Raw genomic sequence first — 52,358 nt, forward strand, 5'->3', positions numbered from 1 at the left:
CCGCAGCATGGGAAGGCGGGCTAACCGAAGAGAGCCAGGAGACCTGCCAGTCCGACACTTAATTGTCGTATGCTTTCGGGTAAAAAGCTGCACGTCCACCGCAATACTCTTGTTTGCTGTACCTGCTCTTTTACCTGCCAGTATGCTTCGGGACTAAAGCAAACACAACATTGGCAAAACTCTCATTTTTTAAAGTGTGCTTAGCGGCTTGCTGTAGCCTTATAGTATCTTTTGCGATAGCACAGCAGGATACAAGCCGGCACCAGTTGCAGGTAGTGGAGGTTTTTGGAAAGCCTGCGGAAGTATATGCTGCCGGCAGTCGGGTAACACATCTTGATAGCACCTATCTAAGTACGTATGCCTCCGGTTCTCTTGCTGAAGCGCTCCAAGCCCGTACACCTGTATACCTGAAGAGCTACGGTGTCAGCGGAATCTCTTCTGTTGCTTTTAGAGGAACTAATGCCTCCCAGACAGCAGTGCTTTGGAACGGTCTCAACATATCATCCCCAGCCTTAGGTCAGACAGACTTCTCCACATTACCTATCAGTGGTTTTGGAGAAGTCGCGTTACAATATGGTTCTGCTGCTGCAAATTATGGAAGTGGCGCCATTGGTGGTGCTGTCCTGATCAGTTCTCCAAACTACAAAAGCAAAGGGATTGGTGCTGCTGTGCAACTTGAGACGGGCAGCTTTGATCGATTGTTTGGAACTGGCACCCTAAGCTTCAGTAATCAAAAGCTACAAGTTGGCGTTAGTGCCTACACCCTAGTTGCAGAGAATAACTTTTCTTACAAAGACATCTCCCGCTTTGGAAAACCTGAGGTAAAGCAGGAAAATGCGGCTTTCAATCAACATGGTTTTACTCAGGATATAAGCTGGCACCTGTCCCCTAAAAGCAAGCTTGCTTTTCACACCTGGTTTACAAAAGCAGACAGGGAGATACAACCCGCCATGGGTTCTGCCTATAACAGTGCAAAGCAGCAGGATGAAAGCTTAAAGCTGATGTCGGAGTTTACCCACGATAGCTACCTGGGACAAACAATTTTTAAAGCAGCCTATTTTACTGACTACTTGCATTACACCGACCTCTCCACAGACTCGGAGGCTAATGTTCTGACTTACCAGTTGCAGGCAGAGCAAGTGTATGCTTATGCTGAACGGTGGAGCCTGCGCGGGGGCTTAAACCTCCAACATTTTTCAGCCAAAAACGACGGCTACACCGGGCAGCAAAATGAAAACAGAGCTGCTGCCTTCGCACTTTTCCGATACAATCCTCTAAAATCTCTTAAGGTCAGCCTTAACCTTCGTCAGGCTTTTGTTGAAGCCTATAGTCCTCGCCCTACCCCTGCATTTGGTCTTGAATGGAAGTTTTACAACAGCAACAAACATCAGATATCTTTTAAAGGAAATACCTCGGGCAGTTATCGGGTGCCAACACTAAATGACCGATTTTGGATAGGTGCCGGCAACCCCGAGCTAAAACCGGAGCAAGGCTGGAGTTATGAGAGCGGGTTATGCCATGTACTAGTGAAAGGGAATGCCCTGCTTTGGGAAACGGAAGCAACAGCCTATCATATGCTGATAGATGATTGGATACAATGGTCTCCAGACAACACTGGCCGCTGGCGCCCAACCAACCTGCAAAAAGTAGTTTCCAAAGGTATTGAGCTAAGTACAAGAGCTTCGGTTAAGCTAGGGCAGGTAAACGTCAGCAGCTCGGCTGGCTATACTTATACTGTCTCAGAGCAGGCAGATGTTTATGAAGGTTCTGGAGACAAAGGCAAGCAGCTTATGTATGTGCCACGCCACAAAGCAGTATTCGTCACAGATGCAACTTACAAAGGGTGGACCGGATTTTTAAACCTGAATTTTACTGGCTTACGCTATACCAACAACTCTGAAACCAATGCTCTGGACAACTTTTTACTCCTAAACCTGGCGCTAAGCAAAAAAATGGCAATAGGCCAGAACACACTTATACTAGGAGTTCGGTCGGAAAATGTTGCCAACACTGTTTATCAAACAATGGCTTACAGAGCCATGCCTCCACGCAGCTGGGCTTTGAACATAAAATTTATCATACCCTAATTACTTATACTTAACCCAAACATGAAAAAAATAAATTCTTTCAACAGCTTTCTAACAGCTGCCTTCATTTTTGCAGGTTCTTTTGCCTTTACAAGCTGTGAAGATAAAAATGAAGGACCTAGTGGTGCTTATGCTGAAGATGGTGTTTTTATAGTAAATGAAGGGAACTTTGGAACACCCAATGGCTCCATTTCCTACTACAACACCAGTACAAAGGAGGTGCAGAATGGCATCTTCAGCAAAGAAAATGAAGAACGCCCTCTTGGTGACGTGGTCCAGAATATGGCTATACACAGCGATAAGGCATATATTGTAGCTAACAACAGCAATAAAATTGAGGTAGTTAATGCTTATACTTTTAAGTCTGAGGGAGTGATAGAAGGCTTACAGCTTCCTCGTTATTTTACAGCCTTTAACAACAGCAAAGGCTATGTTACGGAGTGGGTAAATTTTGGAGAAGGTCGTGTGTCGGTGATAGACTTAGCTACTAATACTGTAACAAAAACAATCGCTGTTGGCATAATGCCAGAGCAACTGCTACTGGTGAACGGTAAACTATATGTCGCAAATAGCGGAGGGAATGATGTATCAGTCATCAATACAAGCACTGATACTGTAGAAAAGACCATTACTGTCCCTGACGCTCCGGGTGCACTTGTTCTGGATAAAAACAACAGTATCTGGGTGCTGAGTTCTGGAAAGCTCGCCTACAACTCAGATTGGACGATTGACTATACCAACACTACAGCGGGTGCTTTAAGCGTAATAAACCCTGGTACTCAAGCGCTACAGTCATCTTATACCTTTCCTGGCAACCAGAGCCAGCCAAGCAATTTGGCTATAAGTGCAGGCAAGGATAAAATTTACTTTAATTACGCGGGAAAAACCTTTGTACAAAATACTACTGCTACAAGTTTGAGCAATACAGTACTTATAAACCGAAGCTTTTATGGTTTAGATGTAGACCCTGAAACTGGCTTAATCTATGGTGGTGATGCAAACGGATTTGCTGGCGATGGAACTGTATATATCTATAATCCGGATGGCAGCCAGGTTGGCACTTTCAAAGCTGGTATAGCCCCTAATGGATTTGTTTTCAATTAAACTGTAATTTTCTATAAAAGTAAAGGGCGCCTGGAATACTACTCCAGGCGCCCTTTACTTTTATAGTTTTGTTATTGTACTTCGTCGCGCTCTATGCCATCTCCTTTGCCATCATAGGCACCATCTCCTAAAGCCTCTCTTTTATTATCATCATGATCTTCATGATCTGCATGGTCATAGTGGCTTTCTAAACTCGAGGTATCGCTGTAACGACTTGCATCCTCCTCTTCTCCTATCAGTTCACCTTCATCTCTAATTTCACTACGCTCTACGTTTGTCTCTCCGGGTTCAGTGCCTTTATCACAGGCTGTGAAACCAAATATGGCAAAAGCAGCGAGTGACAAAGTAAGTAGCGATGATTTTATTTTATTCATATTTATTGTGTTTTCCTATATCCGTTAAACATTAGCCCTGTACTGAAACTGTACAATCGCCTATTGAATGTACGACTATAGCTTAGTTTGAGTTAAATATTGGATCAACATGCACATAGCTCCGTACAACAGTTATTACCTAAACCGTAAGAGATAATGAATAACAAGGGAACAAATAAACCTCTAAAAGAAACTACCAAAGATGATTCTTCTGATGTAGAGAAAGTGAAAAAGCATAAGTCATCTCCCCCTCCACAGCCTGATACCAAGAATGATAGCAGAGAGGCACAAGAAGACGAGGATGCTCAAAAAGGACACTCCTGATATAGAACTTTCTTTGAAAGCTATATCTTTGCAACACAAGTAAGCATTGATGAAAAATTATCTAAAACCACAACTAAAGCGAAAGCTAATTTTACTAGCTGTTTTCAGTCTATTATTAGCCTCTGCCCTCGAACTTTATGTTTTTGGATTAAGTTCAGGTTTCTTTCTGCGTTGGGTGAGGTCCTTTTTTGTAATTTTTACAATGCTTTCGCTTACTGTTCTTGCAGTTGTACCAGGTGTTAACCACTTTGTAAATAAAATTTCCTAAATATGCTTCCTGTTTAAGCATTAAAAAAAGCCTGTGAAACATCACAGGCTTTTCTATTTTGGGGTTATTTAAGGGTTATATTTCTACTGTTATTTTCGAATCAAGAGTTAGAATCATAGCTGCACCAGGAGTGTAAGAATTTATATCGGTCTTGAACCTGAAGGTTACCATTCTTCCCTTGCTCATAAGTTCACTTAACTTCTGGCTTGCACTGCTATCAGTTAGTGTCATACCTCTTTCCTCCCCCTGCACGTTGTCCTTTTCTTTATTTACACCATCCCACTTACCTAATATTGTAAAGTCTGCACTTCCAGCCTCTGCAAAGGCAATCTCGCCATTAATATTTTCTGTGTTAACTTCTGATAAACTATCCAATTTAACAGACACACCTGTTAGCTCCACTCTTTTCACATCTCCTTCATACTCTAATAGCTCTTTTGTTCTGGTATCTATACTTTTTGATACTAAAAGTGGCAAAAGAATACCATTAGAACTCACTGGGTGTAGTTTTACCGTATGCCGTAGCTCAACATCTTTCTGAAATAATGAGCAAGCAGCAGCAATTATCAACAAAATCACTGTACAAAACATCTGAATATCGTGCTTTACGCTCATAGCTAATTTTTCAGTTGTGCTAGATTGGATATTATACTAATTAAGATTATATTTTTTTTAACTTTCACAATCATTTATTTAACTATACAAATATAGCAATAAATTTAAACATATAATATTTCCTTTAAAAAATATTTATTAACCATTATATTAACAGTTAATTATATAGTATTAACATTATGTATCAACAGTGAACCTCCTCACCCACCTGGCTGTTAACTAGTCACCAAAGGATAATAAGGAAACTCTGAAGGTATTTTTTTGCAACTTGCAGCTGTTTCTAAACCACATTTTAAGTCCGAATATTTTGCCAAAGCCTAGCATCCTGTTGATAACACCTCCGCTCACGCAGCTAAACACCCCTTATCCTGCAACTGCTTATTTGAAAGGTTTCCTTGCAGGTCAGGGTTATACCGTTACACAAGCGGATCTGGGTATCGAACTGGTGTTGAAGATGTTTTCAAAAGATGGGCTGCAACGCATCTTTAATGAAATAGAAGAAGGTGAATTTGAACTATCAGACAATAGTCTCCGAATTTTACGCCTGAAACGCGATTACTTACACACGATAGAGCCAGCTATAAGATTTCTGCAGAACAAGGACCATACGCTTGCCCAACAGATCAGCTTTAGCCGTTTCTTACCCGAAGCATCCCGTTTCGACCAGGTGGAGGATATTGATTGGGCTTTTGGGAGCATGGGTATTACTGACAGAGCACGTTATCTGGCTACACTATACCTGGAAGACCTCGGCGACCTAATCAAAGAAACTATATCGCCGTATTTTGCCTTTAGCCGTTACGCAGAGAAACTGGCTTTATCTGCCACTTCTTTTACTCCCATGGAGGAGGCACTACAGGAAGAACCCAGCTTGATAGACAAAATGTTACTGGAGCTGTTGGAGGAGAAACTACAACAAGTCCACCCTGAAATAGTAGGCTTTTCTATCCCGTTTCCAGGAAACCTCTATGGTGGTTTGCGTCTGGCACAGTATATAAAGCGGTTACGTCCGCAGATCAAAACTGCTATGGGAGGCGGTTATCCAAATACAGAGTTGAGAAGCTTACGCGAGCCACGCCTTTTCAAGTATATTGATTATGTGACGTTGGATGATGGTGAAGGCCCTTGGCTAAAACTACTGGAATACATACAGGGAGAGCGGAAGCAGGAGCTGTTACAGCGCACATTTTTGATTACCAATGGCGAAGTAACCTATATCAATGGCTGCACGGATCCGGATGTTCCGCATACAGAAGCAGGTACTCCCGACTACAACGACCTGCCTATTAAGGACTACTTGTCCGTGATAGATGTGATTAATCCCATGCACCGCCTTTGGAGTGATGGTCGCTGGAACAAGCTCACTATTGCACATGGTTGCTACTGGAAACGCTGCTCCTTCTGCGACATCACACTGGATTATATAAACCGGTATGATGTGGCACCAGCAACATTGCTGGTAGACCGAATTGAGCAAATCATTGGACAAACCGGACAAACTGGGTTTCATTTCGTAGATGAGGCAGCCCCTCCCGCACCCCTTCGCGACCTGGCTATCGAACTTATCCGCCGTGGTGTTAAAATCAGTTGGTGGGGAAATATCCGTTTCGAAAAGACTTTCACCCCGGATTTGTGTCGCTTGTTGGCTGCCTCTGGATGTATAGCGGTATCAGGCGGCCTTGAAGTAGCCTCTGATCGTTTACTAGACCTGATGGAAAAAGGTGTAAGTATAGGTCAGGTAGCCCGCGTTACCGACAGCTTTACACAGGCAGGCATCATGGTGCATGCATATCTGATGTATGGTTTTCCTACACAAACCACTCAGGAGACTATAGATTCTTTGGAAGTAGTGCGGCAGCTTTTTGTGAACAATGTAATACAGTCAGGCTACTGGCACCGTTTTAGCATGACTGCCCATAGCCCTGTAGGCAAAAACCCAGCTAAATATGGTGTAGTAAAGGTAGGGCCTCCAGAAGGAGATTTTGCAAACAACGACCTTTGGCACGATGATCCTAAAGGCACTGACCATAGTTTATTTGGTGAAGGTTTGGCCAAAGCAATTTACAATTATATGCATGGTGTAGCTTTAGAGGAGCCACTTTCTTTCTGGTTTGACTTTAAAACACCACGCACTACGCTAAAACCCACACTAATAAGCACAGCGATAGAGCAGCCCCACCGGCCGGATAGTACCCGTACAAATGCGCGCGTGCTTTGGCTAGGCAACACGCCTGAGATAGACTTCACCATGTATGCGAAGAAAGGCCAGACCATTGAACGCTGTGTACTTACCTTCTTTGAGAAAGGAGAAGATTTTCAGATAAAGACTACCGCCGCTATTGGCCAGTGGTTATTTGACGTAGTCCAAAGGATTGTGCCGGAAAGCAAGGAAGCACTTACTCTAAAGCAATTTCAGGATAGTTTTCCTCCAGAGGCGCACTTAACTTTTGATGAATTCCTGGCTTCGCCGACCTGGTTTGAACTGCGGGAGAAAGGGCTACTGTTACTGTAGCCTTTATCAATAATATCTTTTAGTCTATACTTTGATTATTTAACAGATTCACCTGAAGGTGGCGTATACTCAACACCCATCCTTTTCAGATATTCTTTGATTGGGCCTAGCCCCACCTCAGCACGACGTTTGTCTAAGTTTGATTCATCTTCAACCTTATACAGTTCCCATTGTTTTGTCTCGGGGTTCATCTGTACCTGGCTGCCATAAAGTTGAGGCAAGCCTTTATTCATACGTACTCTGTCTTCCATCATAGCCAAGTGGTTGTTAGACGCCTCTCCTTTCGCTGCGGCCATACGCATTAAGGGCAGGTACTTTTCCATAATTTCTTGAGGTGCATGTTGTATTACTAAAAAGGCAGCAGTGCTTGCCTGCATGCCAACCATACTTTTACCAGGCCAGCCATGCTGTTCAATTATTGCCACCACCTTTTCCTGGTTCTCCTTATCTATCTGCTCCATTTTATGCCCTAACGCTTTCACCTCCACCGACTCCATTCCGTGCTTCTCCCTTGCTGCCAAAAACTCACGGCGTATCTGCTGGTCTGTTTCGTAAATACTTTCCAATTCGTTTTTTAAAGGCTGATTATAACTTGTCTCAATCGCAGCCACACTTTTTTTCAGGTCCTCTACCAGCTTTGGCCAGCGCTTATCTGCGTGCAGACTACTTAGATCCGAGTCCTGCTGCATATGCTTTACACTTGTATAACCTTTTGCAACAGCCTGCTCCAGATGGGCAAAAGCTTTATTTTTGTTTCCGGCCAATGCCCACGAGCAGGCGGCATTGTAGTAGTCAGATGCTGTTCCGTTTCCTGCTTTCAGGACTTTGTCGTACATCTCGCCAGAGGCTCTATATTCTTTAGCCTCATATTTGGCAAAAGCATCGGTTGCAGTTTGCGCTGCAGCTGTTAAGCTGATACAGGAAAGTATCAGCATTAATAAAGTTCTTTTCATAACCATGGTCTAAGTATAAATAGGATTTTTATGTTTAATTGATAGTTACATATCTTAATTCTAAACTAAAACTAAATTATTAGTTATACAATAGGCTATCTCCTGTTATTTTCTGGAGGAATAAAATATTTAAAATATTTTTCAACCCCTGTGCAACCCTTTTGCAAAAACCTGCATCTTAAGTATAGAAAGCAGCACAAAACTGCTTTGCTACTACCAAACCTATCTAATAAAACTATGAAATTCCTGGTCCTGTTTCTGCTTCTCCCCGGAGCAGGAACAGGGTAAAACCAGTCACTACTCTGTCACTTCACAGTTTCTCTTATACTTCCTTAGAAGTTTTCCGCTTGAGCAAGCATCAAAGCTTTCCAGAAGCACTCAAACCCTCCTCTTCATCAAAAAGAGTAAAAGATCATTTTCTCTTATTAATGTAGATCATATTTTTTAATGTGCTGATGTGCCAATATTGTAGTGTTTTCAACTCAAAACCACAAATCATGAAAAAGGCATACTTGGCAGTAGCAGTGGTGGCAGGCATCGTGTTCGCATCCTGTAACCCAACAGAACAGCAGACAGGTATAAGCACCGATCTGCAACAGGAAGAAATAGCTTCCTCCGAAACATCAGGCGGACAGTCATCTGTGGTAGACAATGAATCCCAGAAAAACGTGGTACAAGTTGCTGCTACCTCTCCTGATCATACTACTTTGGTAACTGCTGTAAAAACAGCTGGCCTGGTGGATGTGCTAACCAACTCAGGTCCGTTTACCGTATTTGCGCCAACCAACGCTGCTTTTGAGAAGCTACCTGCCGGCACTGTAGAGGGTTTACTTAAACCTGAGAAAAGAGGCGACCTCCGTAACATACTGCAGTACCACGTGTATGTAGGCGTGCTTAATGCGGATAGCTTCGAAGACGGCCAGAGCCTTGGCCAGGTAAACGGTGGCCGTGTTACGATGGGTGTAAAAGACGGCAAGGTAACGGTGAACGGTGCCAACATTGTGGCTTCTATCCCGACTTCCAACGGAGTAATACACGTGGTAGACCAGGTACTGTTGCCACAATAAAAAGAGTGGCAGCCTAATTATATAAACAGCAAGATTGGGCAAAGTATAAATCAAACAGAAGAGGACACCCATTTTATTAAGTGCCCTCTTCTGTTATCTTTTTAACTACTCTTTACCAGGTTTAGCACCCGGTAAGCGGCCTCTTAACCAGGCAATCTGACCGCGGTGGTTGGTTTCATGTTCGCACACATGAAATCATTTCCAATAAGTGTTCAAAGGTGCATCATCTGGCCACTCCGGATCTACTGCAAGAAGCCGGTTATCGTTCTTTTCCGAAACACCTGTAACGTATGCTGTTGCTATAACACCTAAGCCACCCAGCCCCATTATGCCTGCTGTGGTGGCGGCTGTTCTTGATATGAATTATACTTTATTTTTAATCTCGCTTCGTTTTCAGAAGCTTCCTAAGCTCCGAGAGCTCATCTCTGTATTTAGCGGCCTGCAAAAAGTCGAGGTCTTTAGCTGCTGCTTCCATTTGCTTTTCAGTCTTTTTGATCAGCTTCTCCAGCTCATCACGCTTCATGGTTTGTATGATCGGCTCGGCCGCGATAGACACCTCTTCCGGACCAGCATACATCTTCACTTCTTTCTTGCGGGCATCCGCTACGAAAGTCTGTTCCCGGATCTCGTCGTGTGACTTAAAGATAGTGCGGGGCGTAATGCCGTGTTCTTCATTATAAGCCATTTGTGTAGCACGCCTTCGGTTAGTTTCATCTATTGCCCGCTGCATAGAACCCGTCATACGATCCGCGTACATAATTACCTTTCCTTTTTCGTTACGCGCAGCACGCCCCATTGTCTGGATCAAGGAGCGTTGGTCACGCAGGAAACCTTCTTTATCAGCATCAAGTATCGCTACTAAGCTTACCTCCGGCAGGTCAAGCCCCTCACGAAGCAGGTTAACCCCTACCAGTACATCAATGATACCTAAACGCAGTTCACGAAGAATCTCCACGCGATCCAGGGTTTTAACTTCGGAGTGCAGGTACTTCGTCTTGATGTTCAGGCGCTCAAGGTACTTCGTCAGTTCTTCAGACATACGCTTTGTAAGTGTAGTCACTAACACACGCGCCCCTTCCTTCACACGCTCATCAATTTCATCCAGTAGATCATCTACCTGGTTTGTGCTTGGCCTTACCTCAATCACGGGGTCCAGCAAACCAGTAGGCCGTATGATCTGTTCTACTATTACGCCTTCAGATTTTTGAATTTCATAGTCGCCTGGCGTGGCACTTACAAACACCACCTGATGCATCAGGCTCTCAAATTCATTGAATGTAAGTGGGCGGTTGTCCATAGCGGCTGGCAAGCGAAAGCCATACTCTACCAGAGCAACTTTACGGGAACGGTCGCCACCCCACATTGCCCGTACCTGTGGCACTGTTACATGACTTTCATCAATTACCATCATGAAGTCATCCGGGAAGTAATCCAGTAAGCAGAAAGGTCGGGCTCCAGGGGAACGTCGGTCAAAGTAACGGGAATAGTTCTCTATACCGGAGCAGTATCCCAGTTCCCGAATCATCTCCAGATCGAATTCTGTACGTTCCTTAATCCGTTTGGCCTCTGTCGGCCTGTCTTCTTTCAGGAAGTACTCGTGCTGCGCCACCATATCAAACTGAATTTCATTAATAGCCTGGTGTAACGTGTCTTTTCCGGTTACGAAAAGATTTGCAGGGTAAAGCGTTACTGCTTTCTCGTCCGAAAGCTTTTTGCCTGACTGCGGATCAATTCTATGGATCTGCTCCAGTTCATCCCCGAAAAAATATAGCCGATAGGCAAAGTCCGCATAAGCCGGGAAAATATCCACTGTATCGCCTTTCACCCGGAATGTTCCACGTGTGAACTCAGCTTCGGTGCGGCTGTAAAGAATTTGCACAAAGGTATACAGCAGGTTATTGCGACTGTACCGCTGGCCAGGAGCAAGGTGTAGTACATTCTTGCCGAACTCTTCCGGATTACCTATACCATAGATACAGGATACTGATGCCACCACCACAATATCACGCCGCCCGGAAAGCAAGGCTGAAGTTGTATGCAGGCGCAGTTTCTCTATCTCTTCATTAATGGCTAAGTCTTTTTCAATGAATACATCTGAAGAAGCAATGTAGGCCTCTGGCTGATAGTAGTCATAGTAAGAGATAAAATACTCCACAGCATTTTCCGGAAAAAACTGCTTAAACTCTCCGTAAAGCTGTGCTGCAAGTGTTTTGTTATGGCAAAGCACCAGAGTAGGCTTCCCCACGTTCTTGATCACGTTCGCCATCGTGAAGGTTTTACCAGTGCCAGTGGCACCAAGTAGCACCTGTGCAGGCTCTCCTTTTCTTATCCCTTCAGTAAGTTGGGCTATAGCTTTTGGCTGGTCGCCAGTGGGTTGAAATTCTGATGTTAATTTAAAATCCATTCGTCTTTTTTACGGATCAGTAAAGATATACTATAACATATAAAATGTGCAGTAAGTTTGCCTGCTGTCATAGTTACTAATGGATACGGGAATCATATTGTAAACGGCTGCAAACAAAATGAAGCCTGCTGGGTTCAGCAGGCTTCCTGGCAGTAAATGTGCAGAAAATTAATGTCTAACTTAATTTTCCTGCTGCCACTACCGGGGCAGTTTCTTCGCTACTTATATCTATATTGAAAGCAACAGAATATCCAGTACAAACACAGGTGCTGTCCGGGTTTCTCAGTTAACAGTTGCAGCAACATGTTGTTTTTAAAAGAGGACCCAATCCTTAAGCATATGGTTGCAGTCATTTCATTTTAAAACAAAAAAAGCCTGCTGAAGACAGCAGGCCTTAGTCTCTTCTTAATCAGAAAAACAACATTTATAAGTATGAAAAATTTATAAAACCTAAATTTTATTTTTACTGGAGCAGACCCGCTTTACCTTTACTGCGGGATACATAACTGTAACGGTCAAACACCTGGGACCATGGTCGTTGTAAATTTCCAATGCTACCTCCACCTGAGTTCCTGCTTTTCGCAACTCCTCCGGAAGGTTATCTGTCGTAACATACCCTCCCTGCAACTGACCAACATAACCATTTGTCAGCTTCCCTGAGCTATCGTCTTCAGAAATTTTCAAAATGTACCAGTCGCTGTTACAGTCTGTGCCAATAACTTCCGCACTAACGCATTCTGGCTCAGGAGGGGTTTCAGCACAACTCATTACCAAAAGCGACAGCACTAAATATAACAACGCTGCGTACACAAAGCTTTTCATCGGTTTATTTTGTACTAAGGGCTCTTCCATCTCAATTAATTATGTAAGCAGACTCTAAAGGCAAATCATCAGTCTTTTTTCTTAGCTGGATTACTTTGCCAGGTAATAGGTGTCTGTAAAAACAGCCGCAGGATCACGTCCTTTAAATTCATTCTTCAGCACCATGTTGCTGGGACCTTTATCTTCAACAACGAAATCTCCCACCCAACTTGCTGTGTTTAATTTGATCACCCCTTTTCTAGAGTAATCAGCTTTAAAACATATCTTTTGCTGCACACTATTTTCCTTGTAAACCAGGAAAGCACTATCTGCACGAAATTCAAAGTAATCTTGTGCAGTACCAACATAATAATTAGTATTACAGCTGTACTCCCGACAGAGCTGGTTGTCTATCTTTTTGATTGCCCATTTTCCCTGAACAGCTGCTTTAAGATTACCAGACTCCAGTAAAGGAGAAGGATCTTCCGCTTCAGCACAACCAGCAAGGGTGGCAAGGGCAAAAAAGACCCCGGCAACTATATAAGTAGCCTTTTTCATAGCTTAGAGAGGTGCGAGTTATAGTTTAGTTGTTGGAGACAGGGCTAAGGCAGGTTACAGCTATTGCGTCTGCGTCAGGTACAAATGCCTTACAGGTAGCAATATTTTTATACCTCTCATCCCTTTCAGTTAATCTGAAACCAATCCTGTACTTCTGCCCTGTAACAACAGCCTCAACGGCAGATTCATTTACCCAGGGTTGCAGATACCTGCCGTCTTCTGTTTTAAACCAGATAGTATTAAAGGCACCATAACTACATTGTACACCTACAGCAGTTACCTCTGTTGCACACGCTTCCTCAGGCCCCGGGCATACGGCTACGTCTTCACAACCGGATATCAGCACAGACAGCAGCAGCAGAGCTAACAGTACATACCAGCCGGATAGGTTGGCTTTAAGGACAGCCACATAAGCTGCAAAAGTGTTATGCGTAATTTTCATAGTTAGGGGCTTTTATCACTCGGTTTACATTTACATGACCCCGTAAAATCTCTTATGGTTGCACACCTGGTAAAAAAGGAGTAACTATTTTTACCGCCTACCCAGGTCATAGTTCACCGACATGTTTAGCCCGATTGTATAAGGGCTTCCCTGCGGTGCAAGTGCTTTGTCAGGCTCTGCTAAAAGTGAATTAAAGTAGCCCCTGAATTCAGGTCCGGCTGTTACTGAGACAGCATTGGAGATGCGCTTGCCAACTCCAAGCGACACATTACCAGAGAACTGTACCTTTCTAAAAGGAGATTCATCCCCATGGTTGTAGCTAACATCTTTCACTTCATCATTAGTAGCCATAAAGGTTGTTTCTACCAGAAAGTTTGCGGCTACCCCACCGGAAGTATACCAGAACCAGTCTTTGTTAATACCACCTTCATACTGCAAACCAACTGGCAACACTAAATGGCGGTACCGGTAATTCACATAAAAATCATCTGTTTTATCAACGCTTAAAGAATCTGTGGAGAAGTTGTTATTAAGCGACGGCAGGAATATAGTTGTTGGCGGTAAAGCCACACGTTCATCGGTATAAGGCTTAAACCAGTACTGCGTTAAAATATAGCTTGATTTTGTACGCGAGGTATTCTGCGTGAATCCTAAACCCGCAAGCAACCTTAGTTTCTTGGTAAGCTTAAAGCCTGCCTTTGCCTCAACGGCATAAGAGAATGCAGGGTCTGTATTCTCCTCGAACTCATTACGCGCCTCCTCCATGTTGGAGGATGACCTTAAGGACTTGTCAGGGCCGTTTGCCACAAAACTAGCTCTTTGAACTGTTTGCATCATTTGTTGTGGCATGCCAATGTTCTGGTTGAAATATGAAGGTGCATACCCCATGCCAACCGTCCAGCGGCTATCAGTATCGCTTTCTTTTTCTTCTTTGCTGCCTTTATTATCATTAAGTGCCAGCGCTAAATCTTCGCTTTTCTTCAAAATTGTAGCAACCCCTTCTTTTGCAGACTTGCTTAACTCTACCAGGGATTTATGCTGTTCATCATTCTGTTGCACACCTGTGGTTCGTCCAAACGAATTGCTATAGGAAGGAGGTACAGCTGCTATTGCCTGTCTTGCTGTCTGGTAAAAAGGTTTAAGGGAATCGAAAGCAGATTTTTCCTCTGGAAGATTTCCATCGGTGTTGTCAAAAGTGCTAAAACTGAGATCATCCTTTGATGAACTCTCTAAGGCTGCTATACCAGGAGCAACCTCTTCACCTTTATTTTGCCTGCCTACATCTGCTAACAAACTCTCTTCATCAATCGCATACACTAACTCTTCTGTTGCAATGACCTGCGTACTGTAGGCAATATCCTCTTTAGCAGGAACCGGAGCAGTTAAACTTCCCAACTCCTTTTCTGCACGGCTTTGCTGCACAGGCCCCTCCTCTGCTTTTGCCAACTGGCTAACATCAGCCGGAGCATTAGCAGGTTGGGCAGAAGCAACAACTGCAGCCTCATCTGCTTTAAAATGATAGGTTAACAAGGCTCCTGCCATCACAAAGAGAATAAAGCATGCTGCTGCCAGCTGGCGGTACAACACCATTCTTCCTTTATAATGTTTGCTTTCCTGTAACGTCAGGTCATGATCTATGCGGGCCCATAGGTCAGGTGATGGCGAGGCCTCAGCGTCGTGCATCCGGCGCTGGAATTCTTCTTCCAGTGGTCCCCGCTTATGATTAGCTGCTGATGACATGCTCATTATAGTTTTGTTCCTGGCGCGTGAGCATATTCTGAAGAATAGCCCTTGCGCGTGAATATTGTGACTTTGAAGTACCTTCGGAAATGCCCAGCATTTCACCAATCTCCTTGTGGTTGTAACCCTCAATTGCATAAAGGTTGAAAACCATCCTGTAACGTGGAGCAAGGCTTTGAATCATGCTCATAAGCTCATCCAAATTGTAGCTGCTAAGGCTACACGCATCAGAAGTGATATTAGCAACTTCATCAGTTTCATGTGAAACCGTAAGAAGCTGTTTACTCCTTAAATGCTTTAGAGCCGTATTTACCATGATCTTTCGAATCCAGAACTCAAGAGGACAATCCTTCTTAAAATTCTGAAGGTTCGAAAAAATTTTCACAAATGCATCCTGCATAATATCCTCTGCCTCAAAAGTAGTAGGGGCATAACGCAGGCATACAGCCATCATCTTTTTGGAATAAAGGTCATATAGAAGCCGTTGCATCTCCCGCTTACCGGCAGTGCAACCCTCTATGAGCTTATCTTCCTCAGATTTTGGTTTTGTAAAAAGTCCCAAGCAGTACTAGTTTATGCCTTTTTCATCATGATGATTCCATCCGGACCATAATGGTTGCAAGGCGGATAAGATTTTTTTGCAGGACCAGGTGAACATTAAGAGGATTATTGCCACCTGTCACAATACAAAGACAAAATTATAATAATCTGATGCTTATATACCTACTTACTATAAAATTATTTCTGAATATTTAGTGAAGGTAAAGCAAAAAGCCTCCCTGGCAGGAGGCTTTGACAAACAAGTAGTTCACTTATTATTTATTTAGCTCAATAACTTGTAAAGAGGTGGTTTAACGTTGTACAGAATGTTACACAAAAGAGGGGTTTAAAAACTTATAAACCAAAAGTGCTACAAGTGTAAAAACTAACAACCACACATAATTCACAATTCTGTTGGCACCCAGTGCGCCGCTTTGTGAAGATTTATTCACACCTTCAAGTGCCTGAAGCCGGGCCTGTTCAACTATGTTCTTTGCCATTAACTGATAAGAGAAATGAAAGCCAAGAGCCACTACCAGCACATCATCCAGAAAGCCAAAAACCGGCACTAAGTCAGGGATGAAATCAATGGGGCTAACAGCGTAACCAATGAAGAAAGCTACCAAAATGCGCACATACCACCTCACACGCTCATCGCGGTACGACAGGTACAGGGAATAGATTTCAGTATTGATCGCGTTAGTTTTCTGCTTGAGGGTGTTAAGTTGCATCATATTCTTAGTAGGTTGTAGCTTTAGCACTTCTACGTACCTGCACCTGCTAAGTGTTGCAATATGTAGCAACTTTTATATATAATATTTTTTTATGTATATCTGGTGTTAGGAATTCCAGATTTTCCAGGCAGCCTCAGCCTGAGCAAAGAGCATAGGTAAGCCGTTCATTGTTTTGGCACCTGCTGATGCACATTTCTCAAGAAAGAGTGTTTGCTCCGGATTATAAACCAGATCATATGCATAATGCTTGTTTGTTAATGCGGTGTAGGGCAAGACCGGAAAGGTATCCACATTCGGGGCCATACCAAGCGGAGTAGTGTTTATTATCAGGTTGAAAACCTGCAGAAGCTTCGGTGTTATCTGCTCATAACGTAACTCATCTCCCACCGGACTCCGCGATACAACAGAATAGGAAACCTGCATGTCTGCCAACGCAGCAAAAACAGCTTTTGCTGCTCCACCAGTACCAAGCACTAGTGCTTTACCCCGATCAGCAGCGGGATAAAATTCTTCTAGCGTAGCTTTAAAGCCTATGTAATCCGTATTAAAGCCTTTGGTAAGCCCACTTTCTATTTTAATTGTATTTACAGCACCAATCTTCGTTGCAGCTTCATCCAACTCGTCCAGAAGGGGAATTACATCCTGCTTATAAGGGATCGTAACATTTAAGCCTGCAAGCTCCGGTTCACGCTGAAAAAGGTCTTTTAGCCTGCCTATCTCTTCTAACTCATACAGGTCATAGCTTGCTTCTTTTATTCCCTCACGCTCAAACTTGGTGCTGAAGTACTTCTTGGAGAAGGAGTGTCCCAACTTTTTCCCGATAAGGCCAAATTTCCGCATGGTTATACTTTTGTAGTGTTATCATCAGTGAAATAATCAATGAGATACACCAGCAGAAAACCAAATATAGCCAGCACCACACCATATACCAGATAAGCCTCCTGCCCTGTAAGCACCTCATAGGCGCCCGGCAGTACATTATCCTGCACCAGTGGCTTCACCTCACCATGGCGATCTGTATAGGTTTGCACCGTTACCTTCCAGGGCCAGACTTTATTTAATGAGCCAACCATAAAACCCGTCAGTAAGGCAACGGTAACATTGTGGTAATTCTTCAGCATCCAGTTAATGACATGCGAGAAAGAAAGTATACCAGTGATACAGCCCAACCCGAACGTAATTATGATGCCTAGTTTAAGTTCTTTGAGAGCAAGCATGATGTATTCATACTTAGCCAGCAACACGAGTATAAAGCTTCCTGAAATTCCCGGAAGGATCATGGCACAGATAGCGATAGCGCCAGATAAGAATATAAACCAGTATGCCTCCGGCGTCTGCCCCGGGGTAGCTACAGTAATATAAAAAGCAATAGCAGCACCTAGTATCCCCGCTATGATCACGCCCGGCGTCCAACGGGTTATCTTTTTTGCCACAACCACCGCCGAAGCCATGATCAACCCGAAAAAGAAGGACCACAACATTTCAGGGTAGTATTCTAACAAATATAAGATCAGCCTGGAGAGTGAGGCAAAAGACAAGCCAATCCCGGCCAGTAACACTACCAGAAAAGTACCATTGATGTGCTTCCAGAAGTCTAACAGCTTAAATTTAGATAACAGCCTGATCGCCTCACCATCTACAGAACGGATTGAACCTAACAGCTCTTCATAAATACCGGTGATAAAGGCAATAGTACCTCCTGAAACACCTGGAACTACATCGGCAGCCCCCATCCCTACTCCTTTCGAAAAAAGTAGGATATATTCTTTCAGTGTTCTCCTTTTCATCAAACCTTTTGACTCTTTTACCTGGCTCATAACATGCTTAAATAAAATTGCCCGTGCGGGCGTACCGACGGGCAATTTATATACTTTTGATTTTATACTTTAACCTATTAGCAAGGTTTTTCTACGTCAAGGAAGTGCATAAATGTATCACCTCTCAATCCCAAACGAATCGTCTCCAACGGAATTACCTCATTTGGAGCAATGTTTCCAAGGTTTACGTTCGCACCAAGTAACTTAATAAACCATACCTGCTGTGCTTTTTGTGGAGCCTCCCACAAGATCTTCTCAAATGGAATCTCTGTTAGGATCTCTTCCACAAGACCACTACGTACTTCACCCGTAGAACGGAACAAACCTACGTTACCGCCTTCACGTGCCTCGCCAATCACCTTCCAGGCTCCTGCTTCCAGTTCAGCGCGCATCAGCTTAATCCACATATAAGGTGGAATGATCTTCTCGGCGTCTTTAGACCCTACCTCTGAAAGTACTGTTACCTGCTCTGACAGCTTAGAAATATAATCACACTTTACTTCGTGCGGCAGCTCAATAGAACCGTCAGAAACCTCGGCAAAGGTCATGTTATACTTATCAAGTATGCGGCGGTAATCATCAAACTGGTCTCTGATGATAAACGCCTCAAATAGAGTTCCGCCAAAATAAGTAGGAATTCCTGCAGCTTTATAAACATCCAGCTTCTTCTGTAAGTTAGGAGAAACGTAAGAGGTACCCCAACCCAGTTTTACAATGTCTACATAATCTCCTGCTACTTCCAAGAAATCTTCTACCTCCCGCACGCTAAGACCTTTGTCCATAGCCATGGTAAAGCCTCGCTCACGAGGTTTAGCTTCGCGCTCAGGGATGCTTTTTAGCGAATAGTTCATCTAATTTTATTTGCGATATTGATCAATTAATCTGGATAAAGCCCGCTGCGACTCCAGTTCAGGGAAGAACTCGAACAACAGCTTATGCTTATCGAAGTCCAAAATTAAAGCATTTTCCAGATAATTGTAAGCTTCGCGGTATTTTCCTGCCGAAAGCATGTAAGCACAAGCTCTGTAATACAGCTCAGCTTCGTCAGGCTGCAATTCTATCGCATTCAAAATAATATCAATGGCCTCCTCAAAGTTACCCTGCTCATACAGGATAATGGACCAGTTCAGGTAAATGTTCTTATCACTTGGCTGTACCTCTGCCGCACGTGCATAGCTTTCCAAAGCTGAAACGATGTGCCCCACGTTATACTCTGCCCCGGCAAGTGCCACCCAGTAATCGGCACTATCATCATAAAGCTCAACAGCCTTTTTGTAAAAATGTACGGCCTCGTACCATTTACCCTGCGCATCCAGAATTACCCCAATGCCAAACCAGGCTTCATCCATTTCCGGATCAAGATCCACGGCTTTCTGGTAATACCTCCGGGACAAGTCCCATTGCAACAGTTTTTCATAGCACTCCCCGATGTTGCAATATGCTTCGGCTGACGGCGTACCATGCTCCAGCATAGCATTGAAAGCATCTATGGCTTTTGTATATTCTCCTAGAAAAACATACGCATTGGCCATGTTATTATAAGCCGTGATAAAGTCAGGCTTGATGATGGTAGAGTAGTCGTAAGCAGCAATGGCTTTATCATAAAGGCCTTGCTTGTTGTATACATTGCCAAGATTGAACCAGGCTACATAAGAATAGGGGTCTTTGTCTACAAACTCCTGGAAGAATGGCAAGTGCTCACGTATGGTACCGGTTAACTCCATGCAGTAAATAATCTCCTGCATAGCCGCTTCGTTCTCGAGGTTCAGCTCAACGCACTTCTTATAGTATTTTATAGCAGAGTTAAATTTACCCCAGGTCTGATAAGCTAAACCAATATTGAAGTAAATATCGTCCCTGTCCTCAGAATATGCCAGGGCTTTCTTAAAGTAATCAATAGCATCCCTGAACTCTCCACGTTGGGTATAGATAATCCCGCGCGTAAGTTGTACATCAGCACTTTCCGGCTCTATCTCAGCCACCTGGTTTATTAAAACAAGCGCTTCCTCAAAATTCCCGGACATAGCTAAAAGCTGTGCCTTATCAATCATCAATCCTGAAGAGAAAGGGTATTGCACTAAGGCTGCATCGCAGGCTTTTAACGCCTTGGCATAATCAAAGTTTGCAGTATAATGATCTATAATTAGTTCAAAATCAGTCAGATCGAAAAACACGATCTCATCACTCCCGAGCATCTGCTCGAAACGGTTTATCAGTTCCAGCTCTTCGCTGTGTTCTTCAAAGTTATCTTTCATCTCCAAAATCCAACAAGCTGCAGGGTAACAGCCTTTGTCATATTACATTTTTATACTGCAAATAGTTTACCGGAATTCAGGTGCTGAAGCCTTTTGTTCTTTTAGCCCATCACAAACCCAGGCAATGCTTTCAGCAACTGGTCTAAAATTAATACCAATTGCTTCCCTGACCTTTTCATTACTGAAAAGGTGGTTTTTACCTGATACCCGTGCAGTATCTTTTGTTATAAGAGGTCGGCCTCCCGTGAACCAGGTTCGGGCATGTTCGAGCCTCCACACTACTTCGGCCAGTGCAGGAGGCACCTTAACAGAGGGAGCCTTCTTGTCAAAACCTACAGCCACCCCTTTAAAGAAATCTTTGTAGCTTACTTGTTCAGCATTTAATATAAACCTTTCCCCAGTAATTTCCGAGAAAGTCAATTTCATCATTGCCTCTGTTACATCCCGAACATCCACAAAGTTAGCACTACCTTGCGTGTAGAAAGTCCTTTCGTTATAAACATATTTGAAAAGCTGCGTACTACTGCGGTTCCAGTCTGAAGGGCCAAGCACAACTGACGGGTTAACAATAACAGCTTCCAAACCTTCTGCTATACCCCGCCATACTTCCAGCTCACCCAGATATTTAGAACTTGCATAGGCGGAATGCTCCACAGAAGCATCCCATTTACTATTCTCTGTAAGCGTTTGTACACCTTTTGGCCTGCCCACCGCAGCTATTGAACTAACATGGCAAAGCTTTACTCCGCCGTGTTCAAGGCAGGCATCTACCATATTGGCCGTCCCTTCAATATTTACCTGCTTCAGGAGTTCTTTATCCTGCGGCGCATAAGACACTAAACCGGCACAATGAAAAACATATTGCACCTCCTGCAGCGCATTTCGCAGAAACACAGGATCCAGGATATCACCTTCCACCCATTGTACCTGATCAGCTCCTTTTATGCTGGGTACCTGCCCCCGGTACAGCGCCTTCACAGTATACCCTTGTCCCAGAAGTGCCGGGATAAGAAAACTGCCAATAAGGCCACTGCCGCCAGTAACGAATATCATATTAAGATAGGTTGAGTAGAATTATCTTACAATTGGCTGTTTCGCAATGGCAAGGCAAAAGCTTTGGAAAGATATTTTGATGAGAGCACTCTCTGAAGGGAGTCAGTGTGTTTTAAGCCATGCGTATCAGACCCCAGGAAATCCACCATCCCATTATCTATCAGCTTTTCAACTATATTTTTAGCCCCCGCCGAATAATAGCCTGTTAGAGAATTAAGATTAGGTTGAAACAACACCCCCTGCTCTCTTAGCTCCACCAGGTTGTCGAATTTACCATAGAAGTATGTGTACCTCTCCGGATGCGCCAGTACGGGCTTGTATCCCTTTGACCGCATCTTAAAGATTGCCTCACGCAAGTTCAAAGGCTCATTCAGGAAGGAAGTTTCAAACAGTATGTAGTTGTCTCCGAAGGTAAGAAGTTCCTGTCCCGTATCTAATTTCTCCAGAAAGCCCTCATCCAGATAATACTCCGCCGCACAGGCAAGCTCCATCTCTATTCCCGCCTCTTTCACGGCATTTTGCAGTAAAGCAAGCTTCTCACGGATTCCTTCCGGAGTATTTCTGTAGAAGTCGCTCATGATATGGGGCGTCATGATCAGCTTATGGTATCCGAGACTCTTCATCACCTGCACCAGTTCAAGCGATCTTTCCAGGCTATCAGAACCATCATCCAGGCCAGGAAGGATGTGTGAGTGCATGTCTACCCCTAATGTACTGAAAGACTCCTCAGCCACTTCTTCACTTCCAAACAAGTTTTTAAAAAACCTCTTCATCTCCTGTTTTCCGAAACGTTAGTTGCTCTTTTCCGGCACCTTAAAGCAAAATTCTTTCAAAATAACGCAAATAAAACGCTCTATCAAAAATATACTTTGCGCATCTACGATTTTGACCTTGAGTAAGCCAGAGTATGTTTTATTTTATATTCCACAATTGGTCCTTTTGCCGTATTTATTTAGCTTTGTAAACAACGGATAGTCAATAACCGTTATATACGCGACTTTTAAACTGCCATACTAAACTATAAATGGAATTAAGATATACTGAGAACCAGCGCATGATCGCTGACATGGTACGCGACTTTGGCGCAAAGCACATAAAGCCGCAGATGATGGAGTGGGACGAAAGCCAGGAATTCCCTATCGAAGTATTTAAAAAATTAGGCGAACTGGGCCTGATGGGCGTACTTGTTCCCACAGAATACGGTGGATCAGGCTTTGGTTATTTGGAGTATGTAACGGCAATTGCAGAGCTTTCGAAGATTGACGGTTCCATTGGCTTATCTATGGCAGCCCATAACTCCCTTTGTACCGGCCATATCCTGCAGTTCGGAAACGAAGAACAAAAAAAGAAATACTTACCAAAACTAGCTACAGCAGAGTGGATTGGTGCCTGGGGCTTAACTGAGCCTAACACAGGTTCTGATGCAGGCAATATGCGCACTGTAGCTGTTCAGGATGGCGATCATTGGGTAATCAATGGTGCGAAAAACTTTATCACTCACGGTAAATCAGGTAATGTTGCAGTTGTGATTGTACGTACCGGTGAGGTTGGTGATTCTCATGGTATGACTGCCTTTGTAATTGAAAAAGGAACTCCTGGTTTCAGTGCGGGTCGCAAAGAAGATAAACTGGGCATGAGAGCATCCGAAACTACTGAGCTTATTTTCCAGGATTGCCGTGTGCACAAAGACCAGATCTTAGGAAAGGTTGGCGAAGGCTTTATCCAGGCGATGAAAGTTCTGGATGGTGGCCGTATTTCTATTGCTGCGCTTTCTTTAGGTATTGCACAAGGTGCTTTTGAGGCAGCTCTTGCCTATTCTAAAGAACGCAACCAGTTTAACAAGCCTATTTCCAGTTTCCAGGGCATCGCTTTTAAATTAGCGGATATGGCCACTGAAATAGAAGCTGCTGCACTTCTTACTTACCAGGCAGCTGATATGAAGAACCGAGGCCTAAATGTGAACAAAGAGTCTGCGATGGCTAAGCTGTATGCTTCTGAGGTTTCCGTGAGAGTAGCGAACGAAGGCGTACAGATTTTTGGCGGGTACGGCTTTACAAAAGACTACCCTGCTGAAAAGTACTACCGCGATGCCAAGCTTTGCACCATTGGTGAGGGAACAAGTGAGATACAAAAACTCGTTATATCAAGAGCAGTACTTAAATAATTCAAACTTTCTTGCCCCTGTTACACGCTTTTGCTACAGGTTTGAGAAGTTTTTCAGTAGTTTAGGAGAAATATTTACTCAAACTATTGATTTTTAAGTATAAGCTTCGTTAAATTTGCAACCCTAATTCTAAGAGAAGAGAGATAACATGATTATTGTAAACGTAAAAGATAACGAGTCAGTAGACCGTGCATTAAAAAGATTCAAGAAGAAATTCGAGAGAACTGGTGTTTTGAAAGAGCTTCGTTCCAGAACTTATTTCGAAAAGCCGTCAGTTGCTAAAAGAAAGCAGAAAGAGAGAGCTGCTTACAAGCAAAAGCTTTTCGCTGACCAAAACTACTAGTATTTCCTACCAACATATTTAATAATTCCATAAATTAGTGTATCAGGCTTACATGCCCGGAACACTGGTTTATGGAATTATTTTTTAAGTACCTACAGTACGAAAAGCGGTATAGCCCGCACACCCTTACCTCCTATCACACCGATCTGGGGCAATTTGCCCAGTACCTGGAACAGGTATACCAGATCACAGATCCTGCTGAAGCAGGCCACACCATCATCCGTTCCTGGATTCTTACACTGGTGCAGAACAATATTAAGCCGAGATCTATCAATAGAAAGATCGCCTGCCTTCGCTCATACTACAGATTTTTACTCGCAGAGCAGCGCATCGAGGCAAACCCAATGCTGCGCATCAAGGCTCCTAAGGTTTCCAAGAAGCTTCCGGCTTTCGTACCGGAAGAGCCTTTTAACACGCTGCTGGATACTTTTACGTTTGAGGAAAACTTTGAAGGACAACGAGATAGGTTGATCCTGGAGCTCCTTTATGGGACAGGCATACGGCTGGCAGAACTCATTGGCATTGCTGATGGGGATATTAGCTTGCGTGCTAAAACGGTGCGTGTTCTGGGGAAAGGAAACAAGGAGCGCATCATACCTATTAACGATTCCTTGCTATCTTGTATAGAGGTGTATCAGAAGCATAAGAAAAGTGAATTTCCGGATAACAATTCTGAAAAACTGCTCGTTACAAATAAAGCTCGTCCTCTTTATCCTAAGTTCATTTATCGTGTTGTAAAGAAGTACATAAGTTTGATAACTACCTCTCAAAATAATAGCCCCCACGTGCTGCGCCACTCTTTTGCTACGCATTTGTTAAACAAGGGGGCAGATCTTAATGCTATCAAAGACTTACTAGGTCACTCAAGCCTTGCGGCAACCCAGGTTTACACACACAATTCAATAGAAAAGCTTAAATCGATATTCGAGAAAGCACACCCAAAAGCATAATTTTAACCATTTAATATTACGACTATGAAGCTACAGATGCATTCAATCCACTTCGAGGCTGATAAACAGCTTACCGATTTCATCCAGCAGAGAGTTGATAAACTTGAAACATTCTTCGACCGGATAGTGGAAGGTGAAGTGTTTCTTAAACATAATAACAGCGATGGTATAGCTAACAAAACTGTTGAAATAAAACTGTTTGTACCAGGTTCTACCTTGTTTTCAAAAGAAGAAGCCCCATCTTTTGAAGCAGCAGCAGATGCTGCCGTTGAAGCAATGCGCCGACAGCTAAGGAAGTATAAAGAAAAGCAGATGGCTCACTAGGAAAGCGGAGCTTTCCAATTATGAATTAGAAATTAAGAATTATGAATGTCTATTAAAGTGAGACATTTTAAAACAGAGAGGCCTGCTAAACTTTAGCAGGCCTCTCTGTTTATACTTATTTTAAGTAAATCTACTTTAGCAAGAGTTGACTATAAGCCAAACTCTGCTTTGATCTTATCTACGTAGTCCAGTTTCTCCCAAGTGAAGGTTTCAAACTCTTTTGACTCTTTGTGGCCGTTCACTGAAAACTCTACTTTTTTCAAACCAGGTGTTCTACCCATATGTCCATAGGCAGCTGTTTCAGAGAAAATCGGGTTTTGCAAGCCAAAACGTTGCACAATAGCGTACGGACGCATGTCAAACAACTTATTAACTTTCTCTGCAATCTCTCCATCGCTCATGATGCTTCCGCTAGCATCCTTTACTTTTGTAGAGCCGTAGGTTGTTACATATAAACCAACAGGCTTTGCAACACCAATAGCATAAGCTACCTGTACCAGTACCTGATCAGCAACAACAGCAGCTACTAAGTTTTTAGCTATGTGGCGTGCTGCATACGCTGCAGAACGGTCAACTTTTGAAGAATCCTTACCAGAGAAAGCACCACCTCCGTGAGCACCTTTACCACCATAAGTATCCACGATGATCTTACGGCCAGTTAAACCTGTATCACCATGCGGACCTCCTATCACAAATTTACCTGTAGGGTTGATGTGATATGTAATGTCTTTGTTGAATAGCATCTGGATACGCTCCGGCAACTGCTTCAGTACGCGTGGGATCAGAATGTTATCCACATCTTCTTTGATCTTAGCTACCATCTTCTGCTCAGCAGCGTCTTTTGCTTCATTGCTATCGCCTTCTGCTGTAACAAACTCATCATGCTGTGTAGAGATAACAATTGTGTCGATCTTCTCTGGCACATGGTTATCGCTGTAGCGGATGGTTACCTGCGACTTAGCATCAGGTCGCAAGTAAGTCATTTCCCTGCCCTCTTTGCGGATCGCAGCAAGCTCCTCCAGCAACAGGTGCGAAATACTCAGAGCCAAAGGCATGTAATTGTCAGTTTCGTTTGTCGCGTAACCGAACATCATGCCCTGGTCACCTGCTCCCTGATCTTCCGGGTTAGCACGTTCTACACCCTGGTTAATGTCAGCAGACTGCTCATGAATGGCAGAAATAACACCACAGGCATCCGCATCGAACATATATTCAGACTTAGTGTAGCCAATACGCTTGATCACATCACGGGCTACTTTCTGCACGTCAACGTAAGCTTCTGACTTCACCTCTCCACTCAATACAACCAGACCGGTAGTTACCAACGTTTCACAAGCTACTTTAGACTGAGGATCCTGCTTCAGAAACTCATCTAGTAGCGCATCAGAAATCTGGTCCGCCACTTTATCCGGATGTCCTTCTGATACAGACTCAGAAGTAAATAAATAAGGCATTTCTTCTATGGGTTTAGGTACAAAGTATAAACCAGCTGCCACAACCGGCAGCGGTTACAAAGCTAAAACAATTCTATCACAGTTAAAACAGGTATCTACATAGACAATAGCAGTTTTACTAAGTCTGATGCACCCGAAATCTGGCGCTTTTCCTCTCCGAACAATCATCTCAAGCCTAACCTGAACAGCCTGCACATGTCTAATTTCAAAACATTTTAAACCTCATAGCGTTTCAATATCATAAAATTGTACTATTTGAAATACTCTAACATGAAGCACATATTCACTTTATTTTCAGCCGTTCTCATTTTTGCACAAGGTGCATTCGCACAAACAGAATCCCCTTACAAAACACGGCTTGCAGTAGACGGACCAATAATTGTTACCGGCATGGGACTAAGCTATTACGGACTTACACTCATGCAGGACAAGGATGGTCTTACGGAAGAGGAAATTGCAAATCTTTCTAAGGATGACGTCAACGGGTTTGACCGGTTTTCAGCAGGTTGGGATTCGGAGTCAGCCAAGAAGGTGAGTGATATTCCTTTCTACGGCTCATTTGCCTTGCCTTTTGCCCTGATGTTAAAAGATGAAGTAGGTAAAAATGCAGGTCAGATTTTCGTGCTGTACGTCGAAACCATGGCTGTAACAGGTTCTCTCTTTACTATGACAAATGGGTTGGCACCACGTACAAGACCATTAATTTACAGTGATGATGTTGAAATGAGCGAGAAGACGCGCGCCAATGCGAGAAACTCTTTCTATGCCGGCCACACAGCCGCAGCGGCCAGTGCTACTTTCTTTGCAGCTAAAGTGTTTCACGATTTCTATCCTGATTCAAATGCAAGGCCATACGTTTGGGCGGCTGCGGCAGCCATACCAGCCACTGTTGGTTACCTGCGCTTAAGAGCCGGAAAGCACTTCTTAAGCGATAACATCTTAGGGTATACTTTAGGAGCAGCAGCAGGCATTTTAGTGCCACAGCTTCATAAAAAATCAAACAAAACTAATATCAGCCTTGTACCTATTACAGCACCCTCTTTCAGAGGAGCCTTGCTTACATATAGGTTTTAAAGGTTATGATGAAAATACTTCAGATCTGGTTCTTTCTTTTTAGCTTCTGCCTGCATAATACAAATGCACAAACTACAACTTTCCCATATAAGATAAACTGGGTAAAAGATGGCGCTATTACGGCTGTAGGAATAGGTGCTTCTGTGGCAGGAAGTTTACTTATTACTAACAAAGACAAGCTTACAGAACAGGATCTGGTTGGGTTATCAACAACTGATGTAAACAGGTTTGACCGGTTTGCAGCTGGAAACTACAGCGCCTCTGCCGAGAGCGCCAGCGATTTCCCGTTCTACGGTTCCTTTGCTACGCCTTTACTCTTGCTGTTCGACAAGGATGTACAGGAGAATGCCCCACAGGTATACTTACTGTATGGGCAGGCCATGTCCATCACTGGTGGGCTTTATGCTTTAACTGCGGGGCTCATTGATCGGAAGCGCCCAAGCGTGTATGCAGAGGATGCTCCGTTGGAGGCACGGCTACACAAGTATGGCGAGAACTCCTTTTTTGCTGGCCATACGGCTGCCACCGCTACAGCTACTTTCTTTGTTGCTAAAGTATTTCATGATCTGAATCCTGACTCTCCTGCCCGGCCTTACATCTGGGCAACAGCCGCTGCCGTACCTTTTGCTGTAGGGTATTTAAGAATGAGAGCCGGTAAGCATTATCTAAGCGACAACATTATCGGGTACGCCTTAGGAACAACCGTTGGAATTCTTGTGCCTGAACTGCATAAGGGTAACAGCAACTTAAGTATAGTTCCTGTTTCTACTCCGGATTTTAAAGGAGCTACTTTATCACTGGCATTTTAGATTTCTTCTGGTAGTATAAAGAAAAAAAGGCCCCACTTTCGCGGGGCCTTTTTTTACTAGCCTTTGTTGATAACAATGGCAACTTTACTATCCAAAGGATTCGGCTTATACTTGTCATTGCCTATTAGCTCCAGAACAATAAGTTTATCAGTAGCATGGGCAGAACCTGGGTTCAGGATTTCTACATCAATAAACCCGAAGCTAGAGTTTGCAGGTATAGTCACCTTACCATTTGTTCTGAAATGTGTTCCCTGAACAGCAGCATCAGCGTTTATAGTACCTGCTGCATAGACTTGATTAGGAACTACCGCATACGTAAGCTCCTGTGCCACATCAGAGTGAGGACCTACCAGGTTAACGCGAAGCTGAATAGTACCTGAAGTTCTATTAATCAAAGGATCAGCTGGCCAACCATTTGTTGTCGCAGTATAAACCTGACGACCAGGCGTTGGCTTTCTGTTAATAACCGGATAGTCTCTCTCTACACCGTTAGAATTATAAGTGGCAGCATCCATTTCTATGAAATCCTGCTTTAAAGTAATCTCTTCATTTTCTATGCAAGATGTTGTTGCTAGTGCAATGAAGGCTACGAATGCTAAAAATATTTTTTTCATGACTTTTTATAAAAATTAATAGCCTGAATTGTTAACTAAATTTGGATTACCATCAAGTTCTCTGATAGGAAGTGGAGGTAAGATTCTGTAATCAGTAAATGGTACAGTTGAATAGTGAGGAGCTTTAACAAGATCCATTCCTAATCTCTTCAGGTCAAAGAAACGGTGTCCTTCAAAAGCAAATTCTATTCTTCTCTGACGCAGGATCTCATTTCTTAAAGCGGCACCGGTTAATGCTAGATCAGCCGTAGCTCTTGCAGAGCCTGCATAATCAGAATACCTGTTTTCTTTAATCTTGATAAGATCTGCACGAGCAGCTGCCTCATTGAATACTGATGAACCTACAGTAGATAATGCCTCAGCTCTAATCAGGAACATTTCAGAAACTCTAAGTACAGGAGTGTTGTCTAAGTTAATAGAACCGTTCTTGCCCAGGAACTTTGTAGTCTCTACAAAAGGAGCACCACGACCTGCTGTACCCAATTCATAAAGCTGATTTCTCACATCAGTATTTCTAGATGCAATGGCTGCAGCACTGTTACCATTTGAACTGGCACCGTTAGACAGGGCCGTCATAGTAATACCTAGATCAGCTAACAATGAGTTAGTAGGCACTAAGTCACCAAAACCACCTGTCTGGCTTCTGTTACCCGCAACAACTAACGTTGTGAAAGAAGTTTGCAGAGACTCATTCACACCGTTGTTTTCAGCGTTGATTGTGAATGTTACCTCGAACAATGACTCTGGGTTTACTCTGTTTCTCCAACCGTTAACATAACCGCTCGCTGTTAGAAGGCGAGAGCCATGAGAAGCAATTACTTTATCTGCATACTCTTTTGCAGTTGCGTAATCTTTGTTATATAGTGCCGCACGTGCAAGAAGTGCCTGCGCAGCTTGCTTGCTGGCTGTAGCCGGAGATGATCCTATGTTACCTAATTTAGCTTCAGCATCCTTCAGGTCAGCATAAATCTGCTTATAAACATCCTCTACTTTAGCTCTTGAAGGTAAACGAAGAACCGCATCACCCAAAGATTTAACACCAGAAAGCACCAGAGGAACACCACCTTTGTCATTAGTTCCTACAGCACTTCCTGTACCTGGGTCATAAGCATATGTACGTACCAGGTCAAAATAGCTAAGTGCTCTTAAGAATTGAAGCTGCCCTTCCCATGCCTTCTTTTCATCTTCTGTTACAGCAGGAATCACGTTCAGCTCTGGAATAGCCTCCAGCGCAAGGTTAATGTCATTGATGGCATAATAATAAATTTGCCAGTTGCCAAAATGAGCATTATGAAGGTTTCTGGCTTCATTTGCTAATCTGCCTGACTTGTTTGTAAAGCGACCGTTGTCAGCCAAAGCCTCAGGGAAAGCAACCATATCTCTGCCATAAGATCTGAGAGACTTGAAGCGAGAGTAAGCACCTGTGATAGCAGCATTAACATTCTCTCTGGAATTTAATGCAGTACTCATATCAATTGACTGTCTTGGGTCTACTTCTACTGCTTTCTCGCAAGAAGAGAAAGTCAAAGCAGCTGCTAAGAGAGCTATTGATGAAAATTTATATTTTATATTCATGTTATTGATTCTTTATTGATTAAAAACCTAGCTGAATACCTACAGTGTAATTTTTGCTCTGAGGTATGATACCAGTTGCTGATCCAAAGAACTCTGGGTCATAACCTTTGTAGTCGCTGTACGTGTACAGGTTAGAACCTTGAGCATAAATCTTAGCTGTGCTTAACTTAGCGAAGCTAAGGAAGCTTGATGGTACGTTGTAAGAGAAGGTTATTGATCTTAGACGAATGTAGTCCACTTTGTTGAACGTTCTGCTAGATCCTAACACGTGGTTTACACCACCTGGCTCAACACCGCCATCATAAGGTCTTGGAACACTTGTGATTTGACCTGGAGTGGTCCAACGGTTGTCATAGAAGTATTGTAACGTGTTGAATGAACGGTTACCATTCTCGGTTAAGAAGTTCAACTGGCCATCAGACTGCATTCTGCCGTATTCATACTGGAACAAGAAGTCTAGTTCAAAGCCCTTGAACTGGAATGTATTAGTTAAACCACCGAACCAGTCAGGCTGTGTGTCACCAATAACTCTTCTATCAGCATTTAGTGGCGTGTATACAATGTTATCGTTGATGTCATAGAACATTGGTCTACCTGTTGCAGGGTTCACACCAGCGTACTTCTGCGTAAAGATAGCACCAACCGGATGTCCTACGCGAATAGAGTTATCAGACGGAAGTACATCCAAACCACCATAAAGCTTCATAACCTCATTTTGGTTACGGGCGATGTTGAAATTCGTATTCCACTTGAAACCACTTGCTGTTTGAATGTTGGCTGTTCTTAGTTCAACTTCGATACCACGGTTACGTAACTCACCTACGTTAGACGTGAAAGCTCCGTAGCCAGCTGTCCATGATACCGGCTGATCTAACAGCAGGTCTAAGCTTCTTCTGTTATAAGCTTCAACAGTACCAGCAATACGGTCGTTAAAGAATCCGAAATCAAGACCAACGTTGATGGTCTGGTTTCTTTCCCACTTCAAATCCGGGTTAGGTAAAGAGGAAGGGTTGATACCTGCAGCTCCACCATATAATGATCCAGAGCCATACAGACCTCTAGAAGCGAAATTACCAACCTGGTCGTTACCCGTTGTACCGAATGAACCGCGAAGCTTAAGGAACGACAGGAAGTCAACAGACTCCATGAAAGCTTCTTCTTTGATATTCCAACCTACCTGTACAGATGGGAAGAAACCAAACTTATTGTTTGCACCAAAACGAGAAGAACCATCATAACGGCCAGTCAAGGCAAGTAAGTATCTGCTACCGAAGCTATAGTTGATTCGTCCGAAACCAGAGATACGCTTGAACTCTGTGAAGAACTGGCTAGCTGAAAGCGGGTTTGCAGCAGAGTTCAAATATCTGAACTGAGGTGACGGGAAACCATCTGCAGAAGTGAAGATACCTTCCTGCTGCTCATGCTTGTACTCAAAACCTGCTAAAGCATTGAAAGAATGCTCATCGATCTTTTTATTGTAGTTCAGGGTCTGCGTAGTAAGGAAGTTAGTATTCCAGGTATTTTCAACCTGACCTAGACCTTTTCTTGCATAAGCATCATTTGTTCTTGGGTCACGGTATGAGCTACCCTGTACTATACGATAATCTAAACCATAGAAAGTCTTGAAAGATAAACCAGGTACTAACTCATAAGTAGCAGAGATGTTACCTACCACGAAGTTGTTGCGCTGGCTAGACTCATTGAAGTCATTAACAGCTACAATGTTCTGGTTAAGAATACCTGGGAATACCTGGCCGCTTCCTGGAAGGCCAAAATAAGAACCATCTTCATTATAAATCCTGTTGCTTGGTATCATCAGAGATGCAGAGAAAGCAGGGTTACCTAAGAAAGAACCATCCGTTGCAAAAGGTGCTAACTGGCTGAAAGAAGAAAGGTTCAATGAAGAAGTGAAAGACAGCTTGTCTGAAGCCTTGTGTGTAAGGTCCAATTTAGCTGTACCTCTTTTGAAGTCCACCTTCTTAAACATTGCTTCATTGATGTTATAAGAACCAGCTACATAGAAAGTAGTCTTATCATTACCACCGCTTGCAGAAAGCTCATAGTTCTGGATTTTACCAGTCTGCATAACTGCATCCTGCCAGTCATAAGTAGGAAGTGCCGCAATTTCCTCTGGTGTCAGAGATGCCCCATTAGGAATCCTCATTTCTGTACCCAAAGTATACTGTCTGTTAGCATCAATACCATCTAAATAGCGGTTGTTATAGGCTTCCGTTCTCATTTGAAGGTACTCCTGCGTGTTTAGCACATCAAGCTTTTTCAATGGAGCAGTAGCACCACCATAGGCACTCGCTGTAAATCTTGTCTTACCTGCTGTACCCTTTTTAGTAGTAATCAATACAACACCGTTTGCTGCCTGAGCACCATAGATAGCAGCAGTAGCCGCATCTTTTAATACTTCGATAGAAGCTATGTCATTTGGGTTCAAAAACGCCAGTGGGTTAGACTGTGTAAAAGAAGCGTCATTACGTGTGTTTAGCTGTACACCGTCCACTACATATAGTGGCTGCGTACCTGCCTGAAGAGAACCCACACCACGGATACGCACGTTTATAGCACCACCTGGGATACCGTTGTTTGCCTGCACCAATACACCGGCAGCCTGGCCCTGAAGCGCTTTATCCAAAGATGGCATCGGCTTGTTCTCAATGGCCTTTGCAGATACCTGAGAAATTGCACCAACAGCGTCACGCTTGTTTACCACTGTGCCGTAACCTGTGATGATTACTTCAGAAAGAGTTTTGGAATCTTCTTTCAGCTGTACGTTGATCGTAGACTTACCAGCTGTACTGATCTCCTGTGGTAAATAACCTAGGAATGAATACAATATAACTGCGTTTTCTGATGGCACGTTAACAGTGTAACTACCATCCGCGGATGTAAATGTGCCAACTGTCGTCCCCTTAACGACAATGTTAACCCCTGGCAGGGGCTGACCATTCTCAACGGCAAGTACCTTACCTGAGATGGCCCGACTCTGTGCTAATGCTACATTCGAGAGCACCAACAACAGAGCAAAGCTCAACAATAGAACTTTTCTCATAAAGTTAGATTAGAATAATTGGTTAGTTTGATAATTAATAGTCGCCAAATATATCTGTAAAAACGATATGCAAAAATTCTTTTACTAAAATATTTTTAAGCAATAATCGCCTTATAAAAGCCTATAATGGTAATTTACAAGAACTGAACTTTACTATATATCCTTTCTTACTCGTTCTCTTCAACGGAACTTTAACCTTATCAATAATTAACGTCTAAACATTAATTAATTGAAATTTAAGAAGATATTGAAACACGTAAGGGTTATGTTATATAAATTAAGAGTTAAAGCATACACTTCAGATATTACAATTACCTTCCCTAAAGTCACAATTTACCCCATAAAACACTCTCTTATACATCCTGTGTTATATAAAAAGTATAAAATAAAAAAAATGGTGCAGAAGCAACTTTTCTGCACCATTTCAGTAAAAGGTCGGGATATTTTTACTTTTTACTCTCTTTCAGGTTCTCTTCGAAGAGCTTGTATATCCTCTTATACTCATCCGTCCAACTTGACGGTTCAACAAAGCCATGATCCTCAACAGGATAAACTGCTAGCTCCCAGTTATCTTTCCCCAGCTCTATAAGTCGCTGCGTCAGGCGCACGACATCCTGGAAATGAACATTTGTATCCACCATACCATGTGCAATCAAAAGTGCTCCCTTTAATCCTTCTGCATAGTAAATAGGAGAGCTCTTTGCATAGGCCGTACTATCGGTATAAGGTGTGTTAAGAATATTGGAAGTATACCCATGATTATAATGGGCCCAATCTGTAACAGAGCGCAAAGCAGCACCTGCCGCAAATACATCAGGCTCTGTGAACATTGCCATAAGCGTTATGAAGCCTCCATAAGACCCTCCGTAAATACCGATACGGTTTGGATCCACATTGTATTTTTCCACAAGATGCTTGGCGCCATCCACGTGGTCACTCAGATCTTTACCGCCCATAAACTGGTAAATTCCGGTGCGAACGTCGCGGCCATAGCCTGCACTTCCCCTGTAATCTATATCCAGCACTGTATATCCCTGGTCTACCAGGAAATTATGGAACATATACTCTCTGAAATAGCTGCTCCACCATTTATGCGCGTTCTGCAGGTACCCTGCCCCATGCACAAATACAACAGCCGGTCCGTTTTTCGCTGCATTTTCCGGGCGGTACAAACGGGCATGTACATCCGATCCATCTTTCGCCTTGAAAACAATATTCTCCGGCTCTCTCCAGTCATAAGACTTAAACTCTTCTGTAAGCGACTGTGTAACCTGCTTCGGCTTTGCTCCCTTCTTGTTGTCCATCACAAACAACTCCCAAGGCTTATTGCTGAAGGAATAGCGTATCGCCAGGTTCTTCTCATCCGGAGAAACCGCTACTTCATGGGCACCCGTCATATTGGTTAGCTGCACCATGTCGCCTCCCTGAACCGGCATGCGGTAAAAGTGCTTCTCCCCCGGATGCGTCTTATTGGCTGTAAAATAGAAGTTCTTGTTATCATCAGACATGCGTACATCCGAAACCTCGAACTTTCCGCTTGTCAGGGCTTTCTTCTTACCGCTATTCACATCTACACTATAAAGATGTGAATAACCGCTTTCTTCAGAATGAAACCACACATGCTCATTATCCGGCATCCACCCAATTTCACCAGGACCATAGCCTATACCCGGGCCATTGATCCAAGCCTCATCACGCTGCCGATCCAGTAGCGTAAGCTTACCAGTAGCGGGATCAAGTTTCAGGATCCAGCGGTCCTTGTTATCCTGTGAACGGGCTACCACTACGGCATGCTTGCCATTTTCAGACCAAAAAGGACCGTATATCACTGTCGGACGCGCTTCGGCTTTCTTAGTCTTACCATCGGCAGCCCCTTTTCCTGCACTGGCTTCAGCCTCCTTGCTCAGCAGGTATGCAGGCTTATCATTTATCCCCTCCACATCGTTCATCAACACGGCAAACACAGTATCACGTTTCGTGTCATACACAAAGAACTCGTAGGTATTCTGGGCATCGCCAACTTTCGTGCGGGTATTTATATCTTCTGTGTAACCTGAGGCTGTTACATAATCGGGCACAATAGCTACTTTGGCATTTTTAGGGCGTGTAACTAATTGGTAAGTGATGTACTGCTCCCCAGGACTGAGCGTGATGCCATTCACAGACTTATCCTCTACATAAATCTCTTTGGGTCGTGCCGGAGCTTCGGCAAGTCTCTGTTTCTTTTGCTCCTCCTTCTTCTCTTCCCGCTCCCGAACAATCTGCAACAGAGATAACTGCTGCTCTTTCAGCCAATCGCGCTGAGCATCTTTGCCCTCCCCTGCCGGCTTGCGTCCTTTTTTAAAATCTGTCAGCTGTACCGTTTGGCCATTGCCCAGGCTCCAGGCATATAGGTTATTATCCTTTATGTAGGTAACCTTCTGTTCGCTGTGGCTAAACTCAGGATTGCTTTCCCGCTCTACTGTATTTGTAATCTGCTGCGACTTGCCTGACTTGATATCGTATAAAAAGATGTCGCCATTCTTCTCATATACTTTTTTGGTCTCCGCTCTGTTGTAGTCGCCGTACGGGCTTGGAAGGTTCTTGCGCTCCTGTGCGCTTACTTTCCTGATATTCTTTCCATCAGCAGACACACTGTATAAGGAGTCGCTTTTATTTCCTTCTGGGTTCCAGTAGAAATAGACTTTCTTGCCATCTTCTGACCAAAAGACATTACTCGGGGATGTACCGATCCATTTCGGATCGCGCATGATCTTATCAACGCTTAAAGTCAATTTGCCGTCCTGTGCCTGCAATGCGCCGCCGCAAAGCATCACCCAGACAACCAGTGCCAGCGCTTTTCTTTTGAATAGCATGTTATGTTATAGTTTTAGGTAGTTAGGTTAGATTATTTTCAAAGTAAGGGAATATCACCCATTAAGCAAAACCGCCGCCTGTTAAGATTATCTCTACAGGCGGCGGCTGTTTTTAGCTAGGATCTCTTTTTCTTACTAAAGTCCATGCTCGGGTGCTGTTCCTCGTGGCTGGTTAAGCTTTGGTAGAACTTTGCGAAGCTGAGCAACTCAGCCTCCCCGAACAATTTGCCCATAAAGGTAATTGTTGTCGGCATTCCATTTTTCTGAAATCCGTTTGGCAGTACAACACACGGATGGCCCGTCAGGTTCGTTACCACCAGGTTGTTACTGGCAAAAGACGGGCTCAGGTATACGTCAATGTCTTTAAGTTTCTCCTGCATCTGCTGCACCAATAGGGTTCTTACGCGCTGTGCCTGCAGGTATTCTACAGCAGGGATAAAGCGGCCTGCCCTGAAAATATTTGGCCATGCATTCTTATGCTGTGCAACTAAAAGGCTGTCACGGCCGCTTCTTGTCAGGTCATCGAACGCTGCAGCTCCTTCTACCGATATAGTTAACGTTAACTCTCTTGCTGGCAGGTCAGGTAGCTCTATTGGGACCAGTTCTATTCCTGCATCTGTTAAAGCTTTGAGCGTTGCCTGGTCATTTTCTTTGAAACCATAGCTTCTTTCAAAGTCTTTTTTCAGGTAACCTACCCGCAGCTTCTTAGGATTGATGCTCGGGTTATAGTTAAATGGTACATCATAAACAGATTGATCTTTTCCGTCAGGACCGTAAATCGCATTAAACACGATAGCTGCATCTTCTGCAGAACGTGTAATCGGACCAATCTTGTCCATTGACCAGCTTAAAGCCATTGCACCATGACGGCTTACGCGGCCAAACGTTGGACGCAGACCTGTTGTACCACAGGCCGTAGATGGAGATACGATAGAACCAAGTGTTTCTGTACCGATGGCATAAGGTACTAAACCACCTGCAACAGCTGCAGCAGAACCGGCAGATGACCCACTGGATCCTTTTTCCAAATCCCAAGGGGAACGTGTTTTACCGCCGTACCAGACGTCGCCCATAGCTAATGCCCCAAGCGTTAACTTTGCCACCAGCACTCCACCGGCATCCTGCAGGCGCTGTACCACTGTTGCATCCTCATCAATTACCTGATCTTTGTAAGGCGTCGCACCCCAGGTTGTTTTATACTTTTTTGTAGACAACAGGTCTTTCACACCGAACGGAATACCGTGCAGCATTCCTTTATACTTACCAGCTTTTATCTCCTGGTCAGCTTTTCGTGCCTGCTGCAACGCAAGCTCCTCTGTTAATGTGGTGACACACTCTAGCGTTGGCCCATACTTTTTCAGCCTGGCGATATAGAATTTTGTTAATTCTTCGGAGCTTATCTGCTGCGTGCGTACAAGTTCTGCTAGCTGCGGTACTGAATAGAATGCAAGCTCCTCTTTGTTCTTAGGAAGCTTTACCTTTTCGGACTTAGTAACTTCAAAGCTCTGTTTTTGCGTCGGGAAGGTGTATCCAACAGGAATTGGATTAAATACCAGTGCAGGGGCAACATCATTCGTTAATGGCTGCTTCCTGATCACTTCGTAATTCTCTTTAAATTCCTCCAGTTCTGTAAGTGTTGAGTCCAGCTGTGCATCAGTAAAATTCAGGCCGATCAATTTCTGTGCATCCCGCACCATATCAACTGTAAGCTTGCTCTCCGCTACTTTGGATATAAAAGCACCCGATACGAAACATCCGGCACCTATTAAAAACATTGCTCCTTTTTTAAACATTAGTTTTAAGTTAATTTACCTTATACAATTTAAGATATTCCTTATTACTTCTGCAACAGTAGCTTCAACTTCTTTACTTTATGGGCACAAAAAAAGGGCAGGAAAACTTTCCTGCCCTTTTTCTATAATTTAATATTATTTACTTTTTAGTAAACTCCGCTTTGTAACGGCCAAAGCTTCCTGCTGATACTCTTACAACAAAGTCAAAAGTTATCTTTTTGTCACAGGTAACAATTTTACCTGCAGGTGTCGCCAAGCTTTCAAGTGTAGCTGGGCCATAACCATAGAAGTCTGTTGAAAAATCTTGTACTGGAACAACAGCTGATAATGTTTCACCGTTTAATGTAACCCTTGCGTCAAGTCCCTCTCCCCAGAAGTTTGAGATTATAAATATGTTAGGGTTATCTGCATCTTGCTTAATTGAAGATGTGTAAGTACTTACAGCCCCTGTAGAAGCTCTTGTATATTTACCTGTAAAAGAACCTGTAAAATCTGAAGCCACAAAAGGACAGTCGTTATCTACAACAACAATATTAGTTGAGCTGTTTCTGTTCTCCGGCCCAGGGTAACCTAGATTAAACCCGGCAGAGTTGCTGTTAAGATTAAGTGTTATAATCTTGTTCCCATCAACTGCCTCGTTATCAATAATGCGAACTTTTACAGTATCAGAATAAACACCAGCAGGAAAGTTTAAAGTTTTACCTTCTACTATCTCGAAGTCAACCCCTTCCTGAGCATCACCTGCAACACCTACCTCTACTGTCACATCACCAGGATGTGTAGTTGTAGATAGAAACACTGGCACGTTTACAACTGTTGTTCTGTTTTCTGCTGCTTCCTGAGAATCAGTCTCAAAGTTTATAAAGCTTGGGCCTTCGTAAAAGAACTCTTCTTTTTCACAGGAGGTCAGTGAAAACACTGACACTCCCATAAATAGCATTGCTGCAATTAATTTATTTATCTTTTTCATGATATCGACTTAGCTAATGGCTACTGCGTGTAACCTTCATTTTGAACTATGTTTTTATTAGCAAACACTTCATCCTGTGGAATAGGGAAAGTGAAACGGAAGTTTCCTGCAGGAATAGTACAGTTACTTTGAGGAGCTGCTGAACAATCTGCACCTCTGGTTAACGCCCTATTTAGCCTTTTAAGGTCAAAATAGCGGTGTCCTTCATAAGCCAACTCTTTGCGTCTCTCAGTAATAATAGCATCTAAAAGAGCTTGCCCTGTCAGGCCAGTTACCGCAACATATCCTTCTATTCTGTTTGATCTTAGTGTATTCAGATCAGCTAATGCTAAATCATCCTGTCCTAATCTTGCATATGCCTCAGCTCTAGAAAGCAACATTTCACCAGCTCTTAAAAGATAGATATCAGTCAAACCTGGCTGGTTAGAATCTAAGTCTGTATACTTTGTTACAATGTTCTCTCCAGCCTCACGACCTGGTATACTTGTAAAGTAAGAAGTATAGCGAACATCGTCTTCCTTATCATACAGGTTCAAAAGCTCCTCAGTAGGATTGATGAAAGCAGTGTTTAAGATTACTTCGTAGAAAGCTTCCCCTAATCTGGTATTTCCAACTTCCATTGTAAGCTTTACATAAGCTTCACCTGTCGCATTTCCTTGCTCCCACATATTCGCGAAAGTGGTCATGTTTGCTACTCCTTTTGCATTAAGTGCTGCTGTTGCATACTCAACCACTTTAGGATAGTTCTTCTGGTACAAAGCAACTCTAGCTGATAAAGCATTGGCGGCAGTAGGAGTAAACTTTGATGGTGCTTTTGCGCCATCTTTCATTAAAGCTTTAGCGGCTGCCAAATCTTCATTAATTTGGTCATAAACCTCTTTAACAGTGTTACGCGCAGGTTCACTGATTTTAGATTCCAAAAGAATTGGTACACCTAAATGACTTGCATCAGGCGTTGCATCATATGACTTAGCAAATAGTCTAACTAAGTCATGGTATGCTAATGCACGGGCCATTAAAGCCTCACCTTTTATCTGATCTTTCTCTGCCTGAGTGCCTTCAACAGCATCAATTCTTGTAAGAATGATGTTTGCTCTATCTACCACACGGTACATTGCGGACCACATTGCAGCAGCATCGCCAGTATTTGCATTAAAGGTATAGTTGTACAGTTCTGCACCCTGCCCTCTGTTGTCTACAGATCGTCTTGCGTTGTCACTTAGGTAAGCAAGGTTAATTTCCATTGCAGCTCCGTAGTAACTTCCAGAAGTTAGCCCAGAATACACACCGTTCAATGCTAATCTGAAATCGTTGATGTTTTCTAAAGCGATGTCAGATACTAGTTCATCCTGCGGCTGAACATCTAATGCGTCATCGCACGCTGATGTTGAAAACAGCAGCCCTAATGAAAGAGCTACATATCTTAAATTCTTATATACTTTCATTTTAATCTTTCTTTAAAGTTTTACAGCTTCAGAATTACAGACCAATTTCTATACCTACAGTATAAGTTCTTGGAACCGGGTAGTTAAACTGTAAAATGTTATTGTCGATTTCTGGGTCGAAACCTGTGAACTCAGTAATTGTGAACAAGTTCTGAGCCTGAACAAACAATCTTGCTCTTCTCAATTTAGCTCTTTCAACAACTGAAGTTGGCACTTTATAAGCTAAAATCACATTTCTGAAACGTAGGTATGAACCATCTTCTAAGTCAAAGCTGCTGAAGTTTCTTGGCACATCAACACGAGGAATTTGTGTAACATCTCCTGGCTGGTCCCATGCAGTTAGCATGATACGCTGCTGGTTGAACTGAGCAAACGCCGGATTTGTCAAGAAGAAGGTGTTGTTGTTGAACAGCTGATTTCCTTGTACAAATGTAAAGAAACCAGTAAGGTCAAAGTTCTTGTAAGTAAGGCTTGTTGTAAAACCTCCTGTGTGAGGAGGGTTGAATGTTCCATGCGTATTGTAAGCCGCAAGAGCATAATCGTTTACAACTCCACCGTCTTCACCTAAATAAAGAGCATCACCATTCGCCGGATTAACACCCACATAAGTAGGAATATAATGTGTACCTAGCGGTAATCCTTCTCTAACGATTGAAGTACCAAGCTCAAACTCTTCTACCTGGAACAGGTCAAGGATTTCATTGTCGTTGTAAGCATAGTTTACACCAAGGCTCCATACGAAATCAGAAGTTCTGATCACATCTCCATTCAAGCCAATTTCGATACCTCTGTTTCTCATTTCACCAGCATTTCTTGTTAACGTAGTGAAACCAGAAGTACGGGAAAGCTGGGTATTTATAAATAGGTCACTTGTAATGTTGTTGTATACATCAAGGCTACCGGCTAATCTTCTATCGAAGAAAGAGAAATCTAAACCTACGTTTGCACTTGTAAGTACTTCCCACTTCAAATCTGGGTTATCAGGACGTGAAGGAGCAATACCTTGGCCACCCTCATAGCTTACAATACCATAAAGACCTAGTGCCTGGAAATCTGCAATACCTTCTTGGTTACCGGCAGTACCGTAGCTTGCACGAAGCTTCAGGTTATCAACCCATCCGTAATCAGCCATGAAACCTTCTTCTGAGATATTCCATGCTGCACCTACTGAGTAGAACGTAGCATATCTGTTGTTTTCTCCGAAGCGAGAAGAACCATCACGACGTAAGCCTGCGCTCAAGTTGTATTTGCCATCAAAGGTATAGTTACCATTGAAGAACGCTGAAACTAAAGCACTTTCAGAGTTACTACCACCTACTACAGGTATAAACCCATTATCAGCCGTTCCGGCTGATATACCAGCAGGGCTCCAGATCTTAGCGTTCAGGCCATAACCAGTGTAAGAATTACTCTTAAAGAATTCCTTGTTTACTTCACCACCGACTAATACGTCTACGAAATGGCGATCGCCAAGGGCTTTGGTATAGTTTAGAGTAGTAGTAGATATGAATTTTGTTCTGCGGTTTGTCGCCTGATTTAAGCTACCCTGCTTACCTCTTGTGTTATTCCCAGCTCTTGTAAAAGGTTGGATAAGACGCTCAAACTCACGCGTACGGTAGTCAACACCAGTTAAGTTCTTCAAAGTTAAACCTTCCAGTATATCAAACTCTCCATAAACATTAGCAATTACCTTAAGCTCGTCACGGTCGTTAGTTGTTGTCTCAAGTCTTTCTACAACATTCATTCCTGTTGCACCCAATAGGTACTCACCTGTTTCAGGGTCACGAACACGCTCATATGGGTTGTTAAGATACGCAGAAGCAAAAGGGTTTGCTAGTGCAACAGCACCTTCAGACTCAATGAAGTTCGAAACAGAATAACCAGCATAAGCATTCACGCCGAAACGCAGTCTGTTTTTTGTGTCATGGTCAATATTAACACGTCCGCTGAAACGCTCCAGATCAGAACGAATAGCAATACCTGACTGATCAAAATAAGCACCAGAAATATAGAAACGTGTTTTTTCATCACCGCCTGTTGCATTCACTTCATGCGTTTGCGTTTTTCCTTCTCTGAAGAAAACATCACTCCAGTCAGTGTTGATAGCTGATATTTCCGCTACACGGTTATCCAGTTGCTGCTGAGAAATTTTTCCTTGCGCCAACTGCTGGTACAAAGTACCTACAGCTCCTTTATAAATCCCCTTAGAAGCAAGGTAAGTTTCAAACTGAACCTTCTCAGCTGTGTTCATCATCTCAAACTTTTCCTGAGTTGGAACAGACACACCATATTGGCCACTGTAGTTAAGCTGGGTTTTACCTGCTTTACCTCTCTTAGTTGTAATTACAATTACACCGTTTGCTGCACGAGAACCATAAACTGAAGTTGAGGCTGCATCTTTAAGCACGTTAACCGTCTCGATGTCGTTCGGGTTGATGGAAGCAAATACGTTTGCATCGATCGGAACACCATCCATGATGTACAATGGGTCATTTGAGCTGTTGATAGAGCCGTTACCTCTGATACGTACTCGGGCAGTTGCACCTGGCTGACCTGAACCTGCTGAAACCTGTAAACCAGGAGCACGACCCTGTAAGATCTGGTCAAATGTTGCGATTGGGACCTGCTCAATTTCTTTTGCTCCCACCGTTGCAACAGCACCTGTAATTTTCTTTACATCCTGCTCAACGTAACCAACAACTATAACTTCAGAAATATCTCTAGTTGTTTGCTGCAATTGAACATTGACTACAGACTTAGTACCGATGTCTTCTTCTTTTTTACCAAATCCTAGGTAAGAGAAAACAAGTGTGTTACCTGCTGCTGCCGGAAAAGTAATTCTATACTTTCCATCAGCATCCGTATTTGCACCGATACTTGTCCCCTCCAGTAGTACTGTTACACCAGGTAGTGGTGTACCATCCGCGGCAGAAGTCACTCTACCGGTCACCGTCCTGCCTTCTTGTGACCACGCTGTTGAAACAAGCGTAAGCACGAAGAGAAGGCTCAAGAGTAAACTCTTCTTCATAATGTGTGTAAATTAGGTTAGATAATAGTTATTTGTGAATAGATAATTTCTCAAATATAACTATTTATTTTTAATACCAATACACAGCCTGAAAAATTGCCACTTTTTTTACCACGCCACTTGTAAATACACAATTACAGCCAAACAGTCACCTTTATTTCGTACAGAAACCCCATTAAAAAGAGGCTTAATTTCATCAAATTACAACCTTCTGCATAATTTTATCCAAATCGCCAAACAAACCCCTTGACATTGTATTAAAATATTACAATTAACAACAACCAATAACCACTCTAAAAAATATATGGTTTTTCTTAGCCATACCACCTCACACTAATTGTATTCCGCATATCATGTGTTATTATATCAGGAGCAGTAGCTACTACAGGAATAGCCTAATACTCCAATAAATAAAGAGCTTTAACATTCAGATAAAGCTGTACTAAAAGAAATATCCAGAGCTACTTTTATAAACTTAAATAAATATGGATCAAGCATTTAAGAAACAGATGGGTTAACAATAAAACTTAAGTCCTAAAGCGTCCAAAGATGAACAGAAAGAAACTGACACAAAATCACATAGTAGCTAGTGTGAACATCCCAACACACCTACAGTACGACCCTTGTTATACTTCACTATAGTTTTGTCATATATTTCTTGTTAACAATTTTTTAAAATGAGAAAAGAAGAGATTTATTCTTGGTGCTCCAGCATATCTTAGAAGCTAGAAGACATACTGCGATCAAACAATAAATTTCGTATCTTATCCAAGAATGATATTACCTTGAATGAAAACAGAACTGTCCTGTTTCAGCTTGTAGAGGAGAAACAATAAATCGGAAAACTTAACTACGCCACAAATGCACTTCCAACAAAAGAGGAACAGAGTTCTAAAGCACCTTCTTTTTTTGCTCCCTCTCTTCTTGCTCTCTAAAAGTGTTCCTGTAAGTGCACAGGAAATGACGAACTGTGCCACCAGTAGGTTAAGCTCCACCCAGCGTCAGGCAGTTGCATCGCCGGAACATCAGCGGCTCATGAACCAGTACGACATGACCTTTTATAAACTGGACCTGCAACTGGAGCGAAACAGTGTTTACATTAAAGGAAACGTTGGCTTAACAGCCAGGGTAAAGGCAAATAACTTTAACATCTTTGCATTTGAGCTGCACCCCAATTTTCAAATAGACTCTGTACTTATTAATGGGAAGCGGGAAATCAGTATCACCCGTGCTGGCAGCGATGTAGCCGTAAAACTTAGTTCTTCTTTAAATAGCAACACCACGGTTACAGCTACAATTTATTATGAAGGATTTGCTCCAAGCAGTAATTCTGCAGCAATTGGGAATGGCTTTAGTACTGCCCGCGAATGGAAATGGGGCGCCCTTGTTACGTGGAGCCTAAGCGAACCTTACGCAGCTTATGAATGGTGGCCTACTAAGCAAGTGCTTACCGACAAAGCCGACTCTGTACATGTGTTTGTCACAACCAGTGCTGAAAACAAAGTTGGTTCAAATGGTGTCCTCACCCGCACGGTGGACCTACCCGATAACAGGAAAAGATATGAATGGAAGTCCCGGTACCCGATTGATTATTACCTGGTTTCAGTGGCAGTGTCTGATTACGAGGAATACCTGCAGTATGCGAAACCTGCCGGAGCCTCAGCACCTGTCCCTATTCTTAACTACGTGTACAGCGGCGGAGCGCTTAGCTTCTTTAAAGAAGAAATGGACAGGACCCCTGGGTTTTTAGAATACTTTTCCGGGCTATTTGGCCTTTACCCTTTTTATAAAGAAAAGTATGGGCACAGCATGGCACCTATGGGAGGAGGCATGGAGCACCAGACTATGACCACACAAGCTACCTTCACCTTTACGCTTACCGTTCATGAACTGGCTCACCAATGGTTTGGCGACAACGTTACCTGCGCCAGCTGGCAGGATATCTGGCTAAATGAGGGCTTCGCCTCCTACGCAGAGTTTCTCGCCCTGCAGAACCACAATGCAGCAATAGCCAGGCAATGGATGCATGATGCACACGACCTGGCACTACAGCGCCCAACCGGATCAGTTAAAGTAACGGACACACTGAATGTGGGCCGCATATTTGATTACAGATTGTCATATAAGAAAGGTGCCAGCGTAGTACATATGCTTCGCTTTGAGATTAATAATGATGCGCTCTTTTTTAAAACGCTGCAGAACTACCAGCAAATGTATGGAGGCGCTACGGCCACTACAGCAGACCTGAAGCAAGTGGCAGAACAGACCACCAGCAAAAAGCTTGACTATTTTTTTGATCAATGGTACGCTGGCGAAGGCTTTCCAATATTCCAGATACAGTGGAACCAGGAGGGTAACCGGCTGCTCCTGGAAACACAGCAGAAAGGCAGTGGCAGTACGGCCTTCTTCAAAACTGATATGGAATACCGTATCTTAACTTCTACCGGCGATACGACTATACGGGTAACACACACGCAGCCTAAACAAAACTTTGTAACGCGCATCAACGGAGATATTATTGGAATAGAGGTAGACCCACAGGATTGGGTACTTGAGCAGGTATCTGCTGTTACAAAAAACCCTGCCCTTGAGGTGCCATCACTTGGAGATCCGATACTTTACCCTAACCCGGTAATCGGAAGCACGATAAGAGTGGACGAATTAGACTTTGCACCTACCACCGCCACCATTTATGACATGGCTGGTAGAAAGGTGAGACAGTTAAAATTAGATGCGGCACCGGAGATAAATGTTTATGTTGCCTCCCTGCCAGCTGGTCAATACCACCTGCTACTCAGCAATGGCACGAAAAGCTTCCGTACGCAATTTGTGAAACTACAATAAAAAAGCTGCACAGGCAGAGTTTTACCTCCTTCTCCTGCGCAGCCCTACACAAACCTAAACTGTAAACTCTTAATATTTATTTAGTACCGCATCATGGCTATAACCTGTTGCGCTTCCTTTACATTGTATTCATAGGCAAGTCTCCGGTAGTTGATCAGGTCGATAATAGTTCCGATTAAACACAGACCACCGGTAAACAGGTAAAGCAACCCCATCCCTATTTGCCCGATGACAAACCGCTGCACACCTGCCACACCAAAAAAGCCAATGATGGTAGTAACTAAAATCAGCATTGGCTCCCGCCGCCTAGCTCGGTATATACTGGCAAACTGCCGTGCCTGCTCCTCCGGCATATCCTGTACAAGCGTCTGGACATAGTTCATTTCATCCGGTTCAAGGTCCGGCATAAGGTGTAGAATGTTAGCCATGGTATTTGTTTATGGTTAGATAATTAAAGTGTTTGTACTGCCAGTGCAGTAGTTTCACACAACGCCACGCTAAAAGGACAAGTGCCGGCAGCGCAAGCGGATGCGCCTCCCATGAAGCCTGCCATTCTCCCCGGAACAGGTAAGCAATTGCGTGCCCTAACCCACAGCCCAGGCAGCCACTCTCCAGTAGCCAACTAAACGGGCAAAAGCTAAACAGGTGCTCCCCCTCCGGATTCATCAATGCCAATGCAGTAATGCCTGAGAGCCACATAATCACCTCCAGCAGGAAAGTATACCGCTTTAACCAGCCCAGAACATCAGGTAAATTGTTTAACATCAACATTGACTTAGACTTACCGTAGTGAAGTATTACGATATAAGTTATAATAAAAATCTGACAATCAAAACTATGAGAAGAAGTCAGCTGCTAATAGCCTTTTTAACCTTACTAAGCCTTAGTGGCTGCTATCGTATCTTATCCTCTGATGGAGGTGGTCAGGGTAACATTCGCACTGAAGTGAGACCGGTAGACCCGGATGACATTGCTTTACCTGAAGGTTATAAGGCAGAAGTTGTTGCAACAGGACTCACTTTTCCGACCAGCGTGGCCTTTGATGAACAAGGTAGAGTTTACGTTACCGAAGCAGGCTACTCCTATGGAGAGGTTTTCCTGGAGCCAAAACTATTGCGCGTTGAATCAGACGGAAGCCTAACTACAGTTGCCGCTGGCCAGAAGAATGGCCCCTGGACAGGTGTGACATATCATAAAGGCAACTTTTATGTAGCAGAGGGCGGACAAATGGTAGGAGGCAAGATTCTGCGCATAACTCCCGATGGAAATATTAGCAGCTTAATAGAAGACTTGCCCACAAAAGGCGACCACCACACTAACGGACCTGTTGTGGGCCCTGACGGGTACCTGTACTTTGGGCTGGGAACCGCTACAAACTCTGGTGTAGTAGGCAAGGATAACTATGACTTTGGCTGGCTAAAAAGACACCCCGATTTCCATGACATTCCTTGTAAAGACATAGTACTTACCGGCCGGAACTATGTGAGCGAAATCCCTCTTGGACCCCAAAGTAAAAAACAGACCACAGGCGCTTTCTCTCCCTACGGCAATCCTACCACTGACCGACAGACCATTAAAGGCAGTTTACCATGCTCAGGCTCTGTCATGCGCATTTCACCCGATGGAGGTCCACCAGAACTGGTAGCATGGGGGTTCCGGAATCCTTTTGGCCTGGGCTTCACATCCGAAGGAACATTGTATGTGAGCGATAACGGCTACGATGTACGAGGCAGCCGTCCTGTCTGGGGAACCGGTGATTATTTATGGCAGGTACAGCAGGGACAGTGGTACGGTTGGCCCGACTTTGCCGGCGGCCTTGCTTTTAACGGCAGCAGGTTTGACCCTCCGGGAGAGAAAGCTCCTCAGCCTGTCCTGGCTGAACACCCGAATAAGCCTCCTAAACCAGCAGCTTCACTTGGAGTACATTCCTCCTCCAATGGCTTAGACTTTTCCCGTAGCAGCAGCTTTGGTTATCCCGGAGAAGCCTTTATAGCACAGTTTGGAGACATGGCGCCGGGAGTAGGCAAAGTTTTAGCACCGGTAGGTTATAAGGTTGTGCGCGTAAATGTTAAGGACGGCACTGTAACAGAGTTTGCCGCGAACAAGGGAAAGATGGTAGCACCAGCTTCAAAACTAAAAACCGGGGGCCTTGAACGACCTGTAGGTGTAAAGTTCTCCCCGGATGGGCGCAGCCTTTACATTGTAGACTTTGGAATTATGGAAACAGGGGGAGGAGATCCTGAGCCTCAACTTAAAACAGGCGTGATCTGGAAGATCACCAAAATTTAAAGCTGATATACCATGAAAAGAATAGCTATACTTTCCGCTGGCTTCCTTTTTCTACTTTCGCTGAGCCAGTGCGGAACAGCCCGCCGGGGAGTACCAATGTTTAAACCTCTCGCCCTCGAAGCCCCTGCAGAGGTTAAAGGGGAAGCCGTTTTTATGTCGTATTGCCAGAAGTGCCACCCCGGCGGCACAGCAGGTTTAGGCCCTGCAATAAACAACAAACCCCTCCCCGGATTCTTAATCCGTTACCAGGTCCGCCATGGTTTAGGAATGATGCCTGCCTTCAAAAAAGAAGTTATCTCTGCAGAGGAACTGGATAACCTGATGGCTTACCTGAAAGAACTTCGAACTGCAAAAGAATAACGGCCCAGGTAAATCAGCAACTCTTTTATAAGTTTCCTTCACCCCTGCCTTTACCCTCCCCTACATGGTTTTGCCTATCTTCCTTAACTTTCGCAGACAGGCAAAGTATAGCATATATATCATCTAATTAAAAAGGAATATGGAGTGCAATGTAGGTTTGATAGAACAGAAAGCACGGGTACTAGCAGGGCTTGCTCTTGTTGGCGTGGGGGCATACTACAATGTAAAGCCATTAGCAGCCCTTGGCATCATCCCTATCATAACGGGTGTAATACGCTGGTGCCCGATTAACGCGGCAGTAGGGTATAATGGTTGTACGGACAGGGTTGAGACTAACAAGCATAAACAAAAATGAGGTGAATTCAGACCCCGAATACAGAACAGCTGTAATTCCTGATGAGGACGCAGCTATTCAAAAGCCAATACTGGTTTTTGATGGGGAATGCGCCTTCTGCAAGTATTGGGTAAACAGGTGGAGGCAAAGAACAGAAGATGATGTTATTTACATTCCTTTTCAACAAGCCCCACCTTCGTATTTTGGCATAAGTAGAGAACAATTTCGTGAGTCTGTATATCTGATCACTCAATACAGAAGACTACATGGAGCAGAAGCTGTGTTTGAATTGTTAGCTATTTCAGGTGACACAACCTTTATAAGATTATATAATTTGCCCCTGGCTAACAGGCTCTTTGAGCTAGGCTACAGCATAGTAGCCAACAACCGCAATTTTTTCTATGAGCTTCTAAGGCGGTTTACAACAAACCCCTGATCAAATACTGGTGAATTATTACCCTTTTCTCATTGTCCGCACAGCCAAAAATGGCAATAAATAAGGTTAGACTAAAATAACCAATCGCGGGGAACCATATACAGCGCGGCAAGCAGACGATTAGCTATTTTAACAAGTGAATTACTCATCAAACCACTATGAAAAAAGTTACCCTTTATATCGCTGCCAGCCTGGATGGCTTTATTGCCCGCCCCAACGGAGACACCTCCTGGCTTCATGATAAGTCCTTTACATTACCAGGAGAAGACTTTGGCTACAGCACATTTCTACAAGGCGTAGACACTACACTTATGGGGAACAGCACCTACAAAGCTATCCTGGGTTTTGACATACCATTCCCTTACCCCGATAAAAAGAACTATGTTTTCAGCCGGTCTTACCATGAAGACACTGAGCACGTGCAATTTGTGCAGGAGCAGGCAGTGGAGTTTGTGCAGCAGCTAAAGCAACAGACAGGCAAAGGTATATGGCTAATTGGCGGTGGACAGATCAACACGCTTCTTTTAAATGAGGGCCTTGTTGATGAAATAATTTTAACATATGTTCCTGTTATTCTTGGCAGCGGCATTACCCTCTTTGCTCATGGCGTACAGGAAAAGAAATTACGGGTAGTTAACAGCTTAAACTTTTCAAACGGATTTGTACAGCTAGTGATGCAGTAAGCCAGGAAGCAATCCTCACCTTCTATAACACAGCGTAAAGAAGCTTTTATTCGTACTCCCTAAACGCTTTTGCACAGGGAAAGGAATAAGTTTTCTATTTCCGCTAAGCAGTACCCACTTTTAGGTATTTATCAGACTCTCAACTCTTTTTAACTAAAAATTAGTCCCCAAAGGATCGTTCATAAATATAATCTGAATATATTTGCAGATAGTTATATATAACTATTCTTATTTTATATTAAAGTTAAAAGTCAGTATGAGAAAAATTTACAGCGTCATTGCAGTAGCGGGCCTTTTTTTAAGCTCGTGTGCATCTATGTTAAACCAGGCAATCCCTGATAACGCTCCCGGAGTTACAGGTAACGCTAGAGAACTGGTAAGACTAACGAATGACCCTATCGTTGAGTATTACCCAAGAATAAGTCCGGATGGCAAGAAAATGCTTTTCTACACAGTAGATAACAACAAAGTTGGTAACGAGCGTTTTAGCTTAGTTTATACTGTACTGGGTCAGCCGGGCCGCACGCCATTAATTGGTTCTCACACTTACTCTGGCAGCTGGATGAAAGACTCCAAGTCTATCCTGTACACTTACATGCGACCAAGCAAGCCTGTTATTTGCAAAGGTAATATCGATGGTAGCTCCGGGATCTCCTATATCTCCCCTTCTGCAATGGGTGAGTGGGATTCATGGCCTACCTTGTCTCCTGACGGGAAGAGAATTATCTTCTCATCCAAGGTTGGCAACTCATATCAGATCTGCATGATGGATTTGAATGGCAATAACTTTACTGTTCTGACTGAAGGAACTTATCCTAACTTCCACCCATCCGGAAACTCTTTCCTGTATGAGAAAGCAGTTGGAAAATTCAGCCAGATTTTCTCTTACGACATGAAAACTGGTCAGAGCACGCAGCTAACGTCAGGTGAATTCACCAGCAAAGATGCAAGCTTCTCACCTGATGGTAAGCTTATCACGTTCACATCTACCCGTGACAGCCAAAGCTCACATATCTTTGTTATGGAGGCAAATGGCTCTAACCTGATCCAGATTACGCAGGGTAATTCTATCAACTATTTCCCTTCTTTCGGATCTAACAAAAATATTTATTTCTGCTCTAACGCAGGCGCTCCAAAAGGCAATTCATTGATGGCAAGCGAAGTAAGCTTTGCTGACATCTGGACTGTACAGTTACTGAACTAGAACTCTTGCTGCTCAGGTATACAACCTGAAACTAAATACAAAAAAGGGCCTGTGCTTTTCAGCACAGGCCCTTTTTTGTGGGTGCTATTTTATTCCTTAAC

Annotated in this window: 45 protein-coding genes and 1 riboswitch (1 of these 46 only partly in view); of the genes, 18 read left to right on the top strand and 27 right to left on the bottom strand. The window is 43.4% G+C overall.

All coding sequences use genetic code 11. From position 1 onward, the window contains the following. A riboswitch (cobalamin riboswitch) is annotated at nucleotides 1-65 on the top strand; it begins 143 nt to the left of the window's first position. A gap of 105 nt (nucleotides 66-170) precedes the next feature. Then, nucleotides 171-2,087, top strand: coding sequence for a TonB-dependent receptor plug domain-containing protein (locus ACFSRY_RS03370; RefSeq protein ID WP_377503351.1), 1,917 nt, complete (start codon nucleotides 171-173; stop codon nucleotides 2,085-2,087). A gap of 21 nt (nucleotides 2,088-2,108) precedes the next feature. Next, on the top strand, nucleotides 2,109-3,191 hold the full coding sequence (locus ACFSRY_RS03375) for a YncE family protein (RefSeq protein ID WP_377503352.1): 1,083 nt from the start codon (nucleotides 2,109-2,111) through the stop codon (nucleotides 3,189-3,191). 71 nt (nucleotides 3,192-3,262) lie between these two features. Here the strand turns inward: ACFSRY_RS03375 and ACFSRY_RS03380 are convergent, their stop codons facing one another. Beyond that, complete coding sequence (locus ACFSRY_RS03380; RefSeq protein ID WP_377503353.1) at nucleotides 3,263-3,565, bottom strand: hypothetical protein; 303 nt, start codon at nucleotides 3,563-3,565, stop codon at nucleotides 3,263-3,265. A gap of 156 nt (nucleotides 3,566-3,721) precedes the next feature. Between ACFSRY_RS03380 and ACFSRY_RS03385 the strand changes: the two genes are divergently transcribed. Continuing rightward, entirely contained in the window at nucleotides 3,722-3,889 is a 168-nt protein-coding gene (locus ACFSRY_RS03385; protein ID WP_377503354.1) for a hypothetical protein, read from the top strand. Between the two features lie 343 nt (nucleotides 3,890-4,232). On the opposite strand, the gene ACFSRY_RS03390 is transcribed toward ACFSRY_RS03385, so the two are convergent. Continuing rightward, nucleotides 4,233-4,772, bottom strand: coding sequence for a hypothetical protein (locus ACFSRY_RS03390; RefSeq protein ID WP_377503355.1), 540 nt, complete (start codon nucleotides 4,770-4,772; stop codon nucleotides 4,233-4,235). A 307-nt stretch (nucleotides 4,773-5,079) separates the two neighbouring features. On the opposite strand from ACFSRY_RS03390, the gene ACFSRY_RS03395 reads away from it, so the two are divergent. Then, nucleotides 5,080-7,284, top strand: a complete 2,205-nt coding sequence (locus ACFSRY_RS03395; protein ID WP_377503356.1) for a B12-binding domain-containing radical SAM protein — start codon at nucleotides 5,080-5,082, stop codon at nucleotides 7,282-7,284. Between the two features lie 35 nt (nucleotides 7,285-7,319). Here ACFSRY_RS03395 and ACFSRY_RS03400 read toward each other — a convergent pair whose 3' ends face one another. Then, entirely contained in the window at nucleotides 7,320-8,237 is a 918-nt protein-coding gene (locus tag ACFSRY_RS03400; protein ID WP_377503357.1) for a DUF6624 domain-containing protein, read from the bottom strand. 497 nt (nucleotides 8,238-8,734) lie between these two features. On the opposite strand from ACFSRY_RS03400, the gene ACFSRY_RS03405 reads away from it, so the two are divergent. Beyond that, on the top strand, nucleotides 8,735-9,304 hold the full coding sequence (locus ACFSRY_RS03405) for a fasciclin domain-containing protein (RefSeq protein ID WP_377503358.1): 570 nt from the start codon (nucleotides 8,735-8,737) through the stop codon (nucleotides 9,302-9,304). Between the two features lie 376 nt (nucleotides 9,305-9,680). Here ACFSRY_RS03405 and uvrB read toward each other — a convergent pair whose 3' ends face one another. The 13 genes from uvrB to ACFSRY_RS03470 all read right to left on the bottom strand — a co-directional run bounded on the left by uvrB (nucleotide 9,681) and on the right by ACFSRY_RS03470 (nucleotide 22,421). Continuing rightward, complete coding sequence (gene uvrB, locus ACFSRY_RS03410) at nucleotides 9,681-11,708, bottom strand: excinuclease ABC subunit UvrB (protein WP_377503359.1); 2,028 nt, start codon at nucleotides 11,706-11,708, stop codon at nucleotides 9,681-9,683. Nucleotides 11,709-12,158: 450 nt separating this feature from the next. Further along, nucleotides 12,159-12,530, bottom strand: a complete 372-nt coding sequence (locus ACFSRY_RS03415; protein WP_377503360.1) for a hypothetical protein — start codon at nucleotides 12,528-12,530, stop codon at nucleotides 12,159-12,161. Between the two features lie 90 nt (nucleotides 12,531-12,620). Then, nucleotides 12,621-13,067: a hypothetical protein gene (locus ACFSRY_RS03420; RefSeq protein WP_377503361.1), complete on the bottom strand. Its 447-nt coding sequence runs from the start codon at nucleotides 13,065-13,067 to the stop codon at nucleotides 12,621-12,623. 25 nt (nucleotides 13,068-13,092) lie between these two features. Further along, nucleotides 13,093-13,509 (bottom strand): hypothetical protein, encoded by a 417-nt coding sequence (locus ACFSRY_RS03425; RefSeq protein ID WP_377503362.1) that lies wholly within the window; start codon nucleotides 13,507-13,509, stop codon nucleotides 13,093-13,095. Nucleotides 13,510-13,599: 90 nt separating this feature from the next. Then, a complete protein-coding gene (locus tag ACFSRY_RS03430) occupies nucleotides 13,600-15,249 on the bottom strand; it encodes an outer membrane beta-barrel protein (RefSeq protein WP_377503363.1) in 1,650 nt (549 codons plus the stop codon). Further along, entirely contained in the window at nucleotides 15,233-15,811 is a 579-nt protein-coding gene (locus tag ACFSRY_RS03435; protein ID WP_377503364.1) for an RNA polymerase sigma factor, read from the bottom strand. Before ACFSRY_RS03435 ends, ACFSRY_RS03430 begins: the two co-directional genes overlap by 17 nt. Nucleotides 15,812-16,118: 307 nt before the next feature. Next, the gene (locus tag ACFSRY_RS03440) at nucleotides 16,119-16,523 is read right to left on the bottom strand and encodes a YkvA family protein (RefSeq protein ID WP_377503365.1); all 405 of its coding nucleotides are present in this window, start codon (nucleotides 16,521-16,523) and stop codon (nucleotides 16,119-16,121) included. 105 nt (nucleotides 16,524-16,628) lie between these two features. Then, on the bottom strand, nucleotides 16,629-17,363 hold the full coding sequence (locus ACFSRY_RS03445) for a shikimate dehydrogenase family protein (RefSeq protein ID WP_377503366.1): 735 nt from the start codon (nucleotides 17,361-17,363) through the stop codon (nucleotides 16,629-16,631). Nucleotides 17,364-17,365: 2 nt separating this feature from the next. After that, a complete protein-coding gene (locus ACFSRY_RS03450; RefSeq protein ID WP_377503367.1) occupies nucleotides 17,366-18,340 on the bottom strand; it encodes a DUF368 domain-containing protein in 975 nt (324 codons plus the stop codon). Nucleotides 18,341-18,417: 77 nt separating this feature from the next. Continuing rightward, complete coding sequence (locus tag ACFSRY_RS03455; protein ID WP_377503368.1) at nucleotides 18,418-19,191, bottom strand: phosphosulfolactate synthase; 774 nt, start codon at nucleotides 19,189-19,191, stop codon at nucleotides 18,418-18,420. A 6-nt stretch (nucleotides 19,192-19,197) separates the two neighbouring features. Then, nucleotides 19,198-20,595, bottom strand: a complete 1,398-nt coding sequence (locus tag ACFSRY_RS03460; protein ID WP_377503369.1) for a tetratricopeptide repeat protein — start codon at nucleotides 20,593-20,595, stop codon at nucleotides 19,198-19,200. Nucleotides 20,596-20,661: 66 nt separating this feature from the next. After that, on the bottom strand, nucleotides 20,662-21,648 hold the full coding sequence (locus ACFSRY_RS03465) for an NAD-dependent epimerase/dehydratase family protein (RefSeq protein ID WP_377503370.1): 987 nt from the start codon (nucleotides 21,646-21,648) through the stop codon (nucleotides 20,662-20,664). Nucleotides 21,649-21,674: 26 nt separating this feature from the next. Then, complete coding sequence (locus tag ACFSRY_RS03470) at nucleotides 21,675-22,421, bottom strand: tyrosine-protein phosphatase (RefSeq protein WP_377503371.1); 747 nt, start codon at nucleotides 22,419-22,421, stop codon at nucleotides 21,675-21,677. A gap of 251 nt (nucleotides 22,422-22,672) precedes the next feature. Between ACFSRY_RS03470 and ACFSRY_RS03475 the strand changes: the two genes are divergently transcribed. The 4 genes from ACFSRY_RS03475 (at nucleotide 22,673) to hpf (ending at nucleotide 25,429) form a co-directional block, all read left to right on the top strand. After that, complete coding sequence (locus tag ACFSRY_RS03475; protein WP_377503372.1) at nucleotides 22,673-23,812, top strand: acyl-CoA dehydrogenase; 1,140 nt, start codon at nucleotides 22,673-22,675, stop codon at nucleotides 23,810-23,812. A 148-nt stretch (nucleotides 23,813-23,960) separates the two neighbouring features. Further along, a complete protein-coding gene (gene rpsU / locus ACFSRY_RS03480) occupies nucleotides 23,961-24,155 on the top strand; it encodes a 30S ribosomal protein S21 (protein ID WP_377503373.1) in 195 nt (64 codons plus the stop codon). A 71-nt stretch (nucleotides 24,156-24,226) separates the two neighbouring features. Next, complete coding sequence (locus tag ACFSRY_RS03485) at nucleotides 24,227-25,105, top strand: tyrosine-type recombinase/integrase (protein WP_377503374.1); 879 nt, start codon at nucleotides 24,227-24,229, stop codon at nucleotides 25,103-25,105. A 24-nt stretch (nucleotides 25,106-25,129) separates the two neighbouring features. Next, nucleotides 25,130-25,429: a ribosome hibernation-promoting factor, HPF/YfiA family gene (gene hpf, locus ACFSRY_RS03490; protein ID WP_377503375.1), complete on the top strand. Its 300-nt coding sequence runs from the start codon at nucleotides 25,130-25,132 to the stop codon at nucleotides 25,427-25,429. 149 nt (nucleotides 25,430-25,578) lie between these two features. Here the strand turns inward: hpf and metK are convergent, their stop codons facing one another. Continuing rightward, complete coding sequence (gene metK / locus ACFSRY_RS03495) at nucleotides 25,579-26,883, bottom strand: methionine adenosyltransferase (RefSeq protein WP_377503376.1); 1,305 nt, start codon at nucleotides 26,881-26,883, stop codon at nucleotides 25,579-25,581. Nucleotides 26,884-27,153: 270 nt separating this feature from the next. Between metK and ACFSRY_RS03500 the strand changes: the two genes are divergently transcribed. Together ACFSRY_RS03500 and ACFSRY_RS03505 are read left to right on the top strand one after the other, a co-directional pair. Continuing rightward, a complete protein-coding gene (locus tag ACFSRY_RS03500) occupies nucleotides 27,154-27,957 on the top strand; it encodes a phosphatase PAP2 family protein (RefSeq protein WP_377503377.1) in 804 nt (267 codons plus the stop codon). 5 nt (nucleotides 27,958-27,962) lie between these two features. Beyond that, complete coding sequence (locus ACFSRY_RS03505; protein WP_377503378.1) at nucleotides 27,963-28,766, top strand: phosphatase PAP2 family protein; 804 nt, start codon at nucleotides 27,963-27,965, stop codon at nucleotides 28,764-28,766. A 56-nt stretch (nucleotides 28,767-28,822) separates the two neighbouring features. On the opposite strand, the gene ACFSRY_RS03510 is transcribed toward ACFSRY_RS03505, so the two are convergent. The 8 genes from ACFSRY_RS03510 to ACFSRY_RS03545 form a co-directional block, all read right to left on the bottom strand. Continuing rightward, nucleotides 28,823-29,380: a hypothetical protein gene (locus ACFSRY_RS03510; RefSeq protein ID WP_377503379.1), complete on the bottom strand. Its 558-nt coding sequence runs from the start codon at nucleotides 29,378-29,380 to the stop codon at nucleotides 28,823-28,825. A gap of 15 nt (nucleotides 29,381-29,395) precedes the next feature. Beyond that, nucleotides 29,396-30,955: a RagB/SusD family nutrient uptake outer membrane protein gene (locus ACFSRY_RS03515; protein ID WP_377503380.1), complete on the bottom strand. Its 1,560-nt coding sequence runs from the start codon at nucleotides 30,953-30,955 to the stop codon at nucleotides 29,396-29,398. 19 nt (nucleotides 30,956-30,974) lie between these two features. Continuing rightward, nucleotides 30,975-34,016 (bottom strand): SusC/RagA family TonB-linked outer membrane protein, encoded by a 3,042-nt coding sequence (locus ACFSRY_RS03520; protein ID WP_377503381.1) that lies wholly within the window; start codon nucleotides 34,014-34,016, stop codon nucleotides 30,975-30,977. Between the two features lie 446 nt (nucleotides 34,017-34,462). After that, entirely contained in the window at nucleotides 34,463-36,871 is a 2,409-nt protein-coding gene (locus ACFSRY_RS03525; RefSeq protein WP_377503382.1) for a prolyl oligopeptidase family serine peptidase, read from the bottom strand. A gap of 116 nt (nucleotides 36,872-36,987) precedes the next feature. Further along, nucleotides 36,988-38,664 (bottom strand): amidase, encoded by a 1,677-nt coding sequence (locus ACFSRY_RS03530; protein WP_377503383.1) that lies wholly within the window; start codon nucleotides 38,662-38,664, stop codon nucleotides 36,988-36,990. A gap of 139 nt (nucleotides 38,665-38,803) precedes the next feature. Next, nucleotides 38,804-39,634, bottom strand: a complete 831-nt coding sequence (locus tag ACFSRY_RS03535; protein ID WP_377503384.1) for a Calx-beta domain-containing protein — start codon at nucleotides 39,632-39,634, stop codon at nucleotides 38,804-38,806. Between the two features lie 20 nt (nucleotides 39,635-39,654). Beyond that, nucleotides 39,655-41,079, bottom strand: a complete 1,425-nt coding sequence (locus ACFSRY_RS03540) for a RagB/SusD family nutrient uptake outer membrane protein (protein WP_377503385.1) — start codon at nucleotides 41,077-41,079, stop codon at nucleotides 39,655-39,657. 34 nt (nucleotides 41,080-41,113) lie between these two features. Beyond that, on the bottom strand, nucleotides 41,114-44,107 hold the full coding sequence (locus ACFSRY_RS03545) for a SusC/RagA family TonB-linked outer membrane protein (RefSeq protein WP_377503386.1): 2,994 nt from the start codon (nucleotides 44,105-44,107) through the stop codon (nucleotides 41,114-41,116). Nucleotides 44,108-45,016: 909 nt separating this feature from the next. Here ACFSRY_RS03545 and ACFSRY_RS03550 point away from each other — a divergent pair. Then, on the top strand, nucleotides 45,017-46,951 hold the full coding sequence (locus ACFSRY_RS03550; RefSeq protein ID WP_377503387.1) for a M1 family aminopeptidase: 1,935 nt from the start codon (nucleotides 45,017-45,019) through the stop codon (nucleotides 46,949-46,951). An 80-nt stretch (nucleotides 46,952-47,031) separates the two neighbouring features. On the opposite strand, the gene ACFSRY_RS03555 is transcribed toward ACFSRY_RS03550, so the two are convergent. Together ACFSRY_RS03555 and ACFSRY_RS03560 are read right to left on the bottom strand one after the other, a co-directional pair. Further along, on the bottom strand, nucleotides 47,032-47,379 hold the full coding sequence (locus ACFSRY_RS03555; RefSeq protein WP_377503388.1) for a TM2 domain-containing protein: 348 nt from the start codon (nucleotides 47,377-47,379) through the stop codon (nucleotides 47,032-47,034). After that, a complete protein-coding gene (locus ACFSRY_RS03560; RefSeq protein ID WP_377503389.1) occupies nucleotides 47,372-47,716 on the bottom strand; it encodes a DUF2752 domain-containing protein in 345 nt (114 codons plus the stop codon). The genes ACFSRY_RS03555 and ACFSRY_RS03560 overlap by 8 nt, the downstream gene beginning before the upstream one ends. 72 nt (nucleotides 47,717-47,788) lie before the next feature. Here ACFSRY_RS03560 and ACFSRY_RS03565 point away from each other — a divergent pair, with 72 nt between their 5' ends. The 6 genes from ACFSRY_RS03565 (at nucleotide 47,789) to ACFSRY_RS03590 (ending at nucleotide 52,257) form a co-directional block, all read left to right on the top strand. After that, nucleotides 47,789-49,240: a PQQ-dependent sugar dehydrogenase gene (locus tag ACFSRY_RS03565; RefSeq protein ID WP_377503390.1), complete on the top strand. Its 1,452-nt coding sequence runs from the start codon at nucleotides 47,789-47,791 to the stop codon at nucleotides 49,238-49,240. A gap of 12 nt (nucleotides 49,241-49,252) precedes the next feature. Then, nucleotides 49,253-49,600 carry a c-type cytochrome gene (locus ACFSRY_RS03570; RefSeq protein ID WP_377503391.1) on the top strand — a complete coding sequence of 116 codons (348 nt, stop codon included), beginning with the start codon at nucleotides 49,253-49,255 and terminating at the stop codon, nucleotides 49,598-49,600. A 139-nt stretch (nucleotides 49,601-49,739) separates the two neighbouring features. After that, nucleotides 49,740-49,955 carry a YgaP family membrane protein gene (locus tag ACFSRY_RS03575; protein WP_377503392.1) on the top strand — a complete coding sequence of 72 codons (216 nt, stop codon included), beginning with the start codon at nucleotides 49,740-49,742 and terminating at the stop codon, nucleotides 49,953-49,955. Between the two features lies 1 nt (nucleotide 49,956). Beyond that, nucleotides 49,957-50,370, top strand: a complete 414-nt coding sequence (locus tag ACFSRY_RS03580; RefSeq protein ID WP_377503393.1) for a thiol-disulfide oxidoreductase DCC family protein — start codon at nucleotides 49,957-49,959, stop codon at nucleotides 50,368-50,370. 158 nt (nucleotides 50,371-50,528) lie between these two features. Beyond that, complete coding sequence (locus ACFSRY_RS03585) at nucleotides 50,529-51,053, top strand: dihydrofolate reductase family protein (protein ID WP_377503394.1); 525 nt, start codon at nucleotides 50,529-50,531, stop codon at nucleotides 51,051-51,053. Between the two features lie 256 nt (nucleotides 51,054-51,309). After that, nucleotides 51,310-52,257: a TolB family protein gene (locus tag ACFSRY_RS03590; RefSeq protein WP_377503395.1), complete on the top strand. Its 948-nt coding sequence runs from the start codon at nucleotides 51,310-51,312 to the stop codon at nucleotides 52,255-52,257. Nucleotides 52,258-52,358 lie beyond the last annotated feature (101 nt).

The organism is Pontibacter locisalis, from assembly GCF_042684605.1.
Lineage (GTDB): Bacteria > Bacteroidota > Bacteroidia > Cytophagales > Hymenobacteraceae > Pontibacter > Pontibacter locisalis.

Excerpts from the sequence above, each read along its gene's own strand:
- ACFSRY_RS03540 (WP_377503385.1), bottom strand. The coding sequence starts at position 41,079 with ATGAAAGTATATAAGAATTTAAGATATGTAGCTCTTTCATTAGGGCTG.
- ACFSRY_RS03505 (WP_377503378.1), top strand. The coding sequence starts at position 27,963 with ATGATGAAAATACTTCAGATCTGGTTCTTTCTTTTTAGCTTCTGCCTG.
- ACFSRY_RS03440 (WP_377503365.1), bottom strand. The coding sequence starts at position 16,523 with ATGATGCAACTTAACACCCTCAAGCAGAAAACTAACGCGATCAATACT.
- ACFSRY_RS03570 (WP_377503391.1), top strand. The coding sequence starts at position 49,253 with ATGAAAAGAATAGCTATACTTTCCGCTGGCTTCCTTTTTCTACTTTCG.
- ACFSRY_RS03430 (WP_377503363.1), bottom strand. The coding sequence starts at position 15,249 with ATGTCATCAGCAGCTAATCATAAGCGGGGACCACTGGAAGAAGAATTC.
- ACFSRY_RS03470 (WP_377503371.1), bottom strand. The coding sequence starts at position 22,421 with ATGAAGAGGTTTTTTAAAAACTTGTTTGGAAGTGAAGAAGTGGCTGAG.
- ACFSRY_RS03455 (WP_377503368.1), bottom strand. The coding sequence starts at position 19,191 with ATGAACTATTCGCTAAAAAGCATCCCTGAGCGCGAAGCTAAACCTCGT.
- ACFSRY_RS03460 (WP_377503369.1), bottom strand. The coding sequence starts at position 20,595 with ATGAAAGATAACTTTGAAGAACACAGCGAAGAGCTGGAACTGATAAAC.
- ACFSRY_RS03500 (WP_377503377.1), top strand. The coding sequence starts at position 27,154 with ATGAAGCACATATTCACTTTATTTTCAGCCGTTCTCATTTTTGCACAA.
- ACFSRY_RS03425 (WP_377503362.1), bottom strand. The coding sequence starts at position 13,509 with ATGAAAATTACGCATAACACTTTTGCAGCTTATGTGGCTGTCCTTAAA.
- uvrB (WP_377503359.1), bottom strand. The coding sequence starts at position 11,708 with ATGGATTTTAAATTAACATCAGAATTTCAACCCACTGGCGACCAGCCA.
- ACFSRY_RS03465 (WP_377503370.1), bottom strand. The coding sequence starts at position 21,648 with ATGATATTCGTTACTGGCGGCAGTGGCCTTATTGGCAGTTTTCTTATC.
- ACFSRY_RS03555 (WP_377503388.1), bottom strand. The coding sequence starts at position 47,379 with ATGGCTAACATTCTACACCTTATGCCGGACCTTGAACCGGATGAAATG.
- ACFSRY_RS03560 (WP_377503389.1), bottom strand. The coding sequence starts at position 47,716 with ATGTTAAACAATTTACCTGATGTTCTGGGCTGGTTAAAGCGGTATACT.
- ACFSRY_RS03415 (WP_377503360.1), bottom strand. The coding sequence starts at position 12,530 with ATGAAAAGCTTTGTGTACGCAGCGTTGTTATATTTAGTGCTGTCGCTT.
- ACFSRY_RS03375 (WP_377503352.1), top strand. The coding sequence starts at position 2,109 with ATGAAAAAAATAAATTCTTTCAACAGCTTTCTAACAGCTGCCTTCATT.
- ACFSRY_RS03510 (WP_377503379.1), bottom strand. The coding sequence starts at position 29,380 with ATGAAAAAAATATTTTTAGCATTCGTAGCCTTCATTGCACTAGCAACA.
- ACFSRY_RS03405 (WP_377503358.1), top strand. The coding sequence starts at position 8,735 with ATGAAAAAGGCATACTTGGCAGTAGCAGTGGTGGCAGGCATCGTGTTC.
- ACFSRY_RS03445 (WP_377503366.1), bottom strand. The coding sequence starts at position 17,363 with ATGCGGAAATTTGGCCTTATCGGGAAAAAGTTGGGACACTCCTTCTCC.
- metK (WP_377503376.1), bottom strand. The coding sequence starts at position 26,883 with ATGCCTTATTTATTTACTTCTGAGTCTGTATCAGAAGGACATCCGGAT.
- ACFSRY_RS03575 (WP_377503392.1), top strand. The coding sequence starts at position 49,740 with ATGGAGTGCAATGTAGGTTTGATAGAACAGAAAGCACGGGTACTAGCA.
- ACFSRY_RS03515 (WP_377503380.1), bottom strand. The coding sequence starts at position 30,955 with ATGAATATAAAATATAAATTTTCATCAATAGCTCTCTTAGCAGCTGCT.
- ACFSRY_RS03475 (WP_377503372.1), top strand. The coding sequence starts at position 22,673 with ATGGAATTAAGATATACTGAGAACCAGCGCATGATCGCTGACATGGTA.
- ACFSRY_RS03585 (WP_377503394.1), top strand. The coding sequence starts at position 50,529 with ATGAAAAAAGTTACCCTTTATATCGCTGCCAGCCTGGATGGCTTTATT.
- hpf (WP_377503375.1), top strand. The coding sequence starts at position 25,130 with ATGAAGCTACAGATGCATTCAATCCACTTCGAGGCTGATAAACAGCTT.
- ACFSRY_RS03450 (WP_377503367.1), bottom strand. The coding sequence starts at position 18,340 with ATGAGCCAGGTAAAAGAGTCAAAAGGTTTGATGAAAAGGAGAACACTG.
- ACFSRY_RS03565 (WP_377503390.1), top strand. The coding sequence starts at position 47,789 with ATGAGAAGAAGTCAGCTGCTAATAGCCTTTTTAACCTTACTAAGCCTT.
- ACFSRY_RS03520 (WP_377503381.1), bottom strand. The coding sequence starts at position 34,016 with ATGAGAAAAGTTCTATTGTTGAGCTTTGCTCTGTTGTTGGTGCTCTCG.
- ACFSRY_RS03385 (WP_377503354.1), top strand. The coding sequence starts at position 3,722 with ATGAATAACAAGGGAACAAATAAACCTCTAAAAGAAACTACCAAAGAT.
- rpsU (WP_377503373.1), top strand. The coding sequence starts at position 23,961 with ATGATTATTGTAAACGTAAAAGATAACGAGTCAGTAGACCGTGCATTA.
- ACFSRY_RS03590 (WP_377503395.1), top strand. The coding sequence starts at position 51,310 with ATGAGAAAAATTTACAGCGTCATTGCAGTAGCGGGCCTTTTTTTAAGC.
- ACFSRY_RS03420 (WP_377503361.1), bottom strand. The coding sequence starts at position 13,067 with ATGAAAAAGGCTACTTATATAGTTGCCGGGGTCTTTTTTGCCCTTGCC.
- ACFSRY_RS03390 (WP_377503355.1), bottom strand. The coding sequence starts at position 4,772 with ATGAGCGTAAAGCACGATATTCAGATGTTTTGTACAGTGATTTTGTTG.
- ACFSRY_RS03535 (WP_377503384.1), bottom strand. The coding sequence starts at position 39,634 with ATGAAAAAGATAAATAAATTAATTGCAGCAATGCTATTTATGGGAGTG.
- ACFSRY_RS03525 (WP_377503382.1), bottom strand. The coding sequence starts at position 36,871 with ATGCTATTCAAAAGAAAAGCGCTGGCACTGGTTGTCTGGGTGATGCTT.
- ACFSRY_RS03400 (WP_377503357.1), bottom strand. The coding sequence starts at position 8,237 with ATGAAAAGAACTTTATTAATGCTGATACTTTCCTGTATCAGCTTAACA.
- ACFSRY_RS03530 (WP_377503383.1), bottom strand. The coding sequence starts at position 38,664 with ATGTTTAAAAAAGGAGCAATGTTTTTAATAGGTGCCGGATGTTTCGTA.
- ACFSRY_RS03485 (WP_377503374.1), top strand. The coding sequence starts at position 24,227 with ATGGAATTATTTTTTAAGTACCTACAGTACGAAAAGCGGTATAGCCCG.
- ACFSRY_RS03545 (WP_377503386.1), bottom strand. The coding sequence starts at position 44,107 with ATGAAGAAGAGTTTACTCTTGAGCCTTCTCTTCGTGCTTACGCTTGTT.
- ACFSRY_RS03380 (WP_377503353.1), bottom strand. The coding sequence starts at position 3,565 with ATGAATAAAATAAAATCATCGCTACTTACTTTGTCACTCGCTGCTTTT.